The organism is Brachybacterium sp. AOP24-D1-21 (genome assembly GCF_052378665.1).
Lineage (GTDB): Bacteria > Actinomycetota > Actinomycetes > Actinomycetales > Dermabacteraceae > Brachybacterium.
This window is the reverse complement of sequence record NZ_JBQSXX010000001.1, coordinates 1187153-1243846: the sequence shown is the minus strand read 5'-3', so window position 1 is coordinate 1243846 and position 56694 is coordinate 1187153. Positions and strand designations below refer to the sequence as shown.

The 56694-nt window shown below is 70.7% G+C and carries 48 protein-coding genes and 2 pseudogenes (2 of these 50 only partly in view); 34 read left to right on the top strand and 16 right to left on the bottom strand.

Annotated features, from left to right (window positions below):
- The 4 genes from hutH to ACT3UF_RS05545 form a co-directional block, all read left to right on the top strand.
- Window positions 1-1212: the 3' portion of a histidine ammonia-lyase gene (gene hutH / locus ACT3UF_RS05560; RefSeq protein WP_441445852.1), read on the top strand. Its footprint begins 348 nt before the window's first position; 1212 of the gene's 1560 nt are visible here — the last part of the coding sequence; its start codon lies off the left edge, out of view; its stop codon occupies window positions 1210-1212.
- Between the two features lie 100 nt (window positions 1213-1312).
- A complete protein-coding gene (locus ACT3UF_RS05555) occupies window positions 1313-2251 on the top strand; it encodes a lysostaphin resistance A-like protein (protein ID WP_444608130.1) in 939 nt (312 codons plus the stop codon).
- A 149-nt stretch (window positions 2252-2400) separates the two neighbouring features.
- Window positions 2401-3402 (top strand): TerC family protein, encoded by a 1002-nt coding sequence (locus tag ACT3UF_RS05550; RefSeq protein WP_444606131.1) that lies wholly within the window; start codon window positions 2401-2403, stop codon window positions 3400-3402.
- 98 nt (window positions 3403-3500) lie between these two features.
- On the top strand, window positions 3501-3749 hold the full coding sequence (locus ACT3UF_RS05545; RefSeq protein ID WP_345075745.1) for a hypothetical protein: 249 nt from the start codon (window positions 3501-3503) through the stop codon (window positions 3747-3749).
- 161 nt (window positions 3750-3910) lie between these two features.
- Here the strand turns inward: ACT3UF_RS05545 and ACT3UF_RS05540 are convergent, their stop codons facing one another.
- Window positions 3911-4777 carry an SDR family oxidoreductase gene (locus tag ACT3UF_RS05540; RefSeq protein WP_444606130.1) on the bottom strand — a complete coding sequence of 289 codons (867 nt, stop codon included), beginning with the start codon at window positions 4775-4777 and terminating at the stop codon, window positions 3911-3913.
- 153 nt (window positions 4778-4930) lie between these two features.
- A complete protein-coding gene (locus tag ACT3UF_RS05535; protein WP_345075743.1) occupies window positions 4931-5485 on the bottom strand; it encodes a DUF488 domain-containing protein in 555 nt (184 codons plus the stop codon).
- A gap of 77 nt (window positions 5486-5562) precedes the next feature.
- Between ACT3UF_RS05535 and ACT3UF_RS05530 the strand changes: the two genes are divergently transcribed.
- Window positions 5563-6348: a phosphatase PAP2 family protein gene (locus ACT3UF_RS05530; RefSeq protein WP_444606129.1), complete on the top strand. Its 786-nt coding sequence runs from the start codon at window positions 5563-5565 to the stop codon at window positions 6346-6348.
- Here ACT3UF_RS05530 and ACT3UF_RS05525 read toward each other — a convergent pair.
- The 3 genes from ACT3UF_RS05525 to ACT3UF_RS05515 all read right to left on the bottom strand — a co-directional run bounded on the left by ACT3UF_RS05525 (window position 6332) and on the right by ACT3UF_RS05515 (window position 9547).
- Entirely contained in the window at window positions 6332-6919 is a 588-nt protein-coding gene (locus ACT3UF_RS05525; RefSeq protein ID WP_444608129.1) for a cysteine hydrolase family protein, read from the bottom strand. The genes ACT3UF_RS05530 and ACT3UF_RS05525 overlap by 17 nt on opposite strands.
- Complete coding sequence (locus ACT3UF_RS05520; protein WP_444592017.1) at window positions 6903-7313, bottom strand: DMT family transporter; 411 nt, start codon at window positions 7311-7313, stop codon at window positions 6903-6905. Before ACT3UF_RS05520 ends, ACT3UF_RS05525 begins: the two co-directional genes overlap by 17 nt.
- A 737-nt stretch (window positions 7314-8050) precedes the next feature.
- Complete coding sequence (locus ACT3UF_RS05515) at window positions 8051-9547, bottom strand: purine-cytosine permease family protein (protein WP_444598833.1); 1497 nt, start codon at window positions 9545-9547, stop codon at window positions 8051-8053.
- A 198-nt stretch (window positions 9548-9745) separates the two neighbouring features.
- Here ACT3UF_RS05515 and ACT3UF_RS05510 point away from each other — a divergent pair, with 198 nt between their 5' ends.
- Window positions 9746-10819, top strand: coding sequence for an FUSC family protein (locus tag ACT3UF_RS05510; RefSeq protein ID WP_444598832.1), 1074 nt, complete (start codon window positions 9746-9748; stop codon window positions 10817-10819).
- Window positions 10820-10946: 127 nt separating this feature from the next.
- Here ACT3UF_RS05510 and ACT3UF_RS05505 read toward each other — a convergent pair whose 3' ends face one another.
- On the bottom strand, window positions 10947-11828 hold the full coding sequence (locus tag ACT3UF_RS05505; RefSeq protein WP_444598831.1) for a hypothetical protein: 882 nt from the start codon (window positions 11826-11828) through the stop codon (window positions 10947-10949).
- 104 nt (window positions 11829-11932) lie between these two features.
- Window positions 11933-13045 carry a hypothetical protein gene (locus ACT3UF_RS05500; RefSeq protein ID WP_444598830.1) on the bottom strand — a complete coding sequence of 371 codons (1113 nt, stop codon included), beginning with the start codon at window positions 13043-13045 and terminating at the stop codon, window positions 11933-11935.
- A gap of 176 nt (window positions 13046-13221) precedes the next feature.
- Between ACT3UF_RS05500 and ACT3UF_RS05495 the strand changes: the two genes are divergently transcribed.
- Window positions 13222-13743, top strand: a complete 522-nt coding sequence (locus tag ACT3UF_RS05495) for a PH domain-containing protein (protein WP_444598829.1) — start codon at window positions 13222-13224, stop codon at window positions 13741-13743.
- A gap of 125 nt (window positions 13744-13868) precedes the next feature.
- Window positions 13869-14696: a methyltransferase domain-containing protein gene (locus tag ACT3UF_RS05490; protein ID WP_444608128.1), complete on the top strand. Its 828-nt coding sequence runs from the start codon at window positions 13869-13871 to the stop codon at window positions 14694-14696.
- Window positions 14697-14778: 82 nt separating this feature from the next.
- Here ACT3UF_RS05490 and ACT3UF_RS05485 read toward each other — a convergent pair whose 3' ends face one another.
- Window positions 14779-15642, bottom strand: coding sequence for a DMT family transporter (locus ACT3UF_RS05485; RefSeq protein WP_444598827.1), 864 nt, complete (start codon window positions 15640-15642; stop codon window positions 14779-14781).
- A 125-nt stretch (window positions 15643-15767) separates the two neighbouring features.
- On the opposite strand from ACT3UF_RS05485, the gene ACT3UF_RS05480 reads away from it, so the two are divergent.
- Together ACT3UF_RS05480 and ACT3UF_RS05475 are read left to right on the top strand one after the other, a co-directional pair.
- Entirely contained in the window at window positions 15768-16253 is a 486-nt protein-coding gene (locus ACT3UF_RS05480) for a hypothetical protein (protein ID WP_444598826.1), read from the top strand.
- A 449-nt stretch (window positions 16254-16702) separates the two neighbouring features.
- Entirely contained in the window at window positions 16703-18502 is a 1800-nt protein-coding gene (locus ACT3UF_RS05475) for a carbohydrate-binding module family 20 domain-containing protein (protein ID WP_444598825.1), read from the top strand.
- Between the two features lie 66 nt (window positions 18503-18568).
- On the opposite strand, the gene ACT3UF_RS05470 is transcribed toward ACT3UF_RS05475, so the two are convergent.
- Entirely contained in the window at window positions 18569-19576 is a 1008-nt protein-coding gene (locus ACT3UF_RS05470; RefSeq protein WP_444598824.1) for a hypothetical protein, read from the bottom strand.
- Window positions 19577-19803: 227 nt separating this feature from the next.
- Between ACT3UF_RS05470 and ACT3UF_RS05465 the strand changes: the two genes are divergently transcribed.
- From ACT3UF_RS05465 to ACT3UF_RS05450, 4 genes are all read left to right on the top strand, one after another.
- Window positions 19804-20823 carry a siderophore ABC transporter substrate-binding protein gene (locus ACT3UF_RS05465; protein ID WP_444598823.1) on the top strand — a complete coding sequence of 340 codons (1020 nt, stop codon included), beginning with the start codon at window positions 19804-19806 and terminating at the stop codon, window positions 20821-20823.
- Window positions 20824-20927: 104 nt separating this feature from the next.
- The gene (locus ACT3UF_RS05460) at window positions 20928-21929 is read left to right on the top strand and encodes an ABC transporter permease (RefSeq protein WP_444598822.1); all 1002 of its coding nucleotides are present in this window, start codon (window positions 20928-20930) and stop codon (window positions 21927-21929) included.
- On the top strand, window positions 21922-23079 hold the full coding sequence (locus ACT3UF_RS05455) for an iron chelate uptake ABC transporter family permease subunit (RefSeq protein ID WP_444598821.1): 1158 nt from the start codon (window positions 21922-21924) through the stop codon (window positions 23077-23079). Before ACT3UF_RS05460 ends, ACT3UF_RS05455 begins: the two co-directional genes overlap by 8 nt.
- On the top strand, window positions 23076-23840 hold the full coding sequence (locus ACT3UF_RS05450; protein ID WP_444598820.1) for an iron ABC transporter ATP-binding protein: 765 nt from the start codon (window positions 23076-23078) through the stop codon (window positions 23838-23840). The genes ACT3UF_RS05455 and ACT3UF_RS05450 overlap by 4 nt, the downstream gene beginning before the upstream one ends.
- 27 nt (window positions 23841-23867) lie before the next feature.
- On the opposite strand, the gene ACT3UF_RS05445 is transcribed toward ACT3UF_RS05450, so the two are convergent.
- Window positions 23868-27476, bottom strand: a complete 3609-nt coding sequence (locus tag ACT3UF_RS05445; protein ID WP_444598819.1) for a hypothetical protein — start codon at window positions 27474-27476, stop codon at window positions 23868-23870.
- A 382-nt stretch (window positions 27477-27858) separates the two neighbouring features.
- Window positions 27859-28692, bottom strand: a complete 834-nt coding sequence (locus ACT3UF_RS05440; protein ID WP_441445367.1) for an aldo/keto reductase — start codon at window positions 28690-28692, stop codon at window positions 27859-27861.
- Between ACT3UF_RS05440 and ACT3UF_RS05435 the strand changes: the two are divergent.
- The 15 genes and pseudogenes from ACT3UF_RS05435 to ACT3UF_RS05365 form a co-directional block, all read left to right on the top strand.
- A pseudogene (locus ACT3UF_RS05435) lies at window positions 28685-29245 on the top strand (LssY C-terminal domain-containing protein); the annotation flags it as partial. The gene ACT3UF_RS05440 and the pseudogene ACT3UF_RS05435 sit on opposite strands and share 8 nt — an antisense overlap.
- 28 nt (window positions 29246-29273) lie before the next feature.
- Window positions 29274-30443, top strand: a complete 1170-nt coding sequence (locus ACT3UF_RS05430; RefSeq protein ID WP_444502152.1) for an LssY C-terminal domain-containing protein — start codon at window positions 29274-29276, stop codon at window positions 30441-30443.
- Between the two features lie 96 nt (window positions 30444-30539).
- Complete coding sequence (locus ACT3UF_RS05425) at window positions 30540-32000, top strand: APC family permease (protein ID WP_442331899.1); 1461 nt, start codon at window positions 30540-30542, stop codon at window positions 31998-32000.
- Window positions 32001-32152: 152 nt separating this feature from the next.
- Window positions 32153-32566 carry a universal stress protein gene (locus ACT3UF_RS05420; protein WP_441445370.1) on the top strand — a complete coding sequence of 138 codons (414 nt, stop codon included), beginning with the start codon at window positions 32153-32155 and terminating at the stop codon, window positions 32564-32566.
- A gap of 212 nt (window positions 32567-32778) precedes the next feature.
- Complete coding sequence (locus ACT3UF_RS05415; protein ID WP_442331900.1) at window positions 32779-35394, top strand: alkaline phosphatase PhoX; 2616 nt, start codon at window positions 32779-32781, stop codon at window positions 35392-35394.
- 284 nt (window positions 35395-35678) lie between these two features.
- A complete protein-coding gene (locus ACT3UF_RS05410; RefSeq protein ID WP_441445372.1) occupies window positions 35679-38795 on the top strand; it encodes a DUF4040 family protein in 3117 nt (1038 codons plus the stop codon).
- A complete protein-coding gene (locus tag ACT3UF_RS05405) occupies window positions 38792-39124 on the top strand; it encodes a sodium:proton antiporter (RefSeq protein WP_441445373.1) in 333 nt (110 codons plus the stop codon). Before ACT3UF_RS05410 ends, ACT3UF_RS05405 begins: the two co-directional genes overlap by 4 nt.
- Window positions 39121-40659 (top strand): monovalent cation/H+ antiporter subunit D family protein, encoded by a 1539-nt coding sequence (locus ACT3UF_RS05400; protein ID WP_441445374.1) that lies wholly within the window; start codon window positions 39121-39123, stop codon window positions 40657-40659. The genes ACT3UF_RS05405 and ACT3UF_RS05400 overlap by 4 nt, the downstream gene beginning before the upstream one ends.
- Entirely contained in the window at window positions 40659-41156 is a 498-nt protein-coding gene (locus ACT3UF_RS05395) for a Na+/H+ antiporter subunit E (RefSeq protein ID WP_441445375.1), read from the top strand. The genes ACT3UF_RS05400 and ACT3UF_RS05395 overlap by 1 nt, the downstream gene beginning before the upstream one ends.
- Window positions 41153-41413, top strand: a complete 261-nt coding sequence (locus ACT3UF_RS05390; RefSeq protein ID WP_441445376.1) for a monovalent cation/H+ antiporter complex subunit F — start codon at window positions 41153-41155, stop codon at window positions 41411-41413. The genes ACT3UF_RS05395 and ACT3UF_RS05390 overlap by 4 nt, the downstream gene beginning before the upstream one ends.
- Entirely contained in the window at window positions 41410-41805 is a 396-nt protein-coding gene (locus tag ACT3UF_RS05385) for a cation:proton antiporter (protein ID WP_441445377.1), read from the top strand. The genes ACT3UF_RS05390 and ACT3UF_RS05385 overlap by 4 nt, the downstream gene beginning before the upstream one ends.
- Window positions 41806-41856: 51 nt before the next feature.
- A complete protein-coding gene (locus tag ACT3UF_RS05380) occupies window positions 41857-42696 on the top strand; it encodes a PhzF family phenazine biosynthesis protein (protein ID WP_441445378.1) in 840 nt (279 codons plus the stop codon).
- 66 nt (window positions 42697-42762) lie between these two features.
- Window positions 42763-45006, top strand: a complete 2244-nt coding sequence (locus ACT3UF_RS05375; RefSeq protein ID WP_441445379.1) for a dipeptidyl-peptidase 5 — start codon at window positions 42763-42765, stop codon at window positions 45004-45006.
- Window positions 45003-45536 carry a hypothetical protein gene (locus ACT3UF_RS05370; protein WP_441445380.1) on the top strand — a complete coding sequence of 178 codons (534 nt, stop codon included), beginning with the start codon at window positions 45003-45005 and terminating at the stop codon, window positions 45534-45536. The genes ACT3UF_RS05375 and ACT3UF_RS05370 overlap by 4 nt, the downstream gene beginning before the upstream one ends.
- 194 nt (window positions 45537-45730) lie before the next feature.
- On the top strand, window positions 45731-47590 hold the full coding sequence (locus ACT3UF_RS05365) for a serine hydrolase domain-containing protein (protein WP_441445381.1): 1860 nt from the start codon (window positions 45731-45733) through the stop codon (window positions 47588-47590).
- 28 nt (window positions 47591-47618) lie between these two features.
- Here ACT3UF_RS05365 and ACT3UF_RS05360 read toward each other — a convergent pair whose 3' ends face one another.
- The gene (locus ACT3UF_RS05360) at window positions 47619-48101 is read right to left on the bottom strand and encodes a glutathione peroxidase (RefSeq protein WP_441445382.1); all 483 of its coding nucleotides are present in this window, start codon (window positions 48099-48101) and stop codon (window positions 47619-47621) included.
- A gap of 158 nt (window positions 48102-48259) precedes the next feature.
- On the opposite strand from ACT3UF_RS05360, the pseudogene ACT3UF_RS05355 reads away from it, so the two are divergent.
- Window positions 48260-49555 (top strand): annotated as a pseudogene (locus tag ACT3UF_RS05355) (DUF222 domain-containing protein); the annotation flags it as partial.
- Window positions 49556-49934: 379 nt separating this feature from the next.
- Here the strand turns inward: ACT3UF_RS05355 and ACT3UF_RS05350 are convergent.
- Both ACT3UF_RS05350 and ACT3UF_RS05345 read right to left on the bottom strand, forming a co-directional pair.
- Window positions 49935-50915 (bottom strand): aminoglycoside phosphotransferase family protein, encoded by a 981-nt coding sequence (locus tag ACT3UF_RS05350; protein WP_444608127.1) that lies wholly within the window; start codon window positions 50913-50915, stop codon window positions 49935-49937.
- 32 nt (window positions 50916-50947) lie between these two features.
- Window positions 50948-52648 (bottom strand): serine hydrolase domain-containing protein, encoded by a 1701-nt coding sequence (locus tag ACT3UF_RS05345; RefSeq protein WP_444608126.1) that lies wholly within the window; start codon window positions 52646-52648, stop codon window positions 50948-50950.
- Window positions 52649-52735: 87 nt separating this feature from the next.
- On the opposite strand from ACT3UF_RS05345, the gene ACT3UF_RS05340 reads away from it, so the two are divergent.
- Both ACT3UF_RS05340 and ACT3UF_RS05335 read left to right on the top strand, forming a co-directional pair.
- Entirely contained in the window at window positions 52736-53473 is a 738-nt protein-coding gene (locus ACT3UF_RS05340; protein WP_441445386.1) for a glutamine amidotransferase, read from the top strand.
- Window positions 53474-53654: 181 nt separating this feature from the next.
- Window positions 53655-54539 carry a GH25 family lysozyme gene (locus ACT3UF_RS05335; protein WP_444608125.1) on the top strand — a complete coding sequence of 295 codons (885 nt, stop codon included), beginning with the start codon at window positions 53655-53657 and terminating at the stop codon, window positions 54537-54539.
- A gap of 60 nt (window positions 54540-54599) precedes the next feature.
- On the opposite strand, the gene ACT3UF_RS05330 is transcribed toward ACT3UF_RS05335, so the two are convergent.
- Window positions 54600-55076 (bottom strand): hypothetical protein, encoded by a 477-nt coding sequence (locus ACT3UF_RS05330; RefSeq protein WP_444608124.1) that lies wholly within the window; start codon window positions 55074-55076, stop codon window positions 54600-54602.
- Window positions 55077-55268: 192 nt separating this feature from the next.
- Window positions 55269-56093, bottom strand: coding sequence for a DsbA family protein (locus ACT3UF_RS05325; RefSeq protein WP_441445389.1), 825 nt, complete (start codon window positions 56091-56093; stop codon window positions 55269-55271).
- Between the two features lie 148 nt (window positions 56094-56241).
- Here ACT3UF_RS05325 and ACT3UF_RS05320 point away from each other — a divergent pair, with 148 nt between their 5' ends.
- Complete coding sequence (locus ACT3UF_RS05320; protein ID WP_444608123.1) at window positions 56242-56439, top strand: hypothetical protein; 198 nt, start codon at window positions 56242-56244, stop codon at window positions 56437-56439.
- Window positions 56440-56459: 20 nt separating this feature from the next.
- On the top strand, window positions 56460-56694 hold the 5' end (the start) of the coding sequence (locus ACT3UF_RS05315) for an ATP-binding cassette domain-containing protein (RefSeq protein WP_441445407.1). 449 nt of this gene lie beyond the right edge of the window; the window shows 235 of its 684 coding nt (coding positions 1-235); its start codon is at window positions 56460-56462; the stop codon falls past the right edge of the window.

Here is a 56694-nt window from a genome sequence, read left to right as displayed (position 1 = left end):
TCCGGCCGCACCGGTGTGCGCCCCGTCGTGGTCGAGACGATCCTCGCGCTGCTGAACGCGCAGATCGCCCCGATCGTCCACGAGTACGGATCCCTCGGATGCTCGGGCGATCTCGCACCGCTGTCCCACTGCGCGATCGTGCTGATGGGTGAGGGCCGCGCCCGGGACCGCGACGGCGTGGAGCGCCCCGTGCCCGAGCTGCTCGCCGAGGCCGGGATCGAGCCCGTGCTGCTCGAGGAGAAGGAGGGCCTCGCGCTGATCAACGGCACCGACGGCATGCTCGGCATGCTGCTGATGGCGATCGCCGACCTCGACGAGCTGGTGCGCACCGCCGACCTCACCACCGCGATGTCCGTGCAGGGCCTGCGCGGCCGTGACAGCGTGTTCCGCCCCGAGCTGCACGCACCGCTGCGCCCGCATCCCGGCCAGGAGGCGTCGGCCGCGAACATCTTCGCGCTGCTCGAGGGGTCCGCGATCATCGCCGACGTCGCCGCCGAGGGCTCGCGCGTGCAGGACGCCTACTCGCTGCGCTGCGCCCCGCAGGTCGCCGGCGGGGTGCGCGACACCATCGAGCACGCGCGCACCGTCGCCGAGCGGGAGCTCGCCGCCGCGATCGACAACCCGGTCGTGCTCGAGGACGGCACCGTCACCTCCAACGGCAACTTCCACGGCGCCCCGGTCGCCTACGTGCTCGACTTCCTCGCGATCGTCTCCGCGGACCTCGCCTCGATCGCCGAGCGCCGCACCGACCGGATGCTCGACAAGTCCCGCTCCCACGGCCTGCCGCCGTTCCTGGCCGACGACCCCGGTGTCGACTCCGGCTTCATGATCGCCCAGTACACCCAGGCCGGCCTGGTCTCGGACATGAAGCGCCTCGCGGTGCCGGCGAGCGTGGACTCGATCCCTTCCTCCGCGATGCAGGAGGACCACGTCTCGATGGGCTGGCACGCCGCCCGCAAGCTGCGCACCAGCGTGGAGAACCTGCGCCGCGTGCTCGCGATCGAGCTGCTCACCGCCGCCCGCGCGATCGACCTGCGCGGCCCGCTCGCCCCATCGGCCCCGAGCGCCGCCGCGATCGCCGTGCTGCGCCGCACCGTCGAGGGCCCTGGGCCGGACCGCTTCCTGGCCCCGGACATCGCTGAGGCCGAGGCGCGGCTGCTGGACGGGACCGTGCTCGCGGCGGTCGAGGAGGTCATCGGGCAGCTGGCCTGACCGTCGCTGGGCCGGCCGGCAGGACAGCCGGTGTTGGGCCACCCCGACGATCTGCTCCGGACCCGTGACAAGCCGCTGACCAGGCGTCACGCTCAGGGGCATGACCTCCCTGCACTCTCCCTCCGCCCCCCGTCCGCGTGCCGCCCCTCTGCCCGCCGCCCGTCCCGCCGCTCCTCTGACTGCCGCCCGCCCTGCCACCCGTCCGCCTGCCGCCCACGGCGGTCGTCGACGGGGCCTCCAGCTGCTTCTGGGCGTCGTGGTCTTCCTCGCCGCCGAGATGACGGTGGTGACCGTCGGCGGCCTCGCCGCGAGCCCGTGGATGCTGCTGCTCGGAGCGTGCGCGGGCGCCGCCGTCGCGCTCGGCGGCTACCTCCTGATCGTCGGACTGATCGGCGGCCGCCCCGGGCTCGGCCTGCGCGGGCGCGGCAAGCTCGCCGAGCTGGCGGCGGGCCTGGTGCTCGGCACAGCACTGCTGACCCTCGCCGTCGGCCTCATCGCCCTGCTCGGCGGCTACCGTGTCACCGGGATCTCGGCGTCCCCGCAGCTGCTGGCACCGCTCGCGGTCGGTATCGGAGCCGGAGTCATCGAGGAGATCGTGTTCCGTGGCATCCTGCTGCGCGTGCTGGAGTCCTGGTGGGGCAGCTGGGTGGCCCTCGCAATCACGTCGCTCCTGTTCGGACTGATCCATCTGATGAATCCTGGGGCGTCGATCCTGACCGCGCTCCTCCTCGTGGTCGAGGCGGGGGTCCTGCTGGGCGCCGCCTATCTGCTGACCCGTCGGCTGTGGTTCGCCTTCGGCCTCCACATCGCCTGGAACACCGTGCAGGCCGGGATGTTCTCCTCGGCGGTCTCCGGGACGGGGACGCAGCGCGGACTGCTGGTCGCGGAGATGCACGGCCCCACCTGGCTCACCGGCGGGTCGATGGGCATCGAGGGCTCCCTGCTCACCGTGCTCCTGGGCTTCGTGACCGGGATCGTGATGCTCGTCCTCGCCGCGCGCCGGGGCCATCTGCAGGGCCCGGCGAGGAACCGGCGATAGGAGCCGAGCACGCACGGCGAAGAGAGAGAGTGTGCTCACTCGGCGCGTGATCGGGTGATCCCGCGAGTACCCTGTGACCGGTGTTGCTCAGCGCAGCCCTGCCCCGGTCACTCGGGAAGCCAGCCCGTCACACCTGAAGGATTTGCCCCATGGGAGAGCTCCACCTCGGCTTCGAGATCGGCGCGATGGTCGTGCTCTGCGCGATCCTCGTCGCCGATCTGCTGCTGGTCATCAAACGTCCGCACGTCCCGTCCCTGCGGGAGTGCGCGACCTGGATCGGCTTCTATGTGGGCCTGGCGCTCGTCTTCGCGGTGGTCCTCTACTTCGTGGGCGGCATGCAGCCGGCCTCGGAGTTCGTCACCGGCTGGCTGCTCGAGTACTCCCTGAGCATCGACAACCTGTTCGTCTTCATCATCATCATGACGAAGTTCTCCGTGCCGCGGAGATACCAGCAGGAAGCGCTGATGGTGGGCATCATCATCGCCCTCATCGCGCGCGGGCTGTTCATCCTGGCGGGCGCCGTGATCATCGAGAACTTCACCGCCGTCTTCTACCTCTTCGGGATCTTCCTGCTGTGGACCGCATGGAAGCAGGCCCAGGGTGAGGAAGAGGGAGGCTCCGACTCCTTCATCATGCGGACGGTGCGGCGCGTGTTCCCCGTCTCCGACGACTACGACGGCAACAAGCTGCGCACGGTCGTGGACGGCAAGAAGCTCTTCACCCCGATGCTGCTGGTGTTCATCACCCTCGGCCTCACCGACGTCATGTTCGCCCTGGATTCGATCCCTGCCATCTTCGGCGTCACCCGGAACCCCTTCCTGGTCTTCACCGCGAACCTGTTCGCCCTGATGGGTCTGCGCCAGCTGTACTTCCTCCTGGGCGGGCTCCTGGACCGCCTCGCCTACCTGCATTACGGGATCGCTGCGATCCTCGGCTTCATCGGTGTGAAGCTGCTGATCCACGCCATCCACGAGGCCCCGCTGGACTTCATCCCCGGCTTCTCCGTGCTGCAGAAGATCCCCGAGGTGCCGATCTGGCTCTCGCTCGCGTTCATCGTGGTGGCCATGGGTGTCGCCGTGGTGGCCTCGGTCATCTTCGCGGGGAAGTCCGAGAAGCATGAGGACACGGAGCGCACGATCACGGAGCACTGAGCCGGATCGCTCGGCGCTGGGCCGGAAGGATCCCCGGCCAGGGATACCGGATCGCGCTCGGGCTTCCCTCCGTCGGGCGCCGGGTCCAGGATGGGGGCATGAGCCCCCGACGAGATCGTGCCCGCACCACCGGTTCCGGCACCACCGGGATCGCTCGGATCGCCGGGACCACCGGGGTCACCGGTATCACCGGCGTCTCTGCAGATACCGGAGGCGACGCGGCGTGCTGGTTGGGCGAGCTGTGCCCGGAGTGCGGCGCCGTGCCCGAGGGGGAGGGCGCGCAGGATCCGACCGTGCCCTGCTGGCGCTGCGGGACGGTGCGCGCGTCCGCTGCGGACGGCGGATGACACTCGACCCTGCCCCGCCCCGGCCCGCCCCACCCCGCCGGGCGGCCACGGTTCGCCGCTCAGGACCTATGCGAGGTGCGATCATCGGTCCTCAGCGCAGAATCGCGGAGCGTCGGGAGCGTCGGGAGCGTCGGGTGGGGCGCGGAATGGCGGGCGCGGGATCACACTGCCGGGGTCGCGAAGCCCCCGTTGGAGTGGAGCAGCTGGCCACGGATCCAGGACCCCTGCGCGGAGACCAGGAAGCACACCAGGTCCGCGACCGTCCCCGGCCCGGCGAGCTCCCCTCCCGGCATCTGCGCGGTGACGGCGGCGCGGATCTCCTCGTCCATCCAGCCGGTGTCGATCGGGCCGGGATTGATCACGTTGGTGCGGATGCCGCGGTCCGCGAGCTCATGCGTTCCCGCCAGCACCAGGCGATCCAGTGCCCCCTTGGTCGCCCCGTAGGGGAGGTTGTGCACTGTGTGGTCGCTGGTCAGTGCGATCACGGCGCCGCCGGACGCGGCAGCGGTCGGCCCGCTCGGCTCGCCCTGCGCGCCCAGCTGGCCCGGCTCGCCCTGCGCACCCAGCGCACCCGGCGCGTTCACTGCGACCTGTTCCGCGAAGGCCTTCAGCAACAGCCAGCTCGCGCGCACATTGACTGCATAGTGCCGGTCGAAGCTCTCCACCGTGGTGTCCAGGAGCGAGGAGTCCACGGACTCGCAGTGGCTCATCACCAGGACCCCCAGCGGCCCCAGCGCTTTGCGGGCACTGCCGATCACCTGCGCAGGCACCTGTGGGTCGGCGAGGTCACCGGGGAGCAGGACGACACGCCTCCCGGCCGCCCGCAGCTCTTCCGCGAGCAGTTCCACATCCGAATCCTCGCCGAGCACTCGCCGGTCGTAGGGGGCGTGGAAGGACAGTGCCAGGTCGAACCCGTCGGCGGCGAGTCCCCGGGCGATCGCGGCGGCGATCCCGCGGCGGCGCCCGACGCCGGTGAGCAGAGCGGTGCGGGGCAGAGCGGCGGCGGTGCCGGAGGCGGGGAAGTGCATGCGGCCGACGGTACGGTGCGGCGGCGGTCTCGGCCACCGGTTTTTCGTGCCCGGAACGGCCCGCCCGGCCAGGTCATCCCTACGTCAGGTCACCGCTCCTCAGGTCACGCCCGCGTCAGGTCAACCCTGCAGCAGGCGACCAGCCGTCTCGGCTCAGTCGCCCGTCTCGTCAGGTCGGTCCCAGACCACGTGGCCGTCTTCGCCCCGCCGTGCTCCGTCGCTCGGCTCATGCTGCCGCTGCTTCCCGTCGGGCATGAGGTCCGCGACCTCGACCTGGTGCTCCATGAGCATCACGTCGGCGATCAGGCGGCGATGGCAGCGCCACCACACCGCCTCCGAGCACATCACAGCGGTGCGGGTGCGCGACACGTCGCCGAGCAGCTCCTCGAGGCCGGCACGGAACTCCTCGCTGCGGGTCCATCCGGCATAGGCGCGGAACTGCTTCACTCGCCACCAGGTGTCTGGGGAGGCGGCATCCTCGTCCTTGGTGAGCCGTCGCCGTCCGCCCAGGCGCTCGTCCCAGCGGTAGCTGATCCCGGCCTCGGTGCAGATCTCCTCGACCGCGCCACGAGCGGCGGCATCGTTGGTGCGGGAGCCGGGGAATCGACGCACGTCCACCAGCTGCTGGATTCCGGCGCCGAGGAGCAGGTCGCTGAGCTCCGTGCGTGAGAGGGTCCCGTGCCCGACGGTGAGCAGAGAAGCAGTCATCTCTCCAGTATTGCGTCCTTCGCACGGGGCGCGGGGCTGCTGGCGAGACCGAGTGGTCGGCGAGGCAGACTGGGCACGTGAACTCTTCCGCAGCGACCAGGCCGATCCGTGCCCCAGGGCCGCGTCGGGCGCTGACGGCGTGCCTGGCGCCGCTGGCTGCCATGACGGCGGCCGTGCTGCTCTCGGTGCTGCTGGGGTGGACGCTGCGGGCTCTGCCCGCGGTGAGTGCGTGGGACCTCTCCCTGGTCGTGGCCGCGAACCACTCGCTGACCGAGAACGCTGGACGTCTCGCGGTCGGTATCGATGTCGCCTTCGGCCCCGCCCTGGCTGCTGCTCTGGTGGCCCTCGCCGCGCTCTTGGCCGGGCTGCTGCACCGCAGTAGGTGGGCCGCGCTCCGGGCTGCGCTGCTGGTCGCCGTGCCCTGGGCGATCGTGGAGCTGATCAAGCTGGTCGTGCGCCGTCCTCGCCCGGACGCGGACCTGCTGCTGCAGCAGCTGGTGCCCGAGCCGCACACCTTCAGCTACCCCAGCGGTCATACCGCCTGCGCCGCTGCCTTCGCCACCGTGCTCGTGCTCGCGCTGCCCGCAGGATGGCAGCGCCGCCTCGCCCTCGTCCCTGCCGTGCTGCTCGTTCTGGCCACGGCCTGGTCCCGGGTCGCGCTCGGCGTCCACCACCCCTCCGATGTCCTCGTCTCGCTGCTGCTGGTGCCGGTGCTGTGCCTGTTCCTTGCCCGGCTGCTGGACCTGCTCCACCCCGCTGCTGATCCTCGCCCTGCGGGCATCGCTGAGGGCGCCATCGAGGGCGTGCCCGGAGGCGTCGGCGTCACCGAAGACGTCGTCGAGGAGGTCACCCGCCGCGGGTGAGCACCTGCTCGGTGGAGCGCAGATCCACCTGCGGCGGGAACAGGCTCATGGTGTGCAGGGCGGGCGGGCCGTTCTCCGCCGCGGAGTGGGCCACGGCGTCGGTGACCACGGTCAGGCGCACCCCGGCATCGGCCGCAGGGAGCACCGTGGAGATCACGCAGCAGTCCGTGGTCACGCCCGTGACCAGCAGGTGTGTGCGCGGGTTCGCGGGCCAATCCACCCGCTGCGCCAGCTGCGCACCCCATTTGCCGAAGGTCGGCTCGTCGATCGTGGGGTGGGCGGACAGGCCGCGTGCGGCATCGACCAGGTCGTAGCGCGCGTCCTCTGCCGGGACATCCGCGAAGGGCCAGGCCCGGAAGTAGTCGCCCCAGGCGGTCGCCCGGTCGGCGGTGGGCAGCCAGCGCGTGACCAGGGTGCGCTCGGGGCCCACGGCCTCCGCCAGACGGGCGATGTTCTCCATCGCCGCAGGGAAGAACGGCGAGCACCACTGGGAGCGGGGGTCGGCGAAGATCCATTGCGGGTCGACGATCAGCAGCCAGGGCGCCGGGTTCGCCTCAGGGGCAGGGGGCATGGGCAGGATCCTCTCCAGGGCGTGCAGCGGTGCACGAGGCGGGGTCAGAGCAGGTGGGGTCTGAGCACGGGTGGTCAGTGCGGGTGGGGTCAGAATAGTCGGCGCGCTGGCGCGGCCGGAGGGCGGCGAGCACCGCCGGCGCGACCGCGAAGGCCGCCCCGGCCAGGCACAGCACCCCGCCTATCGCCGCCAGCGGAGGCGGCACCTCGCCCAGCAGCAGCCAGGCCAGCACCACGGTGAAGGCGGGCACCAGCAGCGAGGAGGAGCTGAGCAGCCCGGCGCCGGTGTGGGTCAGGGCGTAACCCCACAGCAGGAAGGCGAGCGCGGTGGGGAACACCCCGAGATAGACCACGCCCAGCACTGTGCTGACGGGCGCCGCGCCGACTTCCGCCACCAGCGCTGGCGCGAAGGGCAGGCAGGCCAGAGCGCCGGCCAGCACCCCCGATCACCGTCATCGAGGTGGAGTCGACGTGGGCGAGCAGCAGCTTCTGTGCGAGCACGCTGCCCGCGTAGAGCAGCGCCGCCACCAGCCCCAGCACCACCCCCAGCCCGGAGAGGTCGCCGGTGGAGGCACCCACCGTGATCAGCACGATCCCGCTGAAGGCGACCAGCACCCCGGCGAGCAGCCGCACGGAGAACCCCTCCCCGAGCAGCAGCCCCGAGGCGACCGCCACGATCAGTGGCGCGAGGTTCACGAGCATCGCGGCGGTCGCCGGATCCAGGAACAGTTCCGCGGCGTTGAGCACCACGAGATACACCGCGAACCAGGCGACGCCCCAGCCGATCACCGCGGCCCACAGCCGCCCGCTGCGAGGTCGGCGGACCCGGCCCAGGAGCAGCAGGGGCAGCAGGACGGTCGCCGCGGAGCCCACCCGCAGCAGAGCCATCGCGCCGGGGGAGAAGTCGTTCCCGGCCACCCGGATCACCAGGAAGGACGAGGCCCACATCAGCATCACCCCGAGCGCGGCGAGCCACGGCAGGGCGGGATGGGCGGGGGAGGGATGCATGGACCCATCGTGGACCCTGCGGGGCGGGCGCGGCATCCCTGCCCAGGACGGACAGCCCGGCGTCCCGGCTGCCTTACAGCCCGGTTGCCCGGCGTCTAGGCAGTCTTGCAACCCGGCAGTCAGCTCAGCGCTGTTCCTGGCGGCGGATCTTCCCGCGCCGCGCGATGAAGGTCACCACGAAGCCGAGCACCAGCGCCAGCAGCACGCCGATGTTCGAGTACGCCCAGTTGCCGTCCCAGTAGGAGCCGGCCGGGTCCTCCACGTAGGTGCCCAGGCCCAGCGGCTCCAGCAGGTAGCCCTGCCAGTTGTTCCAGGAGGCGGCCTCGGTGAAACCGTTCACGACCAGGCCCCAGCCCAGGATCGAGGCGACCACCATGGTGATGATCGAGGTCCAGTCGAAGGCGCCGTAGCGTCCGGCGGGGTCGAACAGGGCCTTCTCGTCGTAGTCCGCCCGGCGGGTGAGGATGTCGGCGATGAGGATCCCGGCCCAGGCCGCGATCGGCACGCCGAGGGTGATCAGGAAGCTCTGGAACGGCTCGATGAAGCTGGTCGCAAAGAACGCCACCCAGATGGTGCCAGCGGTGAGGATCAGCCCGTCGACAGCGGCGGCGGCCGGGCGGGGGATGCGGATGCCGAGGCTGATGAGGGTGAGACCCGAGGAGTAGATGCCCAGCACCGCGCCGGAGACCAGAGTCAGCACCGCGACGATCCAGAAGGGGATCAGCGCCCACAGCGGCAGGATCGTCACCAACGCGCCGATCGGGTCGCCCTGGATCGCCTTGCTCAGGCCCTCGTCGGACCCTGCCAGCAGCAGCCCGAAGATCACCAGCACCACCGGGGCGGCGGCGCCGCCCACGGTGTTCCACAGCACGATCGAGCCGTCAGACGCAGTGCGCTTCTGGTACCGCGACCAGTCGGCGGCGATGTTGATCCAGCCCAGCCCGAAGCCGGTCATCACCATCACCAGTGCGCCGATCATCGCCTGCGGGGAGCCTGAGGGGGCGGAGAGCACGGCGTCGAGGTCGATGTGGGGGATCGTGAGGATCATGAACAGGATCGTCATCGCGCCGGTCGCCCAGGTCAGGACGGACTGGAGCTTCATGATCGTGTGATAGCCGAGCACGCTCGCACCCACGATCAGAGCGGCGATGAGGATCGCGGCGATCACGGTGACCGCCTTCCCGGAGGCGAGGCCCAGCACGTCGAACACGGTCGCGGTGGCGAGCACTGCGGAGATCGCGAGCGAGGTCTCCCAGCCGATCGAGGTCAGCCAGGAGACGATCCCGGGCACCTTCTGCCCGTGCACCCCGAAGGCCGCCCGCGAGAGCACCATCGTCGGGGCGCTGCCGCGCTTGCCCGCGATCGCGACCAGCCCGCACAGCAGGAAGCTGATGATGATGCCGATGATCGCCACGACGGTGGCCTGCACGAAGCTGATGCCGAAGCCGAGCAGGTAGGAGCCGTAGCTCATGCCGAACACGGAGACGTTCGCGGCGAACCAGGGCCAGATCAGATCGCGCGGCTTCGCGACGCGTTCGGACTCCGCGATGATCTCGATGCCGGCGGTCTCGATGACGCCGGCGCCGCCGACGGGGGCGGGGCTGCTCTCAGGGGAGGACATGGCTGCTCCGGGGAGGAGGGGTCCGACGGGGTCGGACGACGGGAAGGCGAGGACTGCCGTGAATTCTCCCACGGAAGCGCACGGGACCACCGGTCGCCCGGCGCGGCGGCGGGAACGGGGAACGGGAGCGGGACGGGACGGGGGAGAGGCACGGGGCGGGGAATAGGATGAACGCCGCTCTCAGCCGAAAGGAGTCTCGTGTCCTCAGCCCTCGCTCGGGTCCGGTCCGCAGCCCAGAGGATGGTCAGCCTCGCCCCCGGACGTGTGGACCATGTCCCCGCGTTCCGGATCGCGATCGGGCTGGCGATCCCGATGGTCGTGCTGCTGCTGACGGATCGGGTCGACTGGGCGATGTACGTCGGGTTCGGTGCGTTCACGGGCATCTACTCGAAGTACGAGCCCACCCGGCTGCGGTTCCGGCGCCAGTCGCTCGCCGGCGCGATGCTCACCGTCTGCGTGACGATCGGGGCGGCCCTCGCACAGCTCGGCGAGTCGATGTCACCACTCGCGGAGTCCTGGACGGCGCTGCTGGTGGGCGCCGTGATCGCCGGACTGAGCGCCACCTTCGTGCTCGCCCGCGGGCTCAAGCCGGGCGGGGCGATCTTCCCGCTGTTCGCGGTCGCGGCAGTCGCGGCGGCCCCGCCGGCCGCACCGGTCTGGGTCGCCTTCCTGATCGCGGGCTCCTGCGCGAGCCTGTGCGTGGGGCTCGGGCTGCTCGGCCACTGGGCAGGGGAGCGGCACCCGGGGGCGGACGCACACCCGGCGATGGAGACCTGGACCCGGGCGCAGCTGGGCGCAGAGTTCGGCCGCTTCGCGCTGGCCGCCGCCATCGCCGGCGTCCTGGGCCTCGCCTCAGGCCTGCCCTTCCCCTACTGGGCGCAGATCGCGGCGATCGCGCCGCTCGCCGCCCCCGGCCGCACCCTGCAGATCGAGCGCGGCCTGCACCGCGTGATCGGCACAACCCTCGGAGTTGTTACCACCGCCTTCCTGCTGTCCTTCCCCGCCGAGCCGTGGCAGCTGGTGGTGTGGGTGGTGGTGCTGCAGTTCATCGCCGAGCTCTACGTGATGCGCAACTACGCCTTCGCCCTGCTGTTCATCACCCCGCTCGCGCTGCTGATGGTGCAGCTCGCCCACCCCCAGCCGGTGGGGCCGACGCTCGAGGCGCGCGTGGTCGAGACCGCGATCGGCGTCGTGGTCGGCATTGCGATGGTCGTCGCGGCGGCGCTGTGGGACCGACGCTCAGCGCGGCGAGACGCAGCCGTCGAGGGCTGAGGTCCCCAGCTGCCGCTCCCGTCCGCGCATCTGCCGTGCCTCAACCGTGCCTCAACCGTGCCTCTGCCGCGCCTCAACCGTGCCTCGGCCGCGCCTCGGCCGTGCTTCAGCCGTGCATCGGCGCGCCTCAGCTGCCTGGGGATGCTTCCGGTTCCTCGTCGCCGAGGGCACGGGGGATCATCACGTCGATCACGCTGAGCAGAGTCTCGGCGGAGACGTCCGAGATCTGCAGCTCGTCGTCGGCGGTGGGCTCCTCCCCGAGCGGTCCGTCGTCGAGCACCCGGACCCGGTCGGAGGTGGCCACGATCGTGGCCTGCCGCCCGGCGCCGTCGGTGACCGCCGTGAGGACGGACAGCGACCTGGTGTCGGCCACATCGAACGTGGATCCGGCCTGAGCGCGGGTGGTGGTCTCGGGCTCGCCGTCCTGGTCCGCCGCCTCGAACGGGTCCACGAACTTCCGGATCCGGCGCGGGACCGAGCCCAGGTCCGGGACGCTGAAGTGGTGGAAGCCGTCGACGGAGATGAACTCCTCGAGGATCCCGCTGCGGGGGAAGAGGTAATGGGCGAGGGTCGTCGAGCCGCCGTTGAGCGTGCGAGTCGTGGTGACCATCGCCTCCGGAATGCGGCGCAGGGCGATCACCCCGGCCAGCCGACGGTCCAGCTGCACCGGACGGCGCTCGACGTCTGCCGGTCCGGAGACGACCTTGCCCTCATCCTCGACGCTTTCGGTGCCGGGTCGGACCAGCCCGCGAGCAGTCAGCGAACGCAGTGCGGCAGCGGCTGAGGACGCCTCGTCGACCATGTCCTGACTGAGATACGGACTGCCCAGGATCTCGAGGGCGGAGGCACCGTCGAGCCCCATGATCTCCTCATCGGTGAGGGTGAGGAAGACGTCCGGCTCGGTTTCAGTCGTGGCCAGCACCTCCATCGCACCGAGCATGTCGCGCTCGGTGATGGAGGGCTCGGTGATGGACGGCGCGGAGGGCGGGGTCTTGGCGGATTCGCTCATGCGGGGTCGGCTCCCTGGGGATGGACGGGTCGTCGCAGCGGACGGACCGATTCGGTGGTGCTCATGGGGTGTCGGCGGGCGGGTTCAGGCTCTCACGAAGAGGCTCACCACGGCAGGGCGTCGGCGAGCCCGTCGACGGCATTGGAGACGCCGTCGCTGACGGAGTCCACGACATTGCCCACGCCTTCGGAGACAGCTCCGGCGGTGTCGCCGACGAAGTCCGTCGTGCTGTTCCAGGCGTCCGTGGCTGTCGAGGAGATCGTGTCCCAGTTGTCGTAGACCATCTTGCCAACGTCGGCGAGGGCCGCGCCGCCGGAGATGATCGCGCCGGCCGCGACCAGCGGCCCGCCGATGACCGCACCGACGCCGGTGGCGGACAGTGCACCGCCCGCCAGCATCAGCCCGCCACCGACGGCGCTGGCACCCCCGGTGATCGCACTGAAGGTATCGCCGCTCTTGATCCCCTGGATCATCTGCAATCCGCCCGTGAACACGTCCAGCGCCGGGAGCGCTTTGCCGAGGTAGGGGGCGACGTCGTCGAGGAACGGCGCGACCTTCGAGAGCTTGCCGGCGGCGTCGTCCACCCAGCCGAAGAGGTTCTTGTTCCCGAGGCCAGTGGGGACGTTGAAGGGCAGCTGGCCGATGAGCTTCTTCGCCAGGCCGCTGAACTCAGAGCCGACGCCGTAGACGGAGTCGGTGATGTCCTTGCCGTACTTCCAGGTGCCGGCGGCGAGCTGGAAGATGTCCTCGGCGCCCTTGATGAAGTCCGTGGAGCGGTCGATGACCCGCATGATGTCCCAGACCTTCTTGCCGCTGCTGAAGGCCTTCTGTAGCTTGTTGAACACGCCGATGCCGTCGTTGACACCGCCGAGGAGGCGATCGAGCCAGGAGCCCTCACTCTCGTCGCTGCCCTGACCGCCTCCGCTGCCCTGGCCGCTGCCGGACTCGCCATCGGAGGCCTCGTCCTGCTCCTCGGCGTGGCGCTCGAGCTCGCTGCCATGATGGGTGATCTGCGAGGTGACCTCCTCGAACAGCGCCACGGTGCGGGAGCTCCACTCAGCACGGAAGGAGTCCGCGTCGGGCCCCTGCCAGATGCTCTCGTCCATGACCGCTGGTTCGAGTCGCGCGCGCAGATCGCCGATCGCGGTCGCGCGGTCGCGCAGCAGCGCGGAGTGGTCGCGCAGCTGGCTGGTGTCGGCGCCGTAGAAGCCGCTCATGCCTGTCCCCTCGTGTCCTGGCCGGTCCCTGGTGCGGAGGTGCTGTGCGCTCCGTCCGACCCACGTCCCGACCACAGTAGGGCGCGCGCGGCGGATGCACGATGGGGAGGACTCCCCATCGACCCGCCGGGGCGGGAAAACGTGCACGTCGACCCGGCGGACCGTAGGCTCGCACCATGGGGAAGAGACTCGATCGATACCGTGAGGCGGCCGAGCTGCAGAGGTCGGTCCGGGAGGCGCACGGCCAGGACGCCGACGCCGTCATGGCCCAGGCGTACGCTGAGAGCGCGAGCAGCGGCCGGGCAGAGCGGACGTACCGCGAGGCCATGGCCCGCAATCGAGGGTTGCGCTTCCGTGCGGCGGATGGGAATCTGCCGCAGCAGGTGCTGCATCCGGACGAGACGGTTCACGACGTCGCGGTGGGAGCGCTCCGTTCAGACACCTTCCCGCTGCTGATCGTCACCGACCGCAGGATCCTGCACGTGATGGACCGATTCCGCGGCTGGACGATCCTCGAAGAGGCCCCCGCGGCGGAGATCGTGGGCGCGGAGATCGAGAAGCGGCTGCTGTCCGGGAGGTTCCGGGTGCAGGTGCGCCATGGCAAGGACATCACCATGAAGATCAGCGAGTGGACGCGGAGCCAGGAGGTCCTCGGCCTGGTTCAGCGCCTGGCCGCCGGTGGTGCCCCACCGCGCTGAGCCCGTCGGCGCCGCCACCGCGCTGAGCCCGCTCTGCCGCCCGGATCCCGCTGGTCGTGCGCCGCGGAGTCCGGTGGGTGGCCGGGCCGTGGTCGCTCCGACCGCGCCGGGTATGGTCCGGAAGCATGTCAGATCCCGTCGCAGATCCTTCGAAGCACCCTGCCTACACCCACGGCTACGGTGCCGCGGTGCTCGACAGTCACCGTCACCGCACCGCCGAGAACTCCGCCGCCCACCTGCTTCCGCATCTGCGTGAGGGCATGCGCCTGCTGGACGTGGGCAGCGGCGCGGGGACGATCACCGCAGGCCTGGCCCGGATCGTCGGCCCGGAGCACGTGACCGCCCTGGAGGTCACCGAAGATGCTGCCGCTATCACGCGCGCGGAGCTCGAAGCTCAGGGCCTGGGCAGCGTCGAGGTGGTGGTCGGGGACGCGCACGAGCTGCCCTTCGCGGACGACGCCTTCGACGTGGTCCACGCGCATCAGGTCCTCCAGCATGTGCCCGGCCCTGTCCAGGCCCTCGCCGAGTTCCGTCGGGTCACCCGCCCGGGCGGGATCGTCGCGGTGCGCGACAGCGACTACGAGGGCTTCCGCTGGTGGCCCGCCCTGCCGGGGTTGGACCGCTGGCTCGAGCTGTACCTGCGCGCCGCCCGCGCCAACGGCGGCACCCCGGATGCGGGCAGGCGCCTGCTGGCTTGGGCGCGAGAGGCGGGGTTCACTGACGTCTCCGCGAGCACCTCGACATTGCTGTACGCCACGGCATCGCAGCGCGAGATCTGGGCCGCCAGCTGGTCGGGGCGGATCACCTCGCCCCCGTTCGCACAGCAGCTCGAGCGTGAGGGCTGGGCCGATGCGGCCGAACGGGAGCAGATCGGCCAGGAGTTCCAGCGCTGGGCCGCGGATCCCGCCGGCTGGTTCAACCTGCTCCACGCGGAGATCATCGCCCAGGTCTGAGCACGGGCGATGGTGCCCGCCGCGAGTGCCTTCGCGGCACCTGGGCAGAGCCCTCGCGGCACTCGGCAGAGCCCCGCGAGGCTCAGAGCGTGATCAGCACGATCCCGGCCAGCACGATCCCCGCGCCCAGCAGTCGTCTCAGCGGGTCCGGCTCCTTGAACAGCCACCACGCCAGGAGTGACCCCACCACGATGCTCGATTCGCGGGCGGGCGCCACCAGCGACACCGGTGCGGTGCGCATCGCCTCCAGGACCAGCACATAGGCCAGCGGCGACAGCACCGCCACCGTCGCGATCTCCCGCCATCGGGTGCGGAGCACCGGGCGCAGGCGGTCGCGGTGCCGGCGCAGGAGCGTGGGAGTCATCAGCACCACCTGCCACAGGCAGCTGATCACGAAATAGGTGGCCGGTGGCAGGCCGAAGGTGGTCACGCTGATGCTGTCCCACAGGGTGTAGGCGGCGATCGCGACGCCGGTCATCGCGCCCCAGGCCACGCCGGCGCGGACCCCCTGGCGGCCGGTGGCGGTGCGGCCGGTCGCCACCACCACGATCCCGGCGATCACCGTCAGCGCACCGAGGGCTGCCGCCCAGCCCGGACGCTCCCCGAGCACCAGGATCGCAACCACCATGCTCAGCACCGGACCGACCCCGCGGGCGACCGGGTACACGACCCCGAGGTCCGCCCTGGCATAGCCGGTCTGGAGGGTGAGCTGATAGGCGATGTGGAGCACTCCGGAGATCAGCGGCGCGAGCAGCAGGGCGGGGGAGAGCCCGAGGTCCGCCTGGATCAGCGCGTAGATCGCCAGCGGCGCCCACAGCAGCACCGAGGCCAGGTCGTAGCACCACACGAAGGCATAGCCGTCGGTGTCCACGCGCTTGGCCGCGAGGTTCCACAGCGCGTGGCAGAGCGCCGCCGCGAGCACCAGGGCCAGGACGGAGGCGCTCATCGGGGTGCGGGGAGCAGAATGTGCATCGTCACAGTCTCCTGCCTGTGGCCAAGGAGGGGTCGACAGACTCACGACACGACCCTATTGTTGAAAACGAAAACAATCCTCTCTGAAAGGCTTTCGTCATGGCCCTCAGCACCGCCATCCTGCGCGCCGTCCCCGGCGCCTTCATCCTCAACTCGGGCATCGGCAAGCTCGGCATGGACGAGCAGACCGCCGCGCATCTCCAGGCGATGGCCGTCAACGGCATCCCCGCGGTCGAGACGCTCTCCCCGAAGCAGTTCGGGCGGCTCGTCGCGTTCGGCGAGATCGCCGTGGGCTCCTCCCTGCTGCTGCCCTTCGTGCCCACCAAGGTCGCGGGCCTCGCGCTCGCCGGGTTCTCCGGCTCGATGCTCTCGATGTACTTCCGCACCCCGGAGATGACCGAGGCCGATGGCGTGCGTCCCTCGCAGTCCGGGACCCCGCTGGCCAAGGATTCCTGGATGGCGGCGATCGCCCTCGCCCTGATCATCGGCACCGGCAGCGGCTCCCGCGAGGCGAAGAGGGCCGCCAAGCAGGCCGAGAAGCGCGCCGTGAAGCTCGAGTGCGCCCTCGAGAAGCAGGCCGACTGACCCCCGGCCCCGGCCGGGCCCCCGCCCCGCGCCGGCCGGGCCCCCGCCCCGCACCCGCCGGTTGTGCCCGCTGTGCTTCCGTTCCTGGAAGCACAGCGGGCACAACGTTGAGATGGCGAGGGCGCGGGAGAGCGTGAGGTGAGGTGAGGGGAGGTGGAGGGGGATGCTCTGCGGTCGACCCGACGCGGAGGTCCTCCGGAACCTGGAGTGCAAGATCTTGCATCGCGGTGGCGTCAGATGTCCGCCGTCGCCGGATTCTTGCTCACGCTTCTGACCTGCATGAACAATCGGAAATCGGGCAGGTTTGACGGAACCCCTCGACGGCACGAGCTGAACTCGCTACTCTCCTTCGCAAGCGTACGCGTCCCTTCGCAAGTTCTTGCATCCCCGATCCGGCTATGACGCCGGGGGTCGGCCCCAGTGGTCGGCCCATCCCCAGGAGAGAACCCATGCAGCACTCCCCCATCGGCACAGCGGCCCCGCGCCCGCTGATCCGCCTCGCCGCAGCCCTCGCCCTTGCGCTCCTCCTCGCCGTCGCCGGCTCCCCGGCCACCTCCCCACCCGCACAGGGCTCGCCCCCCGTGCCCAGCGGCGGTGCCACCTCGGAGAACGGTCGTGGCGACGTCATCCTCAACCTCTTCCAGTGGACCTGGGACTCCGTGGCCGCGGAGTGCACGAGCACCATCGGCCCCGCGGGCTTCGGCTACGTCCAGGTCTCCCCGCCGCAGGAGACGATCCACGGCACGGACTGGTGGACCTCCTACCAGCCCGTGAGCTACAAGATCGAGGGTAAGCTCGGCACCCGCGCCGAGTTCGCCGCCATGGTCGAGACCTGCAACGCCGCCGGCGTCGAGGTCATCGCCGACGCCGTCATCAACCACACCACCGGGACCGACGGCGGCTCCGGCACCGGCACCGCCGGAACCCCCTACGGCATCGACTACTTCCCCGGCATCTACGGCGCCGCCGACTTCAACGACTGCCGCACGAACATCAGCAACTACCAGGATCGGTTCCAGGTGCAGAACTGCCGCCTGGTGTCCCTGCAGGACCTCCGCACCGGCTCCGAGTACGTGCAGAACACCCTCGCCGGATATATGAACGACCTGCTCTCGCTCGGCGTCGCCGGCTTCCGCATCGACGCCGCGAAGCACATCCCCGCGAGCGACCTGGCGGCGATCAAGGCGAAGCTCAGCGACCCGAACGCCTACTGGGTGCAGGAGGTCATCGGCGCGGCCGGCGAGCCGATCCAGGAGTCCGAGTACACGGGCACCGGTGACGTGCACGAGTTCGACTACGCCCGCCAGCTGAAGTCCGACTTCGACGGCTCGATCGCGAACCTGCAGCACATCTCGAACGGCAAGCTCCCCTCCGCCCAGGCCGGGGTGTTCGTCGACAACCACGACACCGAGCGCAACGGCGAGACCATGAACGAGACCTGGGGTGCGAAGTACGCCCTGGCCAACACGTTCATGCTCGCCTACCCCTACGGGTCCCCCTCGGTGTACTCCGGCTACACCTTCACCGACAAGGATGCGGGCGCCCCCGGCGCCACCGCGACCTCCGTGCCCGACGCGAGCTGCGACTCCGACGCGTGGACCTGCACCCAGCGCTGGACCGAGATCCAGGGCATGGTCGGCTTCCACAACACCGTCGCCGGCACCGCGCTGACGAACTGGTGGGACGACGGCGGCAACCAGATCGCCTTCGGCCGCGGCGACAAGGGATTCGTGGCCATCAACAACACCGGCTCCGCGACCACCCGCACCTACAGCAGCTCGCTGCCTGCGGGCACGTACTGCGACGTGGTCGCCGCGAGCGACTGCTCCGAGACGATCACCGTCGCGGCCGACGGCACCTTCTCGGCGACCCTCCCCGCCTACGGGGCGCTCGCCCTGCACGTGGAGAAGACCTCCGGCGGCACCACGCCGGATCCCGACCCGGGCACCGAGCCCGTCGCCGGGAAGGCCTCCGTGAGCGTGCACGCGAGCACGGTCTGGGGCCAGGAGGTGCGGATCGTCGGCTCGGTGCCTGAGCTGGGCGGCTGGCAGCCCGCCTCCGGCGTCGCCCTGGACCCCTCGGGCTACCCGAGCTGGACGGGCGGCGTGGACCTGCCGGCCGGCACGAGCTTCGAGTACAAGTACGTGAAGGTCGACGACTCGGGCGCCGCCGTCTGGGAGTCGGGCGCGAACCGCACGGCGACCGTCGGCGCCGACGGGACGCTCGCTCTCACGGACACCTGGAGGTAGGCTGCCGCCGCCGAGCCGCCGGGGCCGACGGGATCGCCCGTCGGCCCCGGTCGGCGCCCGCGCCGCTCAGTAGACGCGGAGGCTCGCGATCATCGCGTCCAGATCCGCGACCTGCTGCTCGTGGCCGAGCGCGGCGCCGCCCTCGAAGACCGCGGGGCCGTCCGGTGTGTCGACGACGATGACCACGTTCCGCCAGGCGTCCGTGGTGCGCATCAGTGCGAGCTCGGAGACCTGCAGGTCGCCCGAGACGATCCAGCCGGGATGGCCGTCGACCTCGATCGCCTCGTCGCGGTAGGCGGCGGCCTGCGCCGGCTCGCCGTACAGCTCCTTCGCCTCGTCGCGGGTGTTCGAGCACTGGAAGATCGCGCGGGCCGTCGCCTCCGCGCCGGGGTAGCCGCCCTCCTCCTCGGGCCACTCGACGGCGCCGACGGAGGCGACGGAGTACCAGCCCGCCTCGACCGGCTGATCGGCCGAGTGGACGTCGGTCATGTATATCGCGCTGCGGCCCCAGTTGGAGCCGGTGTTCCAGCCGGCCAGCACCGCGAACTCGAGGCCGCCGCCGCGCACGGACCCGTCGACCTGCTCGGTGGTCTGCCGGTTGCCGGGAGAGGTGCACTCCACGGTGGGCGCCTCGATGGTGGTCAGCGACGGGTCCTCGCTCGGCTCGGACTCCGTGGTGGGGACGACCTCCGACGGGGTCGCGTCCTCCGACGGGTCCGGCTCGGTGCTCGCGGGCTCGGAGGTCACCGTCGGGTCCTCGCGGTCGGGGGAGAGGACGGTCTGCGAGAGGATCAGCGCGCCGATCGCGAGGACGGCCACGAGGACCACGCCGCCACCGACGAGCAGCGCGATCAGCGGCCCCTTCCCGCGCCCGGAGCCGGGCTCGCGGGGGCCGGTCAGGCCGGGGTCGCCGCCGAACGGATCGCCGGGGCCGCCGGAGGATCCGCCGCTCCCGCCGGAGGATCCACCACTCGCGGACACGCCGCCGGAGAAGTCGGGCAGGCGCGGGGCGCCGCCCCCGCCGCTCCCGCCGCCGGAGAAATCGGGCAGCTGCGGTCCGTTGCCGTCGGTCATGGGTCCCCCTCGGATCCGTGCGCGCACCCGCCCCTGCTCCCCGGGTGCCGGGACCACCCTAGCGGCGCGCCGGGCCCGCCGTCCGATGGGGTATGAGACGAGGGTCACTGTCCAGTCCGTGGAATAAAGCAAGTCTGAAGTGGCGAAATAGCGGGAGGTGAGGCTAGCCTTAACTCGTCCCCGCCGGCGGGGAGCCCATCCCTTCCCTCACGACGACAGAGGTCCCTATGACTCCGCTACCCTCGCTCAGCCGACGCACGCTCGGCGCCGCCTCCCTGGCCGGCGCCTTCGGCCTGTTCCTCACCGCCTGCGGCGGCTCCACCCAGGCCGCCGACGGCTCCGCCGCGAGCGGCGCGGGCGGCGCGCCGGCCGGGACGGTCGAGGTCGAGGACAACAACGGCGCCCAGACCGTGCAGACCCCGCCCGCCTCCGTGGTCGCGACCGACAACCGCACCTTCGAGACCCTCGAGGCCTGGGGTGTCACCCTGACCGCCGCGGCTCGCGCGCTCATGCCGACCACCATCGGCTACAAGGACGACGAGTCGATCATCGACCTCGGCAACCACCGCGAGCCCGACCTCGAGGCTGTCGTCGCCGCCGAGCCCACGCTGATCATCAACGGCCAGCGCTTCGCCGACTATCACGATGACTTCGTGAAGTTCGCGCCCGACGCGACCATCCTCGAGCTCGACCCGCGCGATGACCAGCCCTTCGCCGACGAGCTCAAGCGCCAGGTCGCCGTCCTCGGCGAGGTCTTCGGCAAGCAGACCGAGGCCGCACAGCTCGGCACCGACCTCGATGCGGCCATCGAGCGCGTCACTGCGGCATACAACGGCTCGGACACCGTCATGGCCGTGAACACCTCCGGCGGCGAGATCGGCTACATCGCCCCGGGCAAGGGCCGCACCCTGGGCTGGGCCTTCGACGCACTCACCCTGGTGCCCGCGCTCGAGGTCGAGGGTGCGAGCGACGACCACCAGGGCGATGACATCTCCGTCGAGGCGATCGCCTCCTCGAACCCGGACTGGATCCTGGTGATGGACCGCGACGCGGCCGTCTCCGCCGACGATCCGGAGTACAAGCCCGCCAACGAGCTGCTGAGCTCCTCCGAGGCGCTCGCAGGGGTCACGGCGGTGGCTGAGGGCAACATCGTCTACATGCCCGCGGACACGTACACCAACGAGTCCATCCAGACCTACACCGAGTTCTTCACGGCTCTGGCTGACGCGCTCGAGGCCAAGGCCTGAGCCACGTCCCCCAGCGCTGACCATCGTGCGGCGGGCAGGACCGACAAGGTCCCGCCCGCCGCACGGCGCGTGCTCCCGCATTTCTGCCCCTTCCAGGAGACCTGATGTCCACTCCCTCGCTCACCACCGCGTCGCCCCCGCAGCGGCGCCGCGGTCGTGAACGGCTGATCGACGGCAAGCTCCTGATCGGCATCGTGCTGGTCGCGCTGCTGCTCGTCGCCTCGCTCTTCACCGGCGTCTACGACGTCTTCGGCACCGAGAACGGCGCGGAGATGTTCGCCATCACCCGCATCCCCCGGACCGTGGCACTGGTGCTGGCCGGCGCCGCGATGGCGATGTCCGGGCTGATCATGCAGCTGATGACGCAGAACCGCTTCGTGGAGCCCTCGACCACCGGCACCACCGAGTGGGCGGGGCTGGGACTGATCCTGGTGATGATCTTCGTGCCGGGGGCGGGCCTGCTGACCCGGATGACGGTCGCGATCATCTTCTCCTTCGTGGGGACGATGGTGTTCTTCCTGTTCCTGCGCAAGGTCACCCTGCGCAGCTCGCTCATCGTGCCGATCATCGGCATCATGCTCGGTGCCGTCGTCGGCTCCGTCTCCACCTTCGTGGCGCTCCAGTTCGATGCGCTGCAGAACCTCGGGGTCTGGTTCGCCGGGTCCTTCACCTCGGTGCTGCGGGGCAGCTACGAGGTGCTGTGGATCGTGCTGCTGGTCGGCGTTGCCGTCTTCATCGTGGCCGACCGGCTCACCGTCGCCGGGCTCGGCGAGGACATCGCCACCAACGTGGGCGTGAACTACCACCGGGTGCTGCTGATGGGCACCGGGCTGGTCGCGATCGCCACGGGCGTGGTCACCGTGGTGGTGGGCAACCTGCCGTTCCTGGGCCTGATCGTGCCCAACGTGGTCTCGATGGTCCGGGGCGACGACCTGCGCTCGAACCTGCCCTGGGTGTGCCTGCTCGGCATCGCGATCGTCACCGTCTGCGATCTCATCGGCCGCACCATCATCATGCCCTTCGAGGTTCCCGTCTCCCTGATCCTCGGGATCGTGGGGGCGGTCGTCTTCATCGCCCTGCTGATGAGGCAGCGCCGTCATGGTTGAGCGCAACCCCGCACCCCAGCGGCTCGCCCAGTCCCACGGCGATCGCCGTCTCGGCGGGATCGACACCGAGGCGCCGAGCACGGAGATCAGCACCTCCCCGGCAGATCTCGTCGGCGATCTCGAGGTGATCGGAGCCCCGCGCAGCACCCGCAGCAGCTCCGGCGCCTTCCGGGACGTGAAGTCCCGCCGCCGCTACTGGATCGTGCTCACCGCCCTGACGCTGCTGGCGGCCGGCTTCGCGCTGGGCCTGCTCGCGATCGGCAACCCGATGCCGGTGGGCTCGCGCGGCTTCTGGTTGATCGCCGAGATGCGCGCAACCTCCCTGATCGTGATGGCAGTGGTCGCGTTCTGCCAGGCGATCGCCACGATCACGTTCCAGACCGTCACCAACAACCGCATCATCACCCCCTCGATCATGGGGTTCGAGTCCCTCTACGCCGTGATCCAGACCGCCGCCGTTTACACCCTCGGAGTGGCCGGCGTGGTCGCGCTGAACGGCACCGGGCAGTTCCTGGTGCAGGTCGCGCTGATGGTGGGGCTGTCGGTCCTGCTGTACGGCTGGCTGTTGCGCGGCAAGTACGCGAACATCCAGGTGATGCTGCTGGTGGGCATCATCATCGGCGGTGGCATGGGGGCGGTCTCGACCTTCATGCAGCGCCTGCTGACCCCGAGCGAGTTCGACGTGCTCACCGCCCGGCTCTTCGGCTCGGTCACCAACGCCAGCGCCGAGTACCTGCCGTTCGCGATCCCGATGATCGTGGTGGCCGGTCTGCTGATCTGGCTGAACGCCCGCAAGCTCAACGTCATCTCGCTGGGCCGCGACGTGTGCATCAACGTCGGCGTCGATCACGGCCGGCAGACCATCTACATGCTGGTGCTGGTCTCGGTGCTGATGGCGGTCTCCACCGCGCTGGTGGGCCCGATGACCTTCTTCGGCTTCCTCGTGGCGACCCTCGCGTACCAGCTGGCGGGCACCCACGACCATCGCCTGCTGTTCCCGATCGGGGCGCTGACCGCCTTCGTGGTCCTCGCCGGCGCGTACTTCGTCATGAACCACGTGTTCTACGCGCAGGGCGTCGTCTCGATCATCATCGAACTCGTCGGAGGAACCGTGTTCCTCATCGTCATCATGAAGAAGGGGCGCCTGTGATCGCCATCGATGCAGTGCGGAAGCGCTACACCTCAGGGACCGAGACCGTCACCATCGGGCCGGTCACCACGAAGATCCCCTCCGGCGGGGTCACCGCGCTGGTGGGGCCGAACGGGGCGGGCAAGTCCACGATGCTCACCATGGTGGGACGCCTGCTGGACATCGACGAGGGCGCGATCGAGGTGGCCGGGTACGACATCTCCTCGACCGCCTCGAAGGACCTCGCCAAGATCCTCTCGGTGCTGCGCCAGGAGAACCACTTCATCACCCGCCTCACCGTGCGCCAGCTGGTCGGCTTCGGCCGCTTCCCCTACTCCAAGGGGCGCCTGACCAAGCTCGACGAGCAGAAGATCACCGAGGCGATCGACTTCCTGAACCTCGACGAGCTCGAGGACCGCTATCTCGACCAGCTCTCCGGCGGGCAGCGCCAGCGCGCCTACGTCGCGATGGTCCTCGCCCAGGACACCGAGTACGTGCTCCTGGACGAGCCGCTGAACAACCTCGACATGCGCCACAGCGTGCAGATGATGGCCCGGCTGCGCGACGCCGCCCGCGAGCTGGGGCGCACCATCGTGGTGGTCCTGCACGACATCAACTTCGCCGCCCACTACGCCGACCACATCATCGCCATGAAGAACGGCGGCGTGGTCGAGGCCGGCCCGGTCGACGAGATCATGAGCGGCGACGTCCTCACCCGCGTGTTCGACACCCCGGTGCAGGTCATCGACGGGCCGACGGGGCCGCTCGCGGTCTACTACTGAGCCGGAGCCGCCGGTTCGCGGTGGCGTTCAGACCATCTCGTTGTGCAGGATGTCCTCCTGCCGGTCTTCTTCGTGGCAGGTGACGGCGAAGACCCGCAGCGTCGAGTCCGTGGAGTGCCCGCCCGCCCACAGCTTCTGGCCTTCGTTCAGGCTGCTCGTGGGCGTGTCGGGCAGCAGCAGGCGGAAGTCACGGCACTGGTCGAATCCGTACACCGAGTCCCGGTACTCGATCGTGATCCCGTCGGCGTCCTCCGTGCCGCTCGCCGGCGAGGTGCGCGTGAACTCTGCCAGCTCCAGCGCATAGGTGGTCTCGTCGATCTGTTCACCGACCTCGAAACGGCCCTCGAACTCGGCCACGAACCGGACGCCCGCGCCCATCTCGGAGTCATGGTAGGTCCCGGTGAAGGTGCCGTCGGCGCCCATCTCGTAGCTCGTCCCCCAGGCGCCCGCACCGGAGGAGAACACGAAGGTCTTCCCCTCGAGCTCGGCGAGCATCTCGGCGCCGTCATCGCTGAAGTCCGGCTCGGGGATCTCCGGCTCGTAGGTCTCCGGGTCCAGATCCTCCGGGTAGGAGTACTCCCACAGGATCGTCTCCGCGACGGTCTCGGTGGAGAAGGTCTCGTCGACCACAGTGACCTCGAGCGGCACACCCGCGGTCTCGAGCGCCGTGAGCACGCCGGGGAACACCGCCAGCTCGCGCTCGAGGTCGAGCCCGACCGTGAAGGAGCCCTCGAGGCCGAGGTAGCGCCGACCCTTCGTGGTCAGTGTGAGGTCGTCGTCGGCGGCCTTCCCGGCTGTGGCGTCCGGATCGGCGAGGGAGAAGGAGCTGCCGTCCGATGCCGAGAACTCGCCCTCGGCCGTCGCCTCCGCCGTGGGAGTCGCGGAATACCCGAGCGAGATCGTCTTGTACAGGGTCAGGGTCGGCTCCACGGCGAGGGACGCGGTGGCCGTCGCGCTCGCCGTCCCGGACATCGTCGTGGCCAGACCGGTGTCCAGCGCGGACAGCGGCGTGATCCCGGTGCTGCGCTGCAGGGTGAGGCCACCCTCCACGGATCCGGAGAACGTGCTGGTCAGGTCGAACTCACCGGTCGCGTTGAGTGAGATGCGGGGGGTGAGGGTGACGTCCCCGTCGAGGGTGACGGGGACCGGTCCGAGGAAGAACGTGGTCCGGGCGAGCGGGAGGTGCGCGTCGAACTCGTCGTCGACCGTGGAGATGTCGCCTTTCGCGCTGCCGCTGAGCCCGACGGACATCTCCGCCGAGCCCAGGAGGGAGGTGCTCATCGTCCAGTCGCTCTCGAACAGGGAGCCGGCCGTGGTCAGCACCCCGCCGATCTGCTCCGTGGCGTCGTCCTCGAGGACCTGGATCGTGTTCAGGAAGTGGACCGCGTCGAGACCCACGGCGATCGCGCCCTCGGGCTTGTACTCGGCGCTGTACGCGATTCGCACCCCCAGCTTCGCCTCGCACGTCACGGAGAGGTCGAGCTCCGCCGAACCGCTCAGCGACCACAGTCCGTCCGACGAGGTGCCCTTGCCCTCCTCGGCAGCCAGCGGGATCGATTCGAGCTCCTCGTCGCAGCTGTGCGCGAGCAGGCCGTAGGTCTCGTCGGTCGCGATCTCCCGCGGCTCCCCGGCCGAACCGTCCATGCGCGGGAAGGTCGGCCGGGCGGGCGCGATGCCCGGGAACGCCGGGTCGACGGGGCCGGCGCCCGTCACACCGGCGGGGACCGTCGCCCCGGCACCGACACCGCCTATCCCGCCGACGGGGCCGACGGGGACGGCACCGGGGGCCGGGGTGGTGAGGGGCTGCTCAGCACCGTCGGTGCCTCGCTGCACGATCTCGTCCGAGTCCCCACGGTCGAGGACCTCGTCGAACTCACCCTGCAGGATCACGTTGCCCAAGGTGGCGGGCCCGAGGATCGTGAGCCAGCGGCCCTGCTCGTAGCGGAGCGCGAGCACCTGCCCGAGCGTGCCGCCGGGGAGACCGTCGGAGGCACCTGCGACGATCACGTCGCCGATCCCGTAGCCGGGTGCCTCCGCGGAGGAGAGGACCGCCGCGCTCTCCTGCGTCATCCCGGCCGTGGCCTCGGGGGTGAGGATCTGCGCCTGCGGGGAGAGGACCAGGGCGTCGTCCGACGGGACGGTCACGGTGCCGTCCCAGGTCGCGGTCGCCGTGGCGCCGCCGACGTCGGTCGCGGTGACCGTGATCTCCAACGGACCGCTCTGCGCGGGGATGATGTCCTGGTGCCAGGTGCCGCCGTTCCCATCGAGGCGGAGCGGCGCGCTCGGCGTGACCTCCTCGCCGTTCACCGCCACGGCGATCGAGGCGATCCGGTGGGGTGCACGGAACGTCCCCTCGATGCGGACGATCCCGTGCTCGGCATCGATCGCGCCGCCGGGGAAGGAGTCCATCGTCACGGTGACGTCCTCGCCGCGGTCGACCTCCTGCGGCTGCACGATCGCGACGGGCAGGAACTCCGCCTGCGCGTCCACGTCGGCGGTGAGCTGAGGGTCCTCCGCGGAGACGATCACCAGCTCGCCGGCGCGCTCGGCATCCGCGGTCACGGCCGTGCCGCGGTGGCGGGCGTTGTCGTCATAGGTGCTGGTGATGGTGCCGGCGCTGCCGGATCCCGGGGAGAGCAGGCCGATCACGGCGGTGGCGTGCACAGCACCGAGATCCGCCTGCGCAGGAGTGCCGCCGGTGAACTCGAGCTGCTGCGGAGCCTGCGAGGACACTCCCATCACGGCACCGGCCGTCGTGGAGTCGACCTCGGCACCGGGAGGAGCCGTGGCGTCGGCGGCGGTCACATAGCCGATCACATCGATCTCGAGGTCCCCGGGGCTCGCGGCGGAGAGGCTGACGGCATCGTCGACGGTGCTGAGCACCGTGGTGGTGGTCGAGCTGCCCTGAGGGAAGTGCAGCACCTGATCGGAGAGCGTCACGGCCGTCGGCGCCGCGAAGGTGGCGGTGATCCGGGCCAGGGCATGGGGCGTGCCCTGGGGCACGGCGAAGCCGCCCACGTAGACGTCCTGCGCAGCGGTGAGGTCATCCGTGCCGATCCCGGCCTCCGTGCTCACGACCTGCACGGCCGCGGGCAGCAGCCGCAGCGATCCGGCCGTCTCGGCGCCGCCGTCGAAGAGCGCCAGGACCTCGAGGTGCACCGCGACGGGGGAGGAGGACTCCACGGTGATGACACCGTCCCTCACCGCGACGAAGGACGTGGCGGAGAGCGGACCGGTCCCGCCCGCAGCGGTGAGCACGGCGGAGCCCCGCTCCGAGAGCACGACGTCCTCGGCGGGGTCGATGGTGATGCGGGCGAGGGCGGTGCGGTCCACGCCCGCCTCGGCGACCCGCACCTCGGTGGTGCCGGCGGCGAGCTCCTGCTCGATGCCGGAGGACTCGATGCCGGACGAGCCGGTGCCGGGCGAGCCGGTGCCGGAGGAGCCGTCGGAATCGGAGGGATCGGCCCCGGAGATCTCAGTGGCGCCCATGTCCGCGGCGGCGTCCGACTGACGCAGCCACGGCACCCCCACGACGACCGCGCCGATCACCAGTGCGAGGGCCGCGACCGCCGCCGTGATGATCAGAGCCGTGCGCCGCGGCCTGCCCCTGCCCTGGCCTGCTTCGACCCCGTCCACGACGCTTCCCCCTCATATCGACTCCGAACTCGGCTCACTGTAGCCGAGGCGCAGGCCACGTCAGGATCCGGCGGCGAGCGACGCGGGAGCTGGGCCGGTCACGTGCGAGCCCGCGCCCCGCGCCGCGCGCCGGCCGGGCCCCCGCCGCGCGCCGGCCGGGCCCCCGCCGCGCCGCGTCCCGCTGGGTCCCTGCGCCGGGGAGCCGGGGGCCGGGACGATCCCGGGAGGTGGCGGATAGGCGCACGCTCTTCCTATATACGAAGAGCGTGCGCTCATCCGCCAGCTACTGTTCGGTCACCTAGGGGGAGGCCGCAGCGGGCGTGGTCACTTCGGGGAAGGCCAGCGCGGGGGAGGCGCCCAGGCACCCCCGTCCCGCCGGGCCTCAGGCGGTCTTGGTGGCCGGGTCCGCGCCGCCGCGGCCGTCCTCGCGGTCGAGCGCGTCGATCGCGGCGACCTCGTCGGCGCTGAGGTCCACCTGCGCCGCGGCGAGGTTCTCCACGATGCGGGACGGCGTGACCGACTTCGGGATGGTCACGAAGCCGTGCGCGAGATGCCAGGCCAGCACCGCCTGTGCGGGTGTCACGCCGTGCGCGGCGGCGATCGAGGTGATCGTCTCGTTCTCGAGCAGATCGGACTTGCCCTGGCCGAGCGGCCCCCAGCCCTGGGTGAGGATGCCGTGCTCGGCGTGCAGCGCGCGCAGGTCTCGCTGCTGGAAGTAGGGGTGCAGCTCGATCTGGTGGATCGCGGGGACCACGCCGGTCGCCTCGATGATCTCCTCGAGCTGCGGGCGAGGATGGTTGGAGACGCCGATCGAGCGCACCAGGCCGCGCTCCTTCAGCGCGATCAGCGCCTTCCACGCCTCGACGTACCGGCCCTGCGCGGGCACGGCCCAGTGCACCAGGTAGAGGTCGAGGTAGTCGAGGCCGAGCCGCTCGAGCGAGGCCTCGCAGGCCGCGATCGCGTCGTCGTAGGCGTGGGAGTCGTTCCACAGCTTGGTGGTGATGAACAGGTCCTCACGGGCGATCCCGGACTCGGCGACGGCGCGGCCCACGCCCTCCTCGTTGTCGTACGCCCGGGCGGTGTCGATGTGGCGGTACCCGGCGGTCAGGGCCTGCGCGGTGACGTCGGCCGCGATGTCCGGATCGACCTTGAACACGCCGTAGCCGAGCTGGGGGATCGAGTGGCCGTCGTGGAACGGCAGCGAGGCGATGGTCATGGGTTCCTCCTGGGAAGTCGCGGACCGCTCAACCTTACGATGGGCCCATGAGCTCGTGGAGCACAGCGACCGCCCCGTGGACGCCGACGCGGACCGGTGCGCCCCGATGACCCCGGCGCGCGCCTCGCGCCTGATCCCGCTGGACCGTCCGGTCCCGCGGGAGCCCCCCGTCTACGACCATCCGCGAGGGCACACCCCGGCCGGTCCCCGGTTCGAGCTGTACGCGCTGCTGGACAACCTGTTCATCGCCGCGGGCGTGGTGGTGTCCCTGTGGCTGGCGCTGCTGTACCTGGTCGAGGGCGTCTCCCTGACCCCAGTGCGGCTGCTGTACCTGCTGGGGTTCTGGGTGCTGCTGACCTACATCACGCTGCCGCGCCTGCATCAGCTGATGACGTGGATCTACCTGCCGGACTACTTCTTCGGCCGCACCCGCACCACCGAGGGGGTGCTCTCGGACCCGATCAATCTGGCCTTCGACGGCTCCGAGCGGGACCTGCACGTGGCGATGCGCCGGGCAGGCTGGGTGCTCGCCGAGGAGCGGACCCTCTCCTCGGCCTGGTCGATGGTCCTCGGCCTGGTCGATGGTGCGCTCGACGCTGCTGCGCCGCTCCTATCCGGCCGCGCCCGTCTCGGACCTGTACCTGATGGGCCGGCGTCACGACTTCACGTATCAGCAGGAGGTGGGCGGCACCACCACCAAGCGCCATCACGTGCGCTTCTGGCGGATGCCGAAGGACTTCGTGCTGCCGGGCGGGTACCGCGCGGACTGGCTCGCCGCAGGCACCTACGACCGTGCCGTGGGCTTCTCCTTCTTCACCCTGCAGATCACTCACCGCATCGACGAGAACATCGACGTCGAGCGCGACTACGTCGTCGACACGGTGCGCTTCGCGGATCCGCAGATCGAGGTGGAGGTGATCGAGGAGTTCTCCGCCGCCTATCACCACCGCAACGGGCAGGGGGACCGGATCCGCACCGACGGCGACCTGCCGGTGCTCGACGTGGGGGGCGCGGCCGCGCGCTCCGACGGGGCGAGCGCCATGATGCTGGCCCGCCACCGGCCCACCGGCACCTCGGTGATGAAGTCCCGTGCCCGCGCCGCGACCCAGTCGGCTCTGGCCGCGGCCCGCCTGGGGGCACCGGCGGGCAGGCGCACCGACGTCGCCGACGAGCTGACCGCCCAGTGGCAGGAGACGGTCGACGACTTCCACGAGGTCATCGCCCGCGCCTCCGATCACCATCTGCCGCCGCCCACCGTGGTCTTCACGGGCCTGCTGGTGCTGCTGCAGGCGGTGCTGGTGGGGGTGCAGTGGGTGTCGATGCTCACCGGCACGGATCTGCCGGCCCTGTTCCGGGATCTGGCGCTGGTGCTGCCGGCCGCGGAGGAGATCGCTCTCGCCACCGCGTTCGCGGCCGGCCTGCTGGTGCTCCAGATCGGGGTGCTGCGCCGCAGCCGCTGGGCACGCATCGCGCTGATGGCGCTGTTCACCGCCGATGCCTTCGCGCGTCTGGCCGTGGCCACGTCGATGAGCGGCGAGGTCTCCCATGCGCTGCTGGTGGGGGCGGGAGCCTCCGCCCTGGGCGTGATGGCGATCAGCTCCGACGCCTCGCGCCAGTGGGTGCAGACCCTGCGCCTGGACTCCCACAGCTCCGAGGCCGATGAGGCCGACGAGGAGACCGACGAGCGGACGTCGGAGACGCTGGTCGGTGCCGGCGATCCCCCGACTGTGAGCACGGTCACCCAGGAGTAGAGTGCGTGCACCGTCGTGCGGGGTTCCCCCGTCCGGGCCATCCGTCGGCCCCGGGCGTCCCCGCCGCCGGCTCCGCACTCTCCCCTGGAGGACCCCATGAGCGAGTCGAGCCCGACCGCCCCCGAACCGGCCGCCGACGCCGGCGGCCCGAGCACCGACCAGCCGGAGCTGAAGAAGGCGATCACGCCCAAGCTGCTGCTGCTGTTCATCGTCGGCGACATCCTCGGCACCGGCGTGTACGCACTGACCGGCAAGGTCGCGGGCGAGGTCGGCGGCGCCGGCTGGCTGCCGATCATCATCGCCTTCGCCGTCGCGATGGTCTCGGCGCTGTCCTACGTCGAGATGGTCACCAAGTACCCGCAGGCGGCCGGGGCGGCGCTGTACGTGCACAAGGCCTTCGGCATCCACTTCGTCACCTTCATGGTGACCTTCGCGGTGCTCTCCTCGGGCATCACCTCGGCGTCGACCAGCTCCATCTTCCTGGCAGAGAACGTGCTGAAGGCCTTCCAGCTGGAGGAGAGCCTGGGCGATGCCTCCTTCGGGACGGCCACGATCATCGCGCTGGTGTTCCTGGCCCTGGTCGCCTGCATCAACATGTACGGCGTCTCGGAGTCGGTGAAGGCCAACGTGGTGCTCACCCTCATCGAGCTGACCGGCCTGATGCTCGTGGTGCTGGTGGGATTCTTCGCGATCGGCCAGGGCAAGGCGGACTTCTCCCGCGTGATCCTGTTCGAGACGGCGGGGGACAAGAGCCTGTTCATGGCGATCATCGGCGCGACGGCGCTCGCGTTCTTCTCGATGGTGGGCTTCGAGGACTCGGTGAACATGGCCGAAGAGACCGTCGATCCGGTGAAGAACTTCCCGAAGGCCCTGATCGGCGGCCTCTCCATCACCGGGCTGGTCTACGTGCTGATCTCCGTGATCGCCGTGGCCGTGGTCCCGATCGGTCAGCTCACCGAGGCGAGCACCCCGCTGCTGACGGTGGTCGAGGTGGGTGCCCCCGGCATCCCGATCGACACGATCTTCGCATTCATCTCGATCTTCGCGGTCGCCAACACCGTGCTGATCAACATGATGATGGCCTCGCGCCTGCTCTACGGCATGTCGAAGCAGGGCGTGCTGCCCGGCTTCCTCAAGGGCGTCCTGCGCGGCCGCCGCACTCCCTGGGCCGGCATCATCTTCTCCACCGTGCTCGCCTTCGCCCTGGTGCTCTCGGTGCGCTATGTGCTCGCCGAGGAGACGATCGCAGCTCTCGGCGGCACCACCGCGCTGCTGCTGCTGACGGTCTTCGGGATGGTCAACATCTCCGTGCTGGTGCTGCGCAAGGACAAGGTCGGAGTGCCTCATTTCCGCACCCCCACGGTGCTCCCGATCGTCGGCGCGATCACCTCCTTCGCTCTGGTGACCCCGCTCGCGCAGCCCCTGCAGAACTACGTCATCGCAGGTGGTCTGCTCGCGATCGGGTTGCTGCTGTACATCGTCACCTGGTTCTACAACAGCGCAGTCAGGGCCCGCCGCACCCGCTTCCACCAGCCCGATGACATCGGGAAACCCTGACCCGGTCGGCCTGCCCGCCCGGCTCTCACACCCGCCCGCCCGGCTCTCACACCCGCCCGCCCGGCTCTCACACCCGCCCGCCCGGCTCTCACACCCGCCCGCCCGGCTCTCACACCCGCCCGCCCGACCCTGTTTCCCCCGAGGGAGAATCCATGACCACCATCCTGCTGGCCTACGTTCCCAGTGCCACCAGCGAGGCCGCGCTCGCCTATGCCGTTCAGGAGGCGAAGCGACGCGACGCCTCGCTGCTGGTGCTCGCCTCCGAGCGGGCCCCGGACCCCCGCAAGGCCCGTGGCGTCACGGATCAGCGCCCGCTCGACGAGCGCCTGGCGGAGACCGGCCTGGAGTACGAGCTGCGCACCGTCCCCAAGCGTGACGATCCGGCCGATGACATCCTCGACGCGATCGAGCACGACAGCGTGATCCTGGTGGTGCTCGGGATCCGCCGGCGCACCCCGATCGGGAAGATCCTGCTGGGCTCCACCTCCCAGCGGGTCGCGATCGAATCCCCGGTGCCCGTGGTGCTGGTCAAACCCGAGGGGTTCGTCGCACCGTCCCGCTTCTGAGGGGCTCCCGGCGCGCCGCCGACGTGCTTCTGACGCGCTTCTGACGCACTCGTGACGCACTGCCGGGCCAGCACCGGCGTCGTCTGCTGTGAGCCCAGAGTTCACTCTGGCGTCGTGGACTCGTGAACCGTCCCTCACTTTGCTGTCGCATCGTCGACCCTGCTCGCCGCCCGCTGGCGGTGAGCGAACGATCGACAGCAAAGGACCTCCTGATGGCTCTCATCGACCTCCCGCTGCTCATGAAGGATCATGTCCGGGGCAAACGCTCGCCGGTGACCTGTGCGCTGAAGTGCGGCAACCAGTGCGCACTCGGCCCGTGCAACCACAGCGACAACCCGAGCTTCCGCGACATCGTCTCCTCCGCGATCTCGCGTCGCGCGATGCTCGGCGGGACCACCGCCGCGATCGCCATCGGCGTCGCCGGCACCCAGGGAGCCCTCGCCGCTCCGCAGGGCGCCGCCCCCGCACTCGGCACTGCCCCTGCGCTGGCCCCGGGCGGAACCCCGCTGGACTTCACCGCGATCGAGTCCGTCGCCTCCGATGTCGACGAGTTCACGGTTCCCGAGGGCTTCGAGTGGCACCCCGTCATCCGCTGGGGAGATCCGCTGTTCTCCGACGCGCCCGCCTTCGACTGGGATGCCCAGAGCGCTGAGGCGCAGAAGCGTCAGTTCGGCTACAACAACGACTACACCGAGATCCAGGAGATCCCGGGCTCGGACGGCCTGCGCGCGGTGATGTTCGTGAACCACGAGTACACGAACGAGAACATCATGTTCCCCGCAGGCACCTCCGAGGAGGACATGATCGAGATCGGCATGGCAGCCCACGGGCTGACCGTGGTCGAGCTCGAACGGGAGAGCCGCAAGGCGCCCTACACCTACGTCATCGACGGGGAGCTGAACCGCCGCCTCACCTTCGACGACGACTTCGAGATGACCGGCGCCGCCGCCGGCTCCGAGCTGCTGGTCACCCAGGACGACCCCACCGGCACCCTGGTCAAGGGCACGCTCAACAACTGCGCCGGCGGCCTGACCCCGTGGGGCACTCTGCTCACCGGCGAGGAGAACTTCCACCAGTACTTCGTCACCCCCGGCAGCGAGACCGATCAGCGCTACGGCATCGGCACCGAGGCCACCCAGCGCAAGTGGGAGACCCGCCACCCCCGCTTCGACACCCGCATCGAGGGCTACGAGAACGAGGCGAACCGCTACGGCTGGATCGTCGAGGTCGACCCCTGGGACCCCACCTCCACACCGAAGAAGCACTCGGCCCTGGGCCGCTTCAAGCACGAGGGCGCGAACGTCCGCATCGCCGAGGACGGCCGCGCGGTCGCCTACTCCGGCGACGACGAGGTCTTCGACTATCTGTACAAGTTCGTCTCCCGCGACACCTACGTCGAGGGCGACCGCGCACACAACATGACCCTGCTGTCCGAGGGCGACCTCTACGTCGCCGCCTTCACCGCCACCTCGCCGGAGGAGATCGACGGCTCCGGCGATCTCCCCGCCGACGGCGCCTTCGACGGCGGCGGCAGCTGGATCCCGCTGGTCCAGGACGGCGAGTCGCAGGTCGAGGACATGAGCGTCGAGGAGGTGCTGGTCTTCACCCGTCTCGCGGCGGACAAGGTCGGCGCCACCAAGATGGACCGCCCGGAGGATGTCGAGCCCTCGCCGACCACCGGCCTGGTCTACGTCGCCCTGACCAAGAACTCCGACCGCGGCGGCGAGGGCGAGGCCCCGGCCGACGAGATGAACCCGCGCTCGAACAACCGAGACGGCCATGTCATCGAGATGGACGAGCTGGGCGATCCCACCAGCACCGAGTTCGGCTGGAAGATCCTGCTGCTGTGCGGCGATCCCGAGCAGATCGACACCACCTACTTCTCGGGCTTCCCCCGGGACCAGGTCTCACCGATCTCCTGCCCGGACAACCTCGCCTTCGACTCGGTGGGGAACCTGTGGATCTCCACCGACGGCCAGCCCGGCAGCATCGGCAAGAACGACGGCCTGTTCCGCGTCACCCTCGAGGGGGAGTCCCGGGGCCGGGTCGAGCAGTTCCTCGCCGTCCCCCGCGACGCCGAGACCTGCGGTCCCGTGATCCGCGACCAGGATCGCACCGCCTTCGTGGCGGTGCAGCACCCGGGGGAGAACGGCGAGTACGGCGCCCACACCTCGTTCTTCCCCGACTTCGACGGCACCGGCCCGAAGCCCGCCGTCGTCCAGGTGCTGCCGACGGTCCAGGAGCCCGAGCATCCCTTCACCGACATGGGTCCCGGCGATGAGCACTACGAGTCGGTGCTGTGGGCCTTCGAGAACGGCATCGCCAAGGGCTGGACGGAGGCGGACGGCACCGCCACCTTCCGCCCGCTGCAGCCGGTCAACCGTGACGCGATGGCCGCCTTCCTCTACCGCCTGGCGGGATCGCCCGAGGTGGACCTCCCCCGCAGCGAGCCCTTCACGGACGTCAGGAAGGGCCAGGCCCACTACACGGAGATCATCTGGGCCTTCCAGCAGGGCATCACGACCGGCTGGTCCGATCGCACGTTCCGCCCCACGCAGCCCATCGCGCGTGACGCCATGGCCGCGTTCGTGTACCGCTACGCCGGCTCGCCCGATGTGCCCCGGCCCACCGAGCGTCCCTTCAAGGACGTCCCGGAGAGCAGCCAGTACGCGGCCGAGATCGCCTGGCTGCAGGAGGAGGGCATCACCAAGGGCTGGTGGGACGGCACCTATCGCCCGCTGTCCCCGATGAACCGCGACGCCACCGCGGCCTTCCTGCACCGTCTCGAGGAGGAGCAGGGCATCGCGTTCATGAGCCAGGCCGACTGATCACCCCGGGCGGCGGGCGGGACATGTCGCCACCGGAGATCTGGCTCTGGTGAACGTGGTGAGCAGCAACGAAGCGCGCCGGACGGATCGGAGCCGCGGTGACGTTCACCACGCGAAGCCCGCGCCGATGACCATGAGGCGGGCCGCTGAGGCTTATTTCTCTCGCGCGTGCGCGCGATCGCCCGGCGGCGGACGGGGAGCGGGACCGAGTTGGGGAGGTCAGGAGAACTCGCTAGGATCCCCAGCATGACCCGCCACGATGCCTCCGACCGCTTCGGGCCGGGGTGCTGACGGTGTCGGTGCTGTGGACCCTGCTGATCCTAGTCGCGACTGTCGCGCTCACCCCGGTCCTGGACCGGGCCTTCGGCCGGTCCGCCTGCTGGATCCTCGCCGGGCTCTACCTCGTGGCCGCGGCGGCACTGGTCCCCGCGGCCGCCGCTGTGCTCAGCGGGACCTCCGATGACTCGCTGACCACCTTCTCGGTCCCCTGGGCCGGGCAATGGGGCATCGACTTCGCCCTCAAGGCAGACGGCATCGGCATCGTCTTCGCGATGATCGCCCTGGTCATCGGCGCCGTGGTGCTCGCGTACTCGGCCCGCTACCTCGACCCCGGCCGCCAGCTCAGCTTCTCCCTGGTGATGGCCGTGTTCACGCTGTCGATGGTGGGGCTGGTCCTCGCCGACGATCTCGTGCTGCTGTTCGTGACCTGGGAACTGACCTCGATCGCGTCCTTCCTCCTGATCGCCCGCTCCGGCCGCGGGGGCCAGGCCGCCTCGATGCGCACCCTGCTGATCACCTTCCTCGGCGGCCTCGCGCTGCTGACCGCGGTCTCGCTGATGGTCCTGCGCCTGGGCACCTCCTCGGTGAGCGAGGTGCTCGCCGCCGACGTCTGGTCGACGGACCCGGCGTTCACCACCCTCGTCGCCGTGCTGGTCGCGATCGCGGCGTGCACGAAGTCGGCCCAGTTCCCCTTCCATGTGTGGCTGCCCGACGCCATGGCTGCGGCGACCCCGGTCTCCGCCTACCTCCACGCCGCCGCCGTCGTGAAGGCGGGCATCTTCCTGCTGCTGCGCTTCAGCCCGGCGTTCCATGACGTGATCGCGTGGAACGTCCTGCTGATCACCGCCGGTCTCGTCACCGCCTTCGTCGGCGGATTCCTGGCCCTGCAGCAGCCCGACCTCAAGAAGCTCATGGCCTATTCGACGGTCAGCCAGCTGGGCCTGATCGTCACCCTGATCGGTGTGGGCACGGACGCCGCGATCCTCGCGGCGGTGCTCCACACCATCGCGCACGCCCTGTTCAAGTCCGGGCTGTTCATGATGGTCGGGGTGATCGACCACGCCGTCCACACCCGGGAGCTGCGCCGGATGCCGGCCCTGGCCCGCGCGATGCCCGGTTCCTTCGTGATCACCCTGCTGGGCTGCATGTCCATGGCCGGACTGCCCCCGATGCTCGGCTTCGCCTCCAAGGAGTCGCTGCTGACCGGAGCCCTCTCCACCCAGGGCCCCGCCTGGACGGGCTGGGTGGTCGCCCTCGGCATCGCCGGTGCGAGCGTCCTGACCTTCGCCTACTGCGCGAAGATCGTGCTGGGCGCGTTCATCGACGGCCGCGACGAGACGGCGCTGGCGCGGGACGACGCCGCCGCGGCGGCCGCCGCTCGGGACGATGCCGGTTCTGCACAGGCAGACACCGAGCCTGCAGGCACCGCGCCGAGCGGCACCGACCCGGCGGGCGCGATCATCCGGCCGGCCGACGCGCACCGACCCGGCGCGCTGCTGCTGTGGCCGGCCGCGCTGCCGATCCTCGCGGGCCTGCCCCTCGCGTTCTTCGTCGGCGTGCTGGACACCCCGGTGGGCCGGGCGATGGAGGCGGCCCTCGGCGGCGAGCACCACCCCCACCTCGCGCTGTGGCACGGCCTCACCCCGGAGCTGGGCATCACCCTGGCCGTGATCGCGGCCGGCACCCTGCTCGCCCTGGGCCGTCGGCGCCTGCTGCCTGCGCTCGAGGCGCGTCCCTTCCCGATCGACGGCGCCCGCATCCTGACCGCGGTGGACACCCTGGCCGAACGCGTCGCGCGGGTGCTGGTGCGGCCAATCGCCTCGGACGATCCGATGCGCCACCTGGGCGCGATCCTGGTCGCCTTCGCGGCCGTCGTCCTCGGCGCCCTGGCGGTCCTGGGCGACGGGCTCGCCCCGTTGACCGAGGGCATGAACCAGCCCCTCGACGTCGTCCTGCTGGTGCTGATGACCGCAGCCGTCATCACGCTGTGCACGCGCCACGACCGGCTCGGCGCCGCCGTCACGCTCTCCGCGATCGGAATCCTCGCCACCGTGCAGATCCTGGTGCTGGGCGCCCCGGACGTCGCCCTGACCCAGCTGCTGGTCGAGTCGCTGACGATCATCATCATCATGCTCGTCCTGCAGCGCCTGCCGCGGAACTTCCTCGCCACCTCGCGTCCCCGCCGGCGCGGTGCACTGGCCGTCGCCGTGCTGGTGGGCCTCGCGAGCGGTGCCGGGATGTTCCTGTTCATGGGCCGGCGCGGTCGCAGCGACGTCGCGGAGTACTACATCGCGAACGCCGAGGAGATCACGGGCGGGCACAACATCGTCAACGTGATCCTGGTGGAGTTCCGTGCCCTGGACACCCTCGGCGAGCTGTCCGTGCTGGGGATGGCCGGCGTCGCGATCGTCGCGGTGATCTCCAGCGTGCGCCACCGGTTCATCGACCCCTCGGAGAGCGCCGACGCCGAAGCGGCCGACGAGGTCGAGCACGGTCCGGCCCTGCGAGAGGAGGGCACCTCCGCGCATCGCGCGATCCGCTCCGCCTGGGGCAACGCCGCAGCCCTGCAGCTCATGGTGCGAGTGACCGCTCCGATCCTCGCGCTCATCTCGGCCGTGCTGTTCCTGCGCGGTCACAACGCCCCGGGAGGCGGCTTCATCGCCGCCCTGGTCGGCTCCGCGATCGTGGCCCTGCTGTACCTGTCCACCTCGAGGGACCGTCAGATCGGCCCGCCCCGCCTGCCGCTGATCCTCATCGGCGGAGGCGTCGTCACAGCGCTCGGCGCCGGCTTCATGGGGTACGTCGAGGGCGGCTTCCTCGAGCCGCTGCACGGCTACGTGCTGGGGGTGCACCTGACCACCTCGATGATCTTCGACGTCGGCGTCTACCTGGCCGTGCTGGGACTGGTGATGATCGCGGTGAACCTGCTGGGAGCGAGCGCGACGGGCGGCACGCCGCCCGCCGAGGGCACCCGCGAGCGCACCGATGAGGCGGTGGAGGGCGAGCTCCCCGGACCGCTCGAGACCACCCGTGGGGAGCCCGCTCCCCGTCGCCGCCGGGTCGGGGTGGCCACCGCGCACCTCAACACCGGCACCGAGCCGAAGGAGGTCGGCCGCCGATGATCCTCAGCCTCACCGTGGCCGTCCTCGTGACCGGCGGTGTCTACCTGCTGCTCCAGCGCAACATGGTGCGCGCCGTCTTCGGCATCACCCTGCTCAGCCATGCGGCGAACTTCGTGCTGCTGGCCTCCGGGGTCCCCGGATGGCGCGCCGAGCCGCTCACCGACATCTCATCCCGCGCCGACATGGCAGATCCGCTGCCCCAGGCCTTCGTCCTGACGGCCATCGTCATCACCATGGCGGTCACCATCTTCATGCTGACCCTGGCTGTGATCGGACGCGATGACGACATGGCCCAGCACCCGTCGACCGGGGAGTCCCGAGACCAATGATCCCTGCCGTCGACCCCGCCCTGCTGCCGCTGTTCGTGGTGGTCCCCCTGCTGGGGGCCGCGATCCTGGTGGTCCTCCGGCGCCCTGTGATCGAACGCGTGCTGCTGCTCGCGGTCCCCGTGCTGCTCGGCGCCGCAGCGGTGTGGCTCCTGCTGTTCCACCAGCGCGTGCCGGTGATCTCCCACGCCGTCGGCGGATTCTCCGACGTGCTGGCGATCCCCTTCGTGTCCGATTCGGCCAGTGCCGTGATGCTGCTGGTCACGGCAGTCTCCACGCTCGCCGCGAGCGCGTTCCTGCTGATGACGGGCGAGTCTCGCTACCGCTTCGTGCCCCCGCTGGTGCTGCTGCTGACCGCCGGGGTCAACGGCGCGCTGCTCACCGGCGACCTGTTCAACCTGTTCGTGTGGGTCGAGGTCATGCTGATGCCCTCCTACGCGCTCATCGCCGTGACCGGCACCTGGCGCCGACTCGGCATCGGACGGCTGTTCGTCCTGGTCAACCTGCTCACCTCGACCGTGCTGCTGATCGGCGTGGGCTTCGTGTACGGGACCGCGGGCACCGTGAACCTCGCCGAGCTGGCCGGGGCCGGCAGCGAGGACCCGATGACCGCGGCCGCACTCGCCGTGGTGCTGCTGGCCCTTGCGGTCAAGGGCGGCATGGTCCCCGTGCACTCCTGGCTGCCGCGCGCCTACCCGGCGACCTCGGGCGGGATCATGGCTCTGTTCTCCGCGCTGCACACCAAGGTGGCGCTGTACGCGATGTACCGCATCGTCTCGGTGACGTTCTCCGAGGGCATGCCGTTCCTCGCGGTGCTCGCCGTCCTGGTGATCACGACCATCCTCGTCGGCGCGTTCTCCACCGCCGCCTCGTCCCGCCTGCGCACCGCGATGGGCCATCAGATGGTGGCCGGAGTCGGCCACATCCTGCTGGGCCTGGTGCTGTTCACCCAGCTCTCGCTCACCGCGGGGCTGCTCTACCTGGTCCACCACGTGCTGACGATGTCGGCGCTGCTGCTGACCACCGGGGCGATCGAGCACACCTACGGATCCGGCCGTCTCGAGCATCTCTCGGGACTCGCCCGGCGCGACCCCTGGGTGATCGCGATCCTCGCCCTGGGCCTGTTCAGCCTCGTGGGGCTGCCGCCCACGTCGGGCCTGTGGGGCAAGATCGGCCTGCTCGGGGCCTCCGCCGAGCAGGCATCGACCGGGGACGTCGTCCTCGGCTGGGCCGCGATCCTCGCGGTGCTGGCAGCCTCCGTGGGATCCCTGCTGGGACTGCAGCGCCTGTGGCGCCGTATCGCCTGGGGAGATGACATGACCACCTACCGGCCCGACGACGCGCAGACCGGACGCGGCGCCGAGGTGCCGCTGCCGGCCGAGGTGCGGGTGCCGTGGCGGCTCGCGCTGCCGGGCGCGGTGATGATGGCGCTGTCGCTCGCGATGTTCGTCGGCATCGGACTGCTGCTGACCGTCTTCGACACGGCCGCGATCGGTCTGCTCGACGTCGACGCCTACGTGGAAGCGGTGAAGAGCTGATGATGCGCCTGTGGTACGCGGCGAGCTACGTGCTCTGGATCCTCGTCGAGATCGTCAAGGGCTCGTTCGGCGTCGCCCGCGGCGTCTACAGCCCGGCCACCCGCAGCTCGCCCGCGATCGTGGAGTACTCGCTGCGCTGCACCACCGACGTCGAGATTGTCGCCATGGCCTCCTCGATCACGATCACTCCCGGCACGCTCGTGGTCGGCACAGCCCACGGCACCCTGGAGGAGGGGCCCAGCCTGTTCGTGCACGCGCTCTTCGCCGAGTCGCGCGAGCAGATCCTCGCCGACCTCAGCGAGATGGAGGACCGGCTGCTGCGCGCCACCCGCGGCCGGGGCGGGGCGGATGCGACCCTGCAGCCGCTGCGCGGCGGCACCGCTGACGAGCGCTATGCCGACGGTCGGATGGCACGCCACGTCCATGAGGGCGACGGGCGCGATGCGCGCAGGACACCGGGGCCATCGCGCTCCACCGATCGGGAGGAGAAGCGATGAGCGTGGTTCTATGGCTGACCGTCGTCCTGCTGGCGGCGACGATCCTGGTGGGCCTGTTCCGGGTCGCCACCGCGCCCGATCCCGCCAGCCGCGCGGTGGTCGGTGACCTCGTCTTCTTCTCCGCCATCGGCGTGATCGTCCTGGTGGGCCTGTTCAAGGAGTCCGCGGCCGCAGTGGACGCAGCGCTCATCGCCTCGGTGCTGGGGATCCTGGCCACCGTGGCGCTCGCGCGGATCCTCACCAGGGGGCGTCGATGATGGCCGTGCTCGATATCGCGATGACAGTGCTGATCGCCGTGCTACTGCTCGGGGGCGGGTTCTGGATGCTCACCTCGGCACTGTCGATGTTCCAGGCACGGGACTCGCTGTCCCGGATCAACGTGCTCTCCCCGGCGACGGGCCTGGGCCTGCCGATGATCGTGGTCGGTGCATTCCTGCAGCACACCCGCACCGACGGATTCGCAGCAGACATGCTGGTCAAGACGATCATCACCGTCATCGCCCTGATCATCGTCTCCTCGGTCGCCTCGAACGTGCTCTCACGCGCCGCGTATCTGTCGGGGTCCCCGGTCGATCCGCGCACCGCTCCGCAGGATCTCGAACGGGCTCCGGGCGAGGGAGAGCAGACGCCCCACAACGACGACCGCTGAGCCCGCGGACGTGGATCCCTCCGCAGACCACAGGAGGGCAGGATGGGGCCCATGCCGACCTCGTCCCGCCGCTCCTTCGTCCAGCTCGACGTCTTCGCCTCCCGCCCCCTGCGCGGCAACCCGCTGGCGGTGGTGCTCGACGCAGAGGGGCTGACCACCGAGGACATGCAGCGCCTGGCACGCTGGACGAACCTCTCGGAGACCACGTTCCTGCTGCCGCCCACCGTGCCCGACGCCGATTACCGGGTGCGGATCTTCACCCCCACCGGTGAGCTGCCCTTCGCCGGACACCCCACCCTGGGCACGGCGCGGGCCTGGCTGCACGCCGGGGGCGAGCCGGCGGGGGAGCGGATCGTCCAGGAGTGCGGAGCAGGGCTCATCCAGGTGCGGCGCGACGATGACCACCTGGCCTTCGCCGCTCCACCGCTGCGGCGCAGCGGGCGGCTCGAGGAATCCGACGTGCAGCAGATCGCCGCAGCCCTCGGCCTCGAACCCTCTGCGGTGCGCGACCACACCTGGGCGGACAACGGCCCGGGCTGGCGGGTGATCGAACTGGCCACTGCCGCTCAGGTGCTCTCGCTCGTCCCGGACTTCTCCCTGCTCGCCGAGTGGAAGGTCGGAGTGATGGGGTGGTATGAGGGCTCCGACGGACCCCGCTACGAAGTCCGGGCCTTCGCCCCCGGCGGCATCGAGGACCCGGTGACCGGGAGCCTCAACGCCGGCATCGCGCAGTGGCTGGTCGCTCGGGGTGAGGCTCCCGAGCGGTGGACGGTCGCGCAGGGCACGGTGCTGGACCGCGAGGGACGCCTCGAGGTGCAGGTCGAGGCCGACGGCACGATCTGGATCGGGGGCGACACCGTGCTCACGGTGACCGGCTCGATCCTGCTCTGAGGCATCGGCGCCGCTCCTCCGGGCGTTGAGGAGGTCCCGAGCGGCTCCAGTGCATACCCTGGGCCCATGGTGACCACACTCCCGTACGGTTCCTGGCCCTCGCCCATCACCGCCGAGCTCCTCGCGACCGGCGGCACCCGACTGGGCGCCCCGCGCCTGGTCGGCGATGCCGTGTGGTGGACGGAGGGTATCGCGACCGAGGGCGGCCGCCAGGCGATCGTGCGCACGGCCGGGCCGGTCGCGCTCCCGCAGCCCGGCGGCCGCACCGCGGTCGCGAGCACGGCGGTCGACGATGCCGAGGAGCACCGCCCCGCAGACCCCGTCACGGTGCTGCCCGCCCCCTTCAACGCCCGCTCCCGCGTGCATGAGTACGGCGGCGCGAGCTGGACCGTGGTGCCCGAGGACCCCAGCGACGAGAGCCCCAGCACCGAGGGCTCCAGCGCCGAGGGCTCCCCGCTGGTCGTCTTCGTGAACTTCGAGGATCAGCGGGTCTACGCCCTGCGCGAGGGCGAGCAGCCCCGCCCGCTCACCCCCGTCGGCCCCGAGGTCGAATCCGCCCAGGGCCCCTCCCTGCGCTGGGCCGACCCCACGCCGGTCACCCTCCCGGACGGCACCGCCGAGGTCTGGTGGATCTGCGAGGACCACACCGGCGGCGAGGCCGGACCGCGCACGGGAGAGGACGGCGCCCCGCACATCGAGCGATACGTCGCCGCGGTGCCGCTGGACGGCTCCGCCGCCGAGGACCGCTCGGCACTGCGCCGCGTCACCCCGTCCTCCCGCTTCGTCGCGCACGCCCGCCTCAGCCCGCGCGGTGACCAGGTGGCCTGGATCAGCTGGGAGCACCCGCAGATGCCGTGGGACGGCACCGAGCTGCACCTCGCCCCGCTCATCAACGGCAGCGCCGGCGAGGGCGAGATCATCGCAGGGGGCATCGAGACATCCGTCCTGCAGCCCGAATGGCTGGATGACCAGCGACTGATGTTCCTCTCCGACGCGACCGGCTGGTGGAACCCCTGGGTGTGGTCGGCCGACGGAGGCTCCCGCCAGGTGATCGAGCTGGATGTGGAGTTCGCGAGCGCCATGTGGGGGCTCGGCACCACCTGGTACCAGGTGCTCGACGCCGACCGTGCCCTGGTGCAGCACGGCCGGGCGGCGACCGCATTGTCGGTGCTGCGGCTCAGCACCGCAGAGCTGAGCCCGCTCGAGGTGCCGCTCACCCAGATCTCCGCCGCCGAGCTGCGGGCCGACGGCCTGCTGGTGCTCGCCGGTGCCTCTCCGACCCAGTTCGCCGCGATCCATATCGCGCACCTGGACCTCGGCGACGGAGCGGCGACGCAGCACTCTCCGTCGGGCTCAGACCCGTCGGTCGCGGACCCGTCGGTCCTGGCCTCACCCGCCCCGTCGGCACCGACCCTGTCGCCGACGTCCGCGCTGCGCTCCTCGCGCAGCGACGCCCCCGATCCCGCGCTGCTGCCGCACGCGGAGAGCATCGAGGTGCCGTTGCCCGGCGGTGGCGTGGTCCACGCGATCGTCCACCGCCCCCGGCAACAGGGCTTCTCCGGCCGGGAGGGCGAGCTGCCGCCGTTCATCGCGCAGGTCCACGGCGGGCCCACCGCCCATGTCCCGCCGGTGCTCTCGCTGCCCATCGCCTACTACACCTCTCGCGGCCTCGGCGTGGTGGTGGTCAACTACGGCGGCTCCACCGGCTACGGCCGCGAGTACCGCGACCGCCTGCGCGGGCAGTGGGGAGTGGTCGACGTGCAGGACACCGTCGCCGTGATGGAGCACCTCGTCGCCGAGGGCATCGCCGACGGGGCCCGGCTCGCGATCGAGGGCGGCAGCGCCGGCGGGTGGACCACGCTCGCCTGCCTCACCCGCACCGACACCTTCGCCGCGGGCGTCTCCAGCTTCGGCGTCGCCGAGCTCGAGAAGTTCCGCATGGACACCCACGACTTCGAGTCCCGGTACATCGACGGGCTGGTCGGCCCCTATCCCGAGCGGCGCGACCTCTACGTCGAGCGCGCCCCGCTGAGCCACGTCGACGAGCTCGAGGTGCCGGTGCTGCTGCTCCAGGGCGAGGAGGATCGGATCGTCCCGCCCAGCCAGTCGGAGCTGTTCCGTGACGCGCTCGCCGCCAAGGGCATCCCGCACGCATATCTGCTGTTCGCGGGCGAGCAGCACGGGTTCCGCCGGGCGGAGACGATCATCCGCGCCACCGAGGCGTCGCTGTCGTTCTACGGGCAGGTCCTGGGCTTCAGCCCGACCTGCGTGCCGGTGCTCGAGCTGCAGCGGGACGGGGGTCAGCGATGAACGCTCTGGCGAACGGCTCGAAGCGCACGGTGCATCCCGTCGATCAGCCGCTCAAGCCCGCGACCGCGCTGGTGATCACCTCGGTGCTGATGGTGCTTGCGCTGGCCGGCACCTACCTGCTCACGATGCTGCCCACCGACGACGCCGCCGAGAAGATGATGACCGGAGAGATCGCGCCGCAGCTCATCGTGACCGCGGTGATCGCGTTGGTGCTCGTGGTGGGCATGCTCGGGCTGGGGCTGGCGTCCTTCGTGCTCGCCATCGTGGTGGTGGTCAAGGGCGGCGGGAAGCTGCGCCTCGGTGCCGGGCTGATGATCGCCGCGTCCCTCTTCGGGCTCTTCATCTCCTTCTCCGTCTCCGGGGACACCTCGCAGCTCCCTGATGCTGCGGTCGCCGTATCGAACGTCTTCTCGGTCCTCGAGGTGATCGTCGAGGTGATCCGGGGCGTGGTGATGATCGCGGGAGTCGTGATCCTGATCCTCGGGATCCGCGAGGTGCGTCGCGAGCGGGCGGAGCTCCCGGCCCGCTGAGCGCTGCCGCACGGCGCCCACCGAGTGACCACCGCACTGGGCCCGCTGAGTGAATGCCGCACTGAGCTGGTGCATCGCCGAGCCGCCGCTGTGACGGTTGCCACGTCGGCGCCGCGTCGCTAGGTTGGGCGGCGGCGTCCGGGCTCTCCCGACGACGGGAGCGGTCCAGAAGCGTCGTGATGCGAAGGAGCCTCATGCACCCCCGGATCACCCGTCGGACCGGACTGACCGCGGCCGCGCTCGCCGCCGCAGCTGGCGTCGGCCTCCCCGCCGCCGCGCATGCCGAAGGAGACCCCGCCCTGCACGACCCCGACCTGGACAAGAACCACCCCACCGCGCAATCCGCACGCTCCGCCCCGAGCTGGAGCCGGGGCGAGCCCCACCGCCATCCCTGGGACCGTCGCGGCTCCGGGAAGACGCTGCGGGAGGCGCGGCCGGACGCCGTCGGCCTCGACGCCGAAGAGCTCGAGGGCATCCCGGCGATCATCAGGGCCGGGCTCGACAACGATCCGCCTCGCTTCGCGGGTGCGTCCCTGCTGGTCGCCTCCCAGGCCGGCATCGCCTACGAGCACGCCGACGGATATGCGCTGCGCTGGCAGGACGCCTCCACCGAGCTGCCCGAAGAGCAGCGGATCCGCGCCCGCACCGACACGATCTACGACCTCGCCTCGATCTCGAAGATCTTCACCGCCACCGCCGTGATGCAGCACGTCGAACAGGGACTGCTGGGACTGGACGACATGGTCGCCGATCACCTGCCCCGCTTCGCCCAGAACGGGAAAGGCGATGTCACCGTCCAACACCTGCTCACCCACGTCGGCGGCCTCCCGGCCTTCATCAACCTCTACTCCGCCTACCCGGATGTCCCCTCGCGCCTGGACGCCGTGCTCACCGTCGCGCCGGACGCCGCACCGGGCACCGCGTACGTGTACTCGGACCTCGGGCTGATCACCCTGGGCCTGATCGTCGAGAAGCTCTCCGGGCAGGGCCTGGACGAGTACGTGCGCGATCACATCACGCAGCCGCTGGGGATGAGCGAGACGATGTACAACCCACCCGCGGAGCTGAAGGACAGGATCGCCGCGACCGAGTACGTGGACTATTACGGCTATCTCGTGCACGGGCATGTCCATGACGAGAACGCCTACTCGCTCGGCGGGGTGGCGGGCCATGCCGGAGTGTTCTCCACCGCCCGTGATCTTGCGGTGTTCGGACAGATGTTCCTCGGCGGTGGACGCTACGGCGAGGCCCGGATCCTCAAGGCCGCCACGGTGCAGGACATGTTCACCGACCGGATCGCCGGCGTCACGGGCATCGGCGGGGCCCGCCGCGGCCTGGGCCCGGAGCTCGAGGCGTGGTTCTACCACGCAGGCCTCACCAGCCCCTACAGCGGCACCCACACCGGATTCACGGGCACCTCGCTGGTGATCGACCCGCTCACCGACACGATCGTCATCCTGCTGACGAACTCGGTGCACCCCACCCGCGAATGGTCCAGTACCTCGGTCACCCGCCGCGAGGTCTCCACCTGCATCGCCCACGCACTCGGGCTGGTGCCGAAGGAGGTCCGCGACGGCTGGCACGCAGGCTCCGAGGACGCGACCAGCGCCACGCTCAGCCTCGCGGTCGAGCTCGCTGCAGATCGTTCGGGACGCTCGCCGGAGCTGCGCGTGGAGCTGTTCGCCCACCTCGAGACCGCCTACGACATCCTCACCCTCGAGGCCTCGGCCGATCAGGGCGAGACCTGGCTACCGCTCTCCGGCCGCCTCGAGGCGAAGCACGAAGAACCGGTCGAGGTGGCCGACGGGCAGATCACCGGCTGGGGTCGGCGCGTGCTCTGGGACGGCACCTTCGCGCTCACGGGCGACGGCGGGGAGCCGCTCTCCGGCGAGGTCCAGATCCGGCTGCGCCTGGACACCGACGGCTCCACCCGCGGGCTCGGCGCCTGGGTGGGAAGGCTCCGGGTGGTCAAGGGCAGGAAGGACGTGCTGGACACGGACCAGCCCGGCGACCGCGAGCAGGTGGTCGCCGACGGGTGGTCACTCGGGAGCTGACCGGGGGCCAGCCGTGGGCTGAATGGGGTCAGGCCGTGGCGGCGAGGGCCGCCTCGATGTCGTCTGCGATGTAGGCCGGCTCCACTGCGGGCGCGTAGCGGCGCAGCACCGTGCCGTCGCGGCCGAGCAGGAACTTCGCGAAATTCCACTCGATGTCGCCGGCGTCGATGTCGGAAGCCTTGAGCCACTGGAACAGCGGGTGGGCGTCCTCGCCGTTGACCTCGACCTTCGCGAACATCGGGAAGCTGACGCCGTAGTTGATCTGGCAGAACTCGGAGATCTCTTCCTCGGTGCCGGGCTCCTGGTGCATGAACTGATCGCAGGGGAAGCCGAGCACGGTCAGGCCCTGCTCGCCGAAGCGCTCGTGCAGGGCCTGCAGGCCGGCGTACTGCGGGGTGAGCCCGCACTTGCTGGCGGTGTTGACCACCAGCACCACGGAGCCCAGATGGTCCGCGAGCTGCTGGTCCTGGCCGGAGATCGTGGTGGCGGTGAAGTCGGCGAGAGTCGTCATGGCTCCCATTGTCGACCCTGGAGAGGAGCGTGCGCTGAACGGGCCGGTGCACAGCGCAGCGCGCGACCGCTCGGCGCACCGTTCCTCCACAGCCCCCTGTCGTCCACAATTCCGCAAGTGCCCTTTCGTGGCTTCTCACCTGCGGGAACGATGGGGTCATGACTGTTTCGCCGCGCACCCCGGGCCCTGAGGGGGAACTCTCCCCTCAGGCGTTCCTCGACGGGCTGCGGCAAGCGGGACCGACGGCACTCGCTGAGGCGCTGGGGGATCTGGCCCATCTCCTGCAGGAGATCGCGGGTGATCCGGGGGAGGTGTTCGAGCTCGCGGGGAGGAGCCGCCGAGAGTTCTCGAACCTGCTCGGCAACCTCCAGGCCTGCGTCGGGGCGATGGGCGTGCTGGAGGCGCGGTCAGTGGTCGCACTGCGGGACGTCACGCGCCGTGACCGGTACGCCGCGGCCCGTGACGAGGCAGCGCATGAGCACGGTGCAGAGCCGTCCAAGGCAGCGGTCGAGGAGGCGGCGGACTACACCACGAAGGATGACCTCTCGCAGATCACCCGGCGCTCACCGCACATGGCCGGTCGCACGCTCGCCTCCGCGCAGCGTCTGCTCGAGACCTTGCCGCAGATGCTGGACGCGCTCCGGACCGGCAAGATCAGCAGCGATGCCGCCTACGCCGTGGCGGGATCCGCCGCGGGCCTCACCCCGGAGCTCGCCCGGGAGGTGGACCACCGGCTCGGCCAGCGGCTCCCGGAGTTCGACGGCGCAGGCACCAGGCGCTGGCAGGACGCGGTGGCGACCATCGCGGGCGAACTCGACCCCGACGGGGCCACCCTCCGTCACCGCCGAGCGCACAAGGAGCGCCACGTCACGATGAAGCCGGGCCAGAACGGCATGGCCACCCTCTCCGCCCGGCTCTCGGCGATCGACGCCGCCAGGATCCACAAGCGGTTCTCGCTCGAGGCAGAACGACGCCGTGCCGCTGGGGCGCGAGAGGGACACAGCGCCGCCATGGCCGACGCCTTCGCCGACTCTCTGCTCGGACGGGACGGCGGCGCCATTGAGCCCGGCACCCTGGACATCGGCCTGATCATCACCGATCGCGCCATGTTCCGTCCCGACGCCGGCGACACCGCCCACATCGAGGGCTACGGCCCCGTCCCGGCAGAGGCGGTTCGAGAGCAGCTGCGCGCCGTCACCACCGAACCCGCGGACCCGGCCGACGATCCTTTCGACGCCGACGGGCCAGCTGTCCGCGCCGAGATCCGTCGGCTCTACACGCATCCGACCACCGGCGAGCTGGTCGCCATGGACTCGACCGCCCGCGCCTTCCCGCCCGCGATGAAACGATTCCTGACCTGGCGTGACACCACCTGTCGCGGCCCCTTCTGCAATGCCGCCATCCGCCAGAGCGACCACATCGTGCCCGTCTCGCGCGGCGGAGCCACCAGCCTCGACAACGGACAGGGCGCCTGCGCGCACTGCAACAAGAAGGAGAAGAGCGCCGCAAGCGTCGAACGCACTGAGAACCCGGACGTGCCGGGGCACGGCGTGGAGTGGACAGGCCATTCAGGTGTGAGCCGCGTGACCACCCCGACGCCGCTGGTCTGGGAGCGGCGGCCCGACGACGAGGGGAGCCCATCCGTCTCGCCGGAAGAGGGCGCGCCGGAGGCCGACGAGCCGCCGTCGGCGGTCGAAGGTCGCATCGAGCCGATCGAGCCGATCGAGCCGATCGAGCCGACCGAGCCGATCGAGCCGATCGAGCCGACCGAGCCGACCGAGCCGATCGAGCCGATCGAGCCGACCGAGCCGACCGAGCCGACCCGATCGAGGGCTACTCGACCCCGTCGGCAGCGAGCATCAGGGCCGCCTCCGCCGCGGCGTCGAGCACCCCGGCCTCCTGCACGCACCGAGCCAGCAACCACTGGCGCACCCGATGCGGGTCCAGACCGGCGAGTTGCGCCATCCGATCAGCGAAAGGATCGGGCTGAGCCCGCAGACGATCCGGATCATTGAACATGTGCTGCAGGACGTCATAGTGCGGATCGCCCACATACGGCTTGGGATCGATCAGCACCCAGTGCCGCCCGGACCCGTCCTCGACGGAGCCATCGACGGCGCCTGACCCTCCGGCCGAGGAGAGAACATTCCCCGGATGGAGATCGGTCGCCAACAGCACCGCCTCCCCGTCCCATTGCGCCGGGAGCTCGCGGAACAGCTGCAACCCGTGGTCCACCAGGCCGCGGGGGAGCGGCGAATGCCCGTCATCGGCCCGTTGCTGCGCGGAGTCGGCCCACCACGCGCACATCTGACTGAGGGGCCGAAATCCTGTCGCAGCGTCAGCGCCTGAGATGTCCGCGCCCAACAAGTCAGCATCCTCGAAGCCAGCGTCCGCCATGTCGCTGGACAGCAGCTCGCTCGGCGGCCGCCACAGCCCGCGGGCAACGGTTGCGATCACCTCATCGCGCTCGGGCCAGGTGAGCATCGCGGCCAGCGGCGTTCCCGGGTGCACTCTGTCCAGCAGCAGTGCTGCCGTCTCGCCGTGCCGCTCGCTGCGATGGACTCTCGCCGCGCCCCGTCCCTGCCAGGCGACCATTCCCGCTGCTTCGTCGCGGGATTCCTCATGGGCCCACGCGACTTTCAGCACCCGCTCCATGCCGTCGACATCGTGCACCGGCGCCACCCATGCGCTGGTCCCACCGGGGGAGAACGGCGCGGAAGCCTCCAGCTCCCACCTCGTGAGCAACCCCTGGACCATGCGTGGGAGCTCATCGCGCCAGGCTGCGAGGCCCGGGTCGTCCCCTGCTGCGAGCATCGCCGGCAGGGGATGGCCCGCGACGAGCCCCGTCACGGCGCGAGGACCCGCTCGGGCATCACGAAGTCCGCGGTGGGGGTCTGCACCTGACCCGTCATCACCAGGCCCGTGCAGCACAGTGAACCCTCATCCCCCTCAGCGACCAGGCGCGCGAGAATCGGCTCCGCCCACGTGCCGTAGCCGGAATCACCCCAGGTGGCGAGCTCGACCACCTCACGATTCGGCTCAATCGGGTCGCGGCGCGTCCCGCACACCGACAGCTCGAGAGCGGCCGATGCGGGGTCGGTCAAGGACTCGTCCAGGCAGAACAACCGCCCGCCGAGCGTGACCAACCGGGTCCGCCCCCACAGCGAGTCATACGTGCCCTCGACCAGCTGCGCGATCCTGGCGGCGGAGAGCGCGCCCTCATCGTCGCCCACGCCCGCCATGGCCGACCGCACCCCGCTCTGCTCCGCGAGTGCGCTGGGTCGGGGCCGGCCGTCAGAAGCACCGCCCTGGGCTCCGGCTCGCTCCCATTCATCCGCCTGGGGTGCGGGACGTCCCGCGGCGAGGGACAGCAGGCCGAGGATGCCGAGTGCGACGTCCGAGCTCGGGGAGTCCACCGAGGTGCCGATGACGCTCACGGCCAGCCGCTCCGCCGGGGCCGCCCAGGTGCGGGAGAGCCCCGTGGGGAACCCTCCGGAGTGGCCGATGACCGTGAAGCCGTGCAGCCGGCCCTCCTGCAGTCCCAGCCCGTACTGTGCGCCGTCGCGCAGGGTCCACACCCGGCGCCGCATCTCCCGCAGCGATCTCGGCTCCAGCAGCGCGCCGGCCGTCAGCACCCGTCCGGCGACGCTCGCGATCGCCCCGGCGGTGGCCCAGAATCCCGTTGCCGCAGCGAGGGCTCCGGTGCTGATCTGCTCCACCACTCGTCGGGGTCCGTGCAGCAGCGAGGTGTGCCCGAGGGCGAAGCCGTCGGCCGCCTCCGGCCCCGGAGCCCCCGCCGGCAGGTCGGGACCAATCTGCTCTAACCCGACCGGGGCGAGCACCAGCTCGGTGACCGCCTCGGCGAAGCTCGCTCCGGTGACCTCCTCGATGACCAGTCCGAGCAGCCCGTAGCCGATGTTCGAGTACTGCAGATGCAGGCCCGGCTCGGTCCGTACCGCACCGGTGCGGGCGATCTGCAGCAGCTGCGCCCGGTCGGCGAAGGGAGTGCTGAGGCGCCACCAGCGGGCGTCGTCGGAGTCGCGGGTCAGGCCCGCCGAATGCGAGAGCAGGTCACGCAGTGTGCGATCCGCGACGGGGGAATCTGCGAGCTCGACCACATGGTCGCCGACGGTGTCATCCAGCCGCAGCCTCCCCTGTTCCTGCAGGCGCATGATCGTCAGCGCCGTGAACATCTTCGAGTGGGAGGCTATGCGCAGCCGGTGCGTGGTGGTCAGCGGGATTCCCGCCGGTTCGTCGGCCGCGCCGACTGCGACCTCTGTGACGAGCTCCCCGTCATGCCAGATCGCGACCTGGAATCCCGCCTGACGGCGCAGGTGGCGCACGGTCTCGAGCCACTCGGGCAGCATCGCCGCGACGTCCTCCACGGCGGCGCGAGAGATCCCCGTGCTGCTCTCCCGAAGAGTCCCGGCACTCTCGGGCGCCGGGCTACGGCCGCCGGTCCCAGCACCAGCGACAGCACCGGCAAGGGCCCGGGGCTCAGCGGACGGCACGGCATCGTGAGGGGTGTCGGCGAACGGTGCGGGCATGGCATCTCCTTCGAAGGCGGTCGGCGCTCCCGCAGACTACGGGCCCACGGTCTGGAACTCCCGGCGGCGGCCGTTAGCATCACCCTCGTGAAACCGTTCGTGCAGATCGCTACCCGCCCTGAGGACGACGTCGCCCTCACCGAGCGCGCCGCCGTGCTCGACTTCACCGGACTCGCCGAGGACCAGCTGATCTTCGCCCGCCTGGACCGCGACCCCTTCCCTGACCTGCACGCCGCAGACATCTCCGGGATCATCCTGTGCGGCAGTCCCTTCACCGTCTCCGATCCGGTGGAGTCGAAGTCCGCTGAGCAGCTGCGCGCCGAGGCGGAGATCTTCCGAGTCCTGGACCAGGTGATCGCCGAGGACATCCCCTTCCTCGGCGCCTGCTACGGCATCGGCACGCTCGGCACCCATCAGGGTGCCCTGATCGACAAGGTCTACGGCGAGCCGCTGGGCGCCGTGGAGGTCACGCTCACCGAGGCCGGCCAGCAGGATCCGCTGATCCGCGAGGCGCAGCTGCCGCAGACCTTCACCGGGCTGGTCGGGCACAAGGAAGCCGTCCACACCCTCCCCGACCACGCCACGGTGCTCGCCACCGGGAGGACCTCGCCGGTGCAGATGTTCCGGGTGGGCACGCGCCAGTACGCGACCCAATTCCATCCCGAGCTCGACATTCCCTCGATCATCGAGCGGGCCCGCGCCTACCGCGAGCACGGCTACTTCTCCCCGGATGAGATGGAGGACGTGTTCGACGCGCTGCGGAACGAGGTCGCCGACCAGCCGCCCCGACTGCTGCGCGCCTTCGCCACCCTGTTCGCGCGCTGACCGTTCGCGCGCAGAGCCGAACCGTCGCACAGAACCGGGCCGTCGAACCGAGCCGTCGCGTCGAACCGCTGCGTCGGGCCGCCGCACAGAGCGGCAGGACCGAGCCGCTGCACTGAGCTGCGGGGCCGGGGGCGGCACGTCGTCCCACCTCAGTGGGGCCTGCTCAGGTACCGTCCGCACCGTGCCCCGATTCACACCAGAGCAGATCCGGCGACGACAGATCGTCGTCGGCGCGCTCGCACTCGTGCTGCTCCTGGTGATCGGCGGCTGCACCGCGTCCGTGATCGGAGCACTGCGCGGGGGCGAGAAGGAGCAGGCGCTCACCGAGCCCGAGCCCTTCCAGGCGGATGACGCCGCGATGTCCGTCGCCGCCACGCCCGCGGACGCCGTAGCCCTCGCGAACCTGCCCGAAGGGACCGAGTTCACCCCGGATGAGGTGATGGGCATCGACGTCTCCAGCCACCAGGGCGATATCGACTGGGCGCAGGTCGCCAGCGATGGCTACCGCTTCGTCTACGTCAAGGCCACCGAGGGCACCGGGTTCACCGACTCGCACTTCCGCCAGAACTGGGAGGGGGCCCGGGCTGCCGGCGTGACCGCCGGCGCTTACCACTACTTCACCCTGTGCTCACCGGGCGCTGACCAGGCTGCTGACTTCCTGGCTGCCGCTCCGCCTGATGACTCCGCCCTCCCGCCGGCCCTCGATCTCGAGTTCGACGGCTCGTGTGCGGAGCGGCCCGAGGCGGCCGACGCGCAGAACGAGATCGATGCCTTCACCGCAGCGGTCGAGCAGGCCTGGGGACGGCGCATGCTCATCTACTCCTCCTCGGAGTGGCGTGAGCATTACGAGCTGCCGGTGACGAACAACCGCCCGGACTGGCTCTTCTCCGCAGCTCAGCGGCCGGCCCAGGAGGACTGGGCGGTGTGGCAGCTGCGCTTCGACGGCACCGTCGCCGGGATCAGCGGCGGGGTCGACATCGATGTCGCCCGGATCGACGTGCTGCGCTCCCATGCCACCATCCCCGAGGGCGAAGGCGCGATCGGACATCCCATCGACGGGGCCTGAGAACTGAGTCGACGGGCCCGAGCGTTGGTCAGCCCAGCGTCCCCTCAGCCCAGCCTCCCCTCAGCCCAGCAGTTCCTGGGTGCGCGCGCTCTCCCGCGCATAGTCCTCGGCCAGGGTGTCGAGCACCGTGGTCCAGTGCTCGAGCAGGGCCTGACGCTCTGCCGCACCGAGCAGCCGCTCCTGGTGGAGCTCGATGACGATGCCCCAGAGCGGATCCTCGGGCGAGTCCTGCAGGGTCACCTGGAAGACGGTCTCGTGGTCGAGGGCAGCGGGAGTCCACCGCAGGCGCAGCCGACGGCCCACATGGCAGCCGACCACCCGGCCACGGACCCGGCCCTCATGGCGGATCGGTGCCCCGACCATCTGCGGGATCGACTCGACTCCCAGCCACTGCGGAAGGCACTCGGCGAGCAGCCGACGCCAGACGTCCTCGGCGGACGCGGGCAGGGCGCGACGGACGGCCAGCTGCCACCCGGCGTCGTGGGTGAGGCCGACAGGGGTGAGGCCGACGGGGGAGTGCCTGGTCTCGGAGTGCATATCGCCACCGTAGAGCGGGTTCCCGGGCGTGCCCAGGCGGATCCTCGAGCTGTCCTCAGGTGTTCGCCGCTGCGTTGCCGGGATGTCACCCAGGACGTGAGATCCGTCTGCGCGATGGCTCCGGGGCGAGCCCGCGACGGAGTCCTCCGTGGAAGCGCGGGTGGAGGTGCACGTGGAAGCCCAGATGGAGGCTCAGGCCGCGGTGATCGCCTCTTTCAGGGTTCCGCTCTTGCCCAGATCCCCGGTGAACAGCTCCCCGTCGATCAGCACCGACGGCGTGCCGGGGACGCTCTCCAGCGCAGCGGGCTCGACGACATCCTGGAGCCAGACGTAATAGGCACCCTCGGCTTGGCATTCGCTGATGTCCACCCCGGTCGCCTCGTTGACCAGGTAGATGAGCTCGTGATCGGCGAGGCCTTCGTTCCCGGGCTGGTTCTCGAACAGGGTGATCTCCGCCGGGAACCATCTCTCCGAGCCCTGGGCGTAGGCGCAGACTGCGGCATGGGCTGCCCGGCTCGAGTACCCGGGCGGATCCGAGGAGGCATCGAGCATCGGACGCGGATGGACCCGCAGGGTGATCTCGTTGTCCAGCGCCATCTGGATCAGGTCATCGCCCTGGATGCGCTGGAAGTCCTTGCACGGCGGGCAGAGGAAGTCGCGGTAGACATCCACCACCGGGCCGTCCTCGCTCGAGCTCAGCTCGAGATAGGGCTGATCGGGGGCGACCTCGGGCGGCAGGACCAGCTCGTCGGAGTGGTTGCCGCCTTCCTGCGGGACATCACTGTGAGGGGCCGGATCCTCGGCGGGGCTGGCCGTGGCGGTGCCGCTCGCGGAAGGGCCGGTCGCGGAAGGGTTGCTCGAGACGGGGTCGACCGTACGGCTCGCCTCCGCCTCGCCGCTGCGATACACCAGGACGCCGACGGTCACGGAGAGCACCAGCAGCATCCCCAGTGCAAGGCAGGCCACCGCGGCGACGACGCCGAAGATCAGCGGGGTGCGGGAGCTGCGTGCATCCATGGGTCCGCCTCGGGTGCAGGTGGGGCCAGGTGTCGGCCCCCAGAGCCCAGAGCTTAGCGAGGCAACCGCCGTTCAGCGATGGAGCTGCCGCTGAACGATGGATCTGTCCGTCGGGCGGTCTGTCCGCCGTGGCAGGCATGCTGGGGGCATGAAGGTTCACGACGTTGCCTCCCAGAACCGCCGGATCAGCCGCGCCGAACAGCCAGCCGAACAGCCGGAAGACGCCCCGGCGATCCCCGAGGCCCTGCGCGAGGACCCCGAAGACGCCTTCCGCGACCTCGCTCTTCACCCCGAGCAGCCGACGCCCCGCGGAGAGAACCTCTACCTGTCTGCGTGCGCGGCGTGAGCCCGCTGCTCCCGCTGCGCATGGTCCGAGAGCATCACCTCGCCCCGGCCGACAGGTCCGCGTGGCCCGCGACCCTGGCACCCGTGCGCCAGCTGCTGGACGAGGGGCTCGAGCTAGGGCAGGTCACGGTGCTGACCGGGGACAACGGAGCCGGCAAGTCGACGCTCGTGGAGGCGATCGCCGGCGCTTACGGACTGAACCCCGAAGGCGGCGGGACCGGGGCGATGCACGCCACCCGCGCCACGGAATCACCGC

Excerpts from the sequence above, each read along its gene's own strand:
- ACT3UF_RS05555 (WP_444608130.1), top strand. The coding sequence starts at position 1,313 with ATGACCTCCCTGCACTCTCCCTCCGCCCCCCGTCCGCGTGCCGCCCCT.
- ACT3UF_RS05550 (WP_444606131.1), top strand. The coding sequence starts at position 2,401 with ATGGGAGAGCTCCACCTCGGCTTCGAGATCGGCGCGATGGTCGTGCTC.
- ACT3UF_RS05545 (WP_345075745.1), top strand. The coding sequence starts at position 3,501 with ATGAGCCCCCGACGAGATCGTGCCCGCACCACCGGTTCCGGCACCACC.
- ACT3UF_RS05540 (WP_444606130.1), bottom strand. The coding sequence starts at position 4,777 with ATGCACTTCCCCGCCTCCGGCACCGCCGCCGCTCTGCCCCGCACCGCT.
- ACT3UF_RS05535 (WP_345075743.1), bottom strand. The coding sequence starts at position 5,485 with ATGACTGCTTCTCTGCTCACCGTCGGGCACGGGACCCTCTCACGCACG.
- ACT3UF_RS05525 (WP_444608129.1), bottom strand. The coding sequence starts at position 6,919 with ATGCCCCCTGCCCCTGAGGCGAACCCGGCGCCCTGGCTGCTGATCGTC.
- ACT3UF_RS05515 (WP_444598833.1), bottom strand. The coding sequence starts at position 9,547 with ATGTCCTCCCCTGAGAGCAGCCCCGCCCCCGTCGGCGGCGCCGGCGTC.
- ACT3UF_RS05505 (WP_444598831.1), bottom strand. The coding sequence starts at position 11,828 with ATGAGCGAATCCGCCAAGACCCCGCCCTCCGCGCCGTCCATCACCGAG.
- ACT3UF_RS05500 (WP_444598830.1), bottom strand. The coding sequence starts at position 13,045 with ATGAGCGGCTTCTACGGCGCCGACACCAGCCAGCTGCGCGACCACTCC.
- ACT3UF_RS05495 (WP_444598829.1), top strand. The coding sequence starts at position 13,222 with ATGGGGAAGAGACTCGATCGATACCGTGAGGCGGCCGAGCTGCAGAGG.
- ACT3UF_RS05490 (WP_444608128.1), top strand. The coding sequence starts at position 13,869 with ATGTCAGATCCCGTCGCAGATCCTTCGAAGCACCCTGCCTACACCCAC.
- ACT3UF_RS05485 (WP_444598827.1), bottom strand. The coding sequence starts at position 15,642 with ATGAGCGCCTCCGTCCTGGCCCTGGTGCTCGCGGCGGCGCTCTGCCAC.
- ACT3UF_RS05480 (WP_444598826.1), top strand. The coding sequence starts at position 15,768 with ATGGCCCTCAGCACCGCCATCCTGCGCGCCGTCCCCGGCGCCTTCATC.
- ACT3UF_RS05475 (WP_444598825.1), top strand. The coding sequence starts at position 16,703 with ATGCAGCACTCCCCCATCGGCACAGCGGCCCCGCGCCCGCTGATCCGC.
- ACT3UF_RS05470 (WP_444598824.1), bottom strand. The coding sequence starts at position 19,576 with ATGACCGACGGCAACGGACCGCAGCTGCCCGATTTCTCCGGCGGCGGG.
- ACT3UF_RS05465 (WP_444598823.1), top strand. The coding sequence starts at position 19,804 with ATGACTCCGCTACCCTCGCTCAGCCGACGCACGCTCGGCGCCGCCTCC.
- ACT3UF_RS05460 (WP_444598822.1), top strand. The coding sequence starts at position 20,928 with ATGTCCACTCCCTCGCTCACCACCGCGTCGCCCCCGCAGCGGCGCCGC.
- ACT3UF_RS05455 (WP_444598821.1), top strand. The coding sequence starts at position 21,922 with ATGGTTGAGCGCAACCCCGCACCCCAGCGGCTCGCCCAGTCCCACGGC.
- ACT3UF_RS05440 (WP_441445367.1), bottom strand. The coding sequence starts at position 28,692 with ATGACCATCGCCTCGCTGCCGTTCCACGACGGCCACTCGATCCCCCAG.
- ACT3UF_RS05430 (WP_444502152.1), top strand. The coding sequence starts at position 29,274 with ATGGTGCGCTCGACGCTGCTGCGCCGCTCCTATCCGGCCGCGCCCGTC.
- ACT3UF_RS05425 (WP_442331899.1), top strand. The coding sequence starts at position 30,540 with ATGAGCGAGTCGAGCCCGACCGCCCCCGAACCGGCCGCCGACGCCGGC.
- ACT3UF_RS05420 (WP_441445370.1), top strand. The coding sequence starts at position 32,153 with ATGACCACCATCCTGCTGGCCTACGTTCCCAGTGCCACCAGCGAGGCC.
- ACT3UF_RS05415 (WP_442331900.1), top strand. The coding sequence starts at position 32,779 with ATGGCTCTCATCGACCTCCCGCTGCTCATGAAGGATCATGTCCGGGGC.
- ACT3UF_RS05405 (WP_441445373.1), top strand. The coding sequence starts at position 38,792 with ATGATCCTCAGCCTCACCGTGGCCGTCCTCGTGACCGGCGGTGTCTAC.
- ACT3UF_RS05400 (WP_441445374.1), top strand. The coding sequence starts at position 39,121 with ATGATCCCTGCCGTCGACCCCGCCCTGCTGCCGCTGTTCGTGGTGGTC.
- ACT3UF_RS05395 (WP_441445375.1), top strand. The coding sequence starts at position 40,659 with ATGATGCGCCTGTGGTACGCGGCGAGCTACGTGCTCTGGATCCTCGTC.
- ACT3UF_RS05390 (WP_441445376.1), top strand. The coding sequence starts at position 41,153 with ATGAGCGTGGTTCTATGGCTGACCGTCGTCCTGCTGGCGGCGACGATC.
- ACT3UF_RS05385 (WP_441445377.1), top strand. The coding sequence starts at position 41,410 with ATGATGGCCGTGCTCGATATCGCGATGACAGTGCTGATCGCCGTGCTA.
- ACT3UF_RS05380 (WP_441445378.1), top strand. The coding sequence starts at position 41,857 with ATGCCGACCTCGTCCCGCCGCTCCTTCGTCCAGCTCGACGTCTTCGCC.
- ACT3UF_RS05375 (WP_441445379.1), top strand. The coding sequence starts at position 42,763 with ATGGTGACCACACTCCCGTACGGTTCCTGGCCCTCGCCCATCACCGCC.
- ACT3UF_RS05370 (WP_441445380.1), top strand. The coding sequence starts at position 45,003 with ATGAACGCTCTGGCGAACGGCTCGAAGCGCACGGTGCATCCCGTCGAT.
- ACT3UF_RS05365 (WP_441445381.1), top strand. The coding sequence starts at position 45,731 with ATGCACCCCCGGATCACCCGTCGGACCGGACTGACCGCGGCCGCGCTC.
- ACT3UF_RS05360 (WP_441445382.1), bottom strand. The coding sequence starts at position 48,101 with ATGACGACTCTCGCCGACTTCACCGCCACCACGATCTCCGGCCAGGAC.
- ACT3UF_RS05350 (WP_444608127.1), bottom strand. The coding sequence starts at position 50,915 with ATGCTCGCAGCAGGGGACGACCCGGGCCTCGCAGCCTGGCGCGATGAG.
- ACT3UF_RS05345 (WP_444608126.1), bottom strand. The coding sequence starts at position 52,648 with ATGCCCGCACCGTTCGCCGACACCCCTCACGATGCCGTGCCGTCCGCT.
- ACT3UF_RS05330 (WP_444608124.1), bottom strand. The coding sequence starts at position 55,076 with ATGCACTCCGAGACCAGGCACTCCCCCGTCGGCCTCACCCCTGTCGGC.
- ACT3UF_RS05325 (WP_441445389.1), bottom strand. The coding sequence starts at position 56,093 with ATGGATGCACGCAGCTCCCGCACCCCGCTGATCTTCGGCGTCGTCGCC.
- ACT3UF_RS05320 (WP_444608123.1), top strand. The coding sequence starts at position 56,242 with ATGAAGGTTCACGACGTTGCCTCCCAGAACCGCCGGATCAGCCGCGCC.